Source organism: Nonomuraea sp. B208 (genome assembly GCF_057536035.1).
Genome location: NZ_BAAJOU010000010.1, coordinates 276,865 through 334,535 on the forward strand (window position 1 = coordinate 276,865; position 57,671 = coordinate 334,535).

Sequence of the window (57,671 nt, forward strand, 5' to 3'; positions counted from 1 at the left end):
ATAACATGCGATTGGAGAGCGCTCTCCTTGCTGTGTGAGACCGTTATGACAGCCTCCAGCGGGAGATCGGCGGCCGAGCGCCCGGCGAGCACCGACACTTCGCCCTCGGCTGTACGCCAGGCGCCCGCCCAGTGCTGGAAAGCCCTGGCCGGCACCTCCACCACCGCCTCCACCTGCTCGCCGGGCACGGCCGTCACGGCGGCGAACCCCGCCAGCCACCGAACCGGCCGCTCGTGATCCTGCGGCCTGGCCAGGTACACCTGGACCACCTCGCGGCCCGCCCGCCGGCCGGTGTTGCGCAGCGTGACGCGCACCCGCACCGGCCAGCCGGGCGCGACCCGCTCCGGTGCGCACAACCCCTCGTACGCCCAGGTCGTGTAGCCCAGACCGTGCCCGAACCAGTACGCGGGCGAGTCCTGCTCCCGCAGCCAGCCCCGGTACCCGATGTGCGGGCCTTCGGCGTACTCGAGCACGCCCCGCTCCGGCACAGTCGGAGCCAGGGCCCGGTCCGCCCAGGTGGTGGGCAGCCGCCCGCCCGGCTCGGCCCGGCCGAGCAGCACGTCCGCCAGGCCGTTGCCGCCCTCCTCGCCGGGGAACCAGCTGACCAGGACGGCCGCCGCCTCCTCCCGCCACGGCATCGCCACGGGACCGCCGGAGTTGACCACCACGACAGTCGCCGGGTTGGCCGCGGCGACGGCGCGCACCAGCTCGTCCTGGCCCTCGGGCAGCGCGAGCGTCTCCCGGTCGACGCCTTCGCTCTCGGCCTGCTCGGTGGTGCCCACCACGACGACGGCCACATCGCACGAGCCGGCCAGCTCGACCGCGGCGGCCAGCTCGGCCGCCGCGCCCGCGGGAGCCGGGGCGGCGGCCAGCACGCAGGCCCGCCCGCCGCCGGGGACGAGCTCGCGGCGCATGACGATCTCGACCTGGCGGCCCGCTTCGAAGGTGACGCGTCCCGTGCGGTACGGCGGAGCCAGGTGCACGGTGGCGGGGTCGTCGGTGTGCCGGGGGACCGTCTCGTCGATCACGACGCGGCCGTCCACGGTCAGCTCCAAGCGGCCCCATCCGGCGGCGGCCACGTCCCAGGGGCCCGCGCGGTCCGGCCGTACGAGAGCTCTGACCTCGACGGCGGCGGCCCGGTGGATCGGTCCTTCCGGTTCGGGAAGACGGCCGGTGAGGCGATGCTCGGCGTGGATCTCGGCGCCTGCGGCGTCGAGGAGGCGGACCAGGAGTCCGGGCTCGCCGGTGCGCGGATTCCGGGCGATGGCGACGTCGAGGGGGGCGGGCAAACCGCCAAGGGCGACGCCGGTGGCATGGTGCACCTCGGCGTGACCGTTCAGCGCGGTGCGCAGGCCGGCGAGCGGAGTGACGAGGGATTCAGGGTAGACGCCCGCGCTCCCGCCGCCCTGGATGCGGGGCCTGGCGGCGTTCGGTCCAATGACGGCGACGCGGGTCAGCCGGACCGGGACGAGGGGGAGGAGGTCGCCCTCGTTGCGCAGCAGTACGGTCGAAGCGGCGACCGTACGGCGCAGGAGAGCGCGATCCGGACGCTCAGTGTGATCCGGATGCTCGGCGCGATCCGGACGCTCACCGACGCTCCCGGTGGTGGGGCCGCCGGCGGAAGGGCTCAGGGCGGAGGGGGCGGTGAGGTTTCCGGCGGTGGGGTCGGCGGGGGAGGAGGCGGTGAGGTTTCCGGCGGTGGGGTCGGCGGGGGAGGAGGCGGTGAGGTCACCGGCGGAGGGGCCGGTGGGGGAGGGGGCGGGGGAGCCGGGCAGTGCGCCGACGCGGGCGGCCAGCCGCAGCAGGCGGCGCACCTTGTCGTCGATCGCCGCCTCCGGCACCTCACCGGCGCGGACGGCCGCCACCAGCGCCTCGCCCCACGGCCCGTCGGGGCCCGGCATGACCAGGTCCTGGGCGGCACGCGCGGAGGCGACGGCGGACCGTACCGCTCCCCAGTCCGACACCACCACCCCGTCGAACCCCCACTCACCCTTCAGCGGCTCGGCCAGCAGGTCGTTCTCGGACATGGTGACGCCGTTGACCCCGTTGTACGCCGACATCACCACCCAGACCCCCGCCTGGACGGCTGCTTCGAAGGGCGCCAGGTACACCTCGCGCAGGGTGCGCTCGTCGACGCGGGCATCGAGGGTGAGCCGGTCGGTCTCGGAGTCGTTGGCCACATAGTGCTTGGCCGTGGCCCCGACCCCGCGCGACTGGATGCCGCGGATCACCGCCGCGCCGATGCGACCGGTCAGCAGCGGGTCCTCGGAGTAGCACTCGAAGTGTCGTCCGGCCAGGGGGGAACGGTGCAGGTTCAGGGTGGGGGCCAGGACGACGTGCACCCCCTTGCGCCGCGCCTCGACGGCCAGCAGTTCGCCCATGGACTGGGCCAGGCTCTCGTCCCAGGTGGCCGCGAGCGCGGTGGCGGAGGGGAGCGACAGGGAGGTCCGGCGCTCGTCCCATCCTTCCCCGCGTACGCCGGCGGGGCCGTCGGAGGTCACCATGGGTTCCAGCCCGATGGCGGGCTCGGCGGGCGTGCGCCACACGGTCGCTCCGGTGAGCAGCCGCACCTTGCTCTCCAGGTCCAGCTTGTCCACCAGGCGGTCGAGGTCGTCCGGGATCACACGCGTGTCCTTTCAGGAGGGAGAGCGCTCTACCGCTCCGAGGGCGGAGAGCTGGGTCGTACGGGTGCGTTCGATGGCGGCGGCCAGCGCCTTGATGCCGGGATCGGCGCCCGAGACCTGTTCCGAGCGGGTCACGGACCGCGACTGGCGTAGGTGGGCGCGGAGATGGCCGGTGAAGAGCGTGTCGAAGGCCGGGCCTTCGGCGGTGCGCAGGCGAGCGAGTTCGGCGGCGGTGATCATCCCGGGCATGTCGTGCCCGGCGTGCGGGTTGGTAGCGGGCAGTCCGGTGGCGGGCAGTCCGGTGGCGGGCAGATCGGTGGTGTGGAGGGCGGTGGTGGGCGGTCCGGTGGTGTGGAGGGCGGTGGCGTGGAGGGCTGCGCGCAGGCGGGCGAGTTCGGCGACGTGCGCGGCGCGCAGCCGAGCGGCCAGCTGGCCCACGGCAGGTGCGTGGCTCCGGGAGGCGCCGAGGTCGAGCAGCGGCAGAACTCGCTCGTCCATCGGGATCATGAGCTGCAGCCAGGCCACATCGGTGGGGTTGACGCTCCCGCCCGTGACGGGGTGGGCGATCCGTGGGTCGCCCGCTTGCGTAGGTGCCGGTATGGGGTGCGTGATCTGTGGGTCGTCCGCTTGCGTGGACGCTGGTATGGGGTGCGTGATCTGTGGGTCGTCCGCTTGCGTGGACGCCGGTATGGGGTGCGTGATCTGTGGGTCGTCCGCTTGCGTGGGTGCCGGTACGGGGTGCGCGATCCGCGATCCGCCCGCTTGCGTGGACGCCGGTACGTGGTGCGCGTGCCGTGCCGCGGAGCCGCCGCGGGCCAGGCAGCCGCCCATCAGCACCGCCGCCAGCGCGAGCAGCACCAGCGCCGCCGGCGCGGTCCGAGCCGACGACGTGCGCTTGTCAGCCGCGCGCGGTGCCGTCGACAAGCGCTCGTCGGCCGCGCGCGGTGCCGACGACGTACGCTTGTCGGCCGCGCCCGGTGCCGTTGACAAGCGTTCCCCGGCCGCGCGCGGTGCCGTCGGCGAGCGCTCGTCGGCCGCGCGCGGTGCCGACGACGAGCGCTCAGCAGCCGTGCGCGGTGCCGTCCGCCCGTCCCGGTGGCCGGGGCGGGCGGACGGGCTGGGTGTTCCCGCAGAGGACATCAAGGCAGTTCGAAGTCCTCGGTGAGCGCCGCTCCCCGGTGCGGCTTGTAGAGGTCGTAGCCGCGCGGATTGCACTGCAGTCCGCCGTTGATGCAGTGGGTGACCAGCGCGTCGAGGATGCGCGGGTCGTCCCAGGCGTTGAAGAAGTCGTAGTGCCAGGTGTAGCCGCGCCCGCTGGCCAGGCGCGCCTGCGACAGGTCACCGCTCGCCGGGAATGCGATCTTGAATTCCAGCATGGGCACCGCGACCGGGTGGCTCGACGGGCAGTAGCCGCCGACGGGGTAGGCCATGTGGCTCTTGTGGTCGGCGCTGTCGAGGTTGACCCCGTTCCAGCAGCTGGGAGCCTGGAAGCGTACGTTGACCTGGCTGCCGGGCACGCAGTACTGCGGGATGTCCCAGCTCTTGGACAGGTCGCCGCACTCGAAGCCCTCGACCGCGCCCGGGTGGGTGCGGAACTCCTCCTGGGTGGAGGTCGGGCTGCCGACGACGAAGCGCAGGCCCTGTGGGAAGGGCTGCACCCGCCAGTACTCCAGGATGCCGGACTTGTAGTAGATCACCTGGTTGCCTATGGGCTCGATGAGCTGGTTGCCCTTGTAGAAGCTGGGGAACCAGTAGGCGGACTTGTCGTGGTGGTTGGTGCAGGAGGTGTTGCCGCCCAGCAGCGAGGAGGACGTGCTGTGGGCGTTGGTGGTGGTGTTGCCGACGAAGGTGTGCATGTGCGACGCGCCCGGCAGTCCGGGGTAGACGATCGGGTCGTCGGGCCGGTTGGCGGTCAGCGAGCAGTTGGCCTGGAACTCGTGGTGGGTGACCTCGTCGGTGAAGGTCGGCTTGGGCCGGGGCGTGGTTCCGGCGCCGCCGGTGCCGTGCACCTCGAACTCCAGCAGCGAGTAGCCGTAACCGGTGGCGCGGGCGGTGCCGTACATGCGTACGTAGCGGCCGGTGCCGCTGACGCTCCAGGTGTCGGTGCCGCCGTCGCCGTGTCCGGCACCGGCCGCTATGTCCGGATCCTCGGCACCCAGCGCGGCACCGGCTACGGCTACTCCCTCTGGGAGCTGCAGATCAACACCGGCGACCAGCCCGAGGAGCCCGGCGACTGGACCGAGGTGTGGCGCGAGGACTTCACCGGCCCAGCCGGCACCTCGCCGTCGGCCGCCAACTGGATCAGGCGCAGCGGCACCTCCTATCCCGGCGGCGCCGCGAACTGGGGCACCGGCGAGGTCGAGACGATGAGCGACTCCACCGCCAACGTCAGCCTCGACGGCGACGGCCACCTCAGCATCAAGGCGCTCAAGGACCGTGACGGCAACTGGACCTCCGGCCGCGTCGAGACGCAGCGCACCGACTTCGAGGCCAGGCCCGGCGAGATGGTCCGCTTCAGCGCCCGGCTGAAGCTGCCCGACGTCGCGAAGGCCCTCGGCTACTGGCCCGGCTTCCGCGCCACCGGCGCCGCCTACCGCGGCGACTACACCAACTGGCCGGGCGTCGGCGAGACCGACATCATGACGGCCGTCAACGGGGCCGACGAGTTCTCCAACACGCTGCACTGCGGCACCGCGCCCGACGGCGTCTGCAACGAGTACAACGGGCGTACCAGCGGCTTCGCCACCTGTGGTGGCTGCGCGACCGGCTACCACGAGTTCTCGCAGGTGATCGACCGCACCAAGAGCGACGAGGAGATCCGCTTCTACCTCGACGGCAGGCAGACCTGGGTCGTACGGCAGAGCCAGGTCGGCGTCGCCGCCTGGCGGGCGGCCGTTCATCACGGCTTCTACCTCCGCCTGGACCTGGCCATCGGCGGCTCGCTGCCGAACGCCGTCGCCGGAGTCACCACACCGTCGCCGGAGACCGTCTCGGGCGGCGTGCTGAGCGCCGACTGGGTGTCGGTCGCCCGCCGGTCGGGCGCCGCGCCGGCCCCGATGACCGACGGACCGGTCCCCGCCGGGCCGAGCGTCGTCAGGGTGACCGGCGGCAACGGCAACTGGCAACTGTCGGTCAACGGCCAGCCGTACCTGATCAAGGGCGTGACCTACGGCCCGCCGCAGGCCGCGGCCGACGGCTACATGCGGGACCTGAAGGCGATGGGCGTCAACACCATCCGCACCTGGGGTGTGGACGACGCCGCCACGCCTTCTCTGCTCGACGCCGCGGCCCGGAACGGGATCAAGGTGATCGTCGGGCACTGGCTGAACCAGGGCGCCGACTACGTCAACGACACGGCCTACAAGACCACCGTGAAGAACGAGATCGTGGCCCGGGTCAACGCGCTGAAGAACCGCCAGGGCGTGCTGATGTGGGACGTCGGCAACGAGGTCATCCTCACCATGCAGGATCACGGGCTGCCGGCCGACGTGGTGGAGCAGCGGCGGGTGGCGTACGCGAAGTTCGTCAACGAGGTCGCCGTGGCCGTCCATGCCGCGGACCCCGACCACCCGGTCACCTCGACCGACGCCTACACCCACGCCTGGACCTACTACAAGGCCCACTCGCCCGCGCTCGACCTGCTCGCCGTCAACTCCTACGGCGCCATTCACACCGTGAAGAACGACTGGATCGCCGGCGGATACGACAAGCCGTACATCGTCACGGAGGCCGGGCCGGACGGCGAGTGGGAGGTCCCGAACGACGTCAACGGCGTCCCCGACGAGCCGACCGATCTGGAGAAGGGCCAGATGTACACGGCCAGCTGGAACGCCATCAGCGGCCACACCGGGGTGGCGCTCGGCGCGACCATGTTCCACTACGGCCTGGAGAACGACTTCGGCGGCGTCTGGCTGAACATCACCCCGGGCGGCTGGCGCCGTCACGGCTTCCACGCCCTCCAGCAGGCCTACACCGGCCGGCCGACCGGTAACACCCCGCCGCGCATCACCTCGATGACGGTCGGTTCGCAGACCGCGGTCCCCGCCGGCGGCACGTTCACCGTCGACACCCAGACCACCGATCCCGACGGGGACCTGATCCGCTACCACGTGATGGTCAGCGACAAGCACATCACCGGCAACCGCGGCTTCCGGCACGCCCGCTTCACCCAGACCGCCCCTGGCAGGCTCACCGTGACCGCGCCCGAGCAGCTCGGCGTCTGGAAGGTCTACGTCTACGCCTTCGACGGTCACGGCAACGCCGGCATCGAGCAGCGTTCGTTCCGGGTGGTGCCGCCGGTCGTCGACGGCACCAACGTGGCGCGCGGCAAGCCGACCACGGCCTCGTCGTACCAGGCGACCGGCGACGGCGGCCCGTTCACCCCGGATCGGGCCACCGACGGCAGCTTCGGCTCGCGGTGGGCCAGTGAGTGGGCCGATCCGCAATGGATCCGGGTCGACCTCGGCGCGCTCACCCCGATCAAGCACGTCCAGCTCGGCTGGGAGGGCGCCTACGCCAAGGCGTACCAGCTCCAGACCTCCGTCAACGGCACCGACTGGACCACCGTGCACGCCACCACCACCGGGGACGGCGGGTTCGACGGCATCGACCTGAACACCTCCGCCCGGTACGTCCGGCTCAACCTGACCGAACGCGGCACGACCTACGGCTACTCCCTCTGGGAGTTCGGCGTCTACCGCTAGCGAACCCCTCCACCTGAAAGCGGATGCCATGCACCTCAAACCGACAAAGGCCGCGATCGCGGTCCTGGCCGGCCTCCTGGCCGTGCCCCTGATCACCGCCCCCGCGTACGCCGACGACCCCCTGCTCTCCCAGGGCAGGACCGCGACCGCCTCCTCCGTAGAGCACTACGGCACCGCGCCGGCCCTGGCGGTGGACGGCGACGACGCCACCCGCTGGTCCAGCGTCGCCGGCGCCGACCCGCAATGGCTCAGCGTGGACCTGGGCGCCTCGGCCCACATCAGCAAGGTCGTGCTGAACTGGGAGGCGGCCTACGCCACCGGCTACCGGATCCAGACCTCGCAGGACGGGACGAACTGGACCGACCTGAAGACCGTGACCGGCGGCGACGGCGGCGTCGACTCCCTGGATGTGACGGGCGACGGCCGCTACGTCCGGATGCTCGGCACCGCTCGCGCCACCGGTTACGGCTACTCGCTGTGGGAGTTCAAGGTCTACGGCACGACCGGCGGCGGCAGCGGCGGCGCGTGCGGCGCTGCCAACGCCGCCCTGAACAGGCCCGCCACCGCGTCCTCGACGGAGAACGCCGGCACCCCGGCCAAGAACGCCTTCGACGGCGACACCGCGACCCGATGGTCCAGCGCCGCCGCCGACCCGCAGTGGCTGCGGGTCGATCTCGGTTCTGTGCGGGAGATCTGCGAGGTCGGCCTGAACTGGGAGGCCGCCTACGGCAGGGACTTCACGATCCAGGCCTCCGCCGACGGCACGAACTGGACCACACTGAAGACGGTGACCGGCGGCACCGGAGGCGCCGCTTCGTACCAGGTGACCGGCTCCGGCCGGTACGTACGCGTCCACGGGACGGCCCGAGGCACCGGCTACGGCTACTCGCTGTGGGAGGTCGCCGTGCGCGTCAAGGGCGGCGACGGAGGGGAGGACCTGCCCGGCGGCGGCGACCTGGGCCCGAACGTGAAGGTCTTCGACCCGTCCATGCCGGCGGCCACGATCCAGGCGCAGATCGACCAGATCTACAAGCAGCAGGAGGCCGCGCAGTTCGGTCTCGGCCGCTACGCGCTGATGTTCAGGCCCGGCAGCTACGACGTCAACGTCAACACGGGTTTCTACACCTCGGTCCACGGCCTGGGCCGTAACCCCGACGACGTCACCGTCAAGGGCGTGAGCGTCGACGCGGGCTGGTTCAACGGCAACGCCACCCAGAACTTCTGGCGCTCCACCGAGAACCTGTCCGTCGCCCCCTACGACGGGACCAACAGGTGGGCGGTCTCCCAGGCGGCGCCGTTCCGGCGGATGCACATCAAGGGCGCGCTCAACCTGGCGCCGTCCGGGTACGGGTGGGCGTCCGGCGGTTACATCGCCGACAGCAAGATCGACGGCCAGGTCGGGCCGTACTCCCAGCAGCAGTGGTACACCCGCGACAGCACCATCGGCGGCTGGACCAACAGCGTGTGGAACATGACCTTTTCCGGCGTCCAGGGAGCGCCCGCGGGCAGCTTCCCGGAGCCGCGCTACACGACCCTGGACACCACCCCGGTCAGCCGGGAGAAGCCGTACCTCTACCTGGACGGCGACGGCTACCGGGTGTTCGTGCCGGGCAAGCGCACCGACGCGCGCGGCATCAGCTGGGCGAACGGCCCCACCCCGGGCACGTCCGTCCCGCTCGCCGCCTTCTACGTCGCCAAGCCCGGCGTCACGGCCGCGACCCTGAACCGGGCGCTCGCCCAAGGTCTGCACCTGCTGTTCACGCCCGGCATCTACCAGCTCGACCAGACGATCGAGGTGAACCGGGCGAACACCATCGTCATGGGCCTCGGCCTGGCGACGCTGGTCCCCCAAGGCGGGATCACGGCGATGAGGGTCGCGGACGTGGACGGGGTGAAGCTCGCCGGCTTCCTCATCGACGCCGGTCCGGTGAACTCGCCGACCCTGATCGAGATCGGCAGGCAGGGCGCGCACACCGACCACTCGGCCAACCCCGTCTCGCTGCAGGACGTGTTCGTCCGCGTCGGCGGCCAGTTCGCCGGGAAGGCGACCGCCGGCCTGGTGGTGCACAGCGATGACACGATCATCGACCACACCTGGATCTGGCGCGCCGACCACGGCGACGGCGTCGGCTGGAACGTCAACACCGCCGACTACGGCCTGCGGGTCCACGGCGACGACGTGCTGGCCACGGGCCTGTTCGTCGAGCACTTCCAGAAGTACAACGTGCAGTGGTCCGGCGAGCGCGGCCGGACGATCTTCTTCCAGAACGAGCTGGCCTACGACCCGCCGAACCAGGCCGCGTTCATGAACGGCTCCGTCAAGGGCTGGGCCGCGTACAAGGTCGACGACTCGGTCAACGTCCACGAGGGCTGGGGCATGGGCAGCTACTGCGTCTTCACCAGCGATCCGACGATCGAGGTGGACCACGGCTTCGAGGCTCCCGTGAAGCCCGGGGTGCGCTTCCACAGCCTCCTGGTGGTCTCCCTCGGCGGGAAGGGCCGCTACAACCACGTCATCAACGACACCGGCGCCCCGGCGTTCGGCACCGACACCATCCCGTCCACGGTCGTCTCCTACCCCTGACGGCAGGCCCGGCCGGTGCGGGGAACCGCACCGGCCGGGGCTCAGACCTGGACGCCCGCCACCGCGCGCCACCCCGTCCGCTCGGGCACCAGGTCGGCCTCGGCCACGGGGGAGTCCCGGCGTCCGCCGCGAGCGAAGAATTCGGCCAGCGGCAGCGTCGCGGCGCCGACCGTGACGGCGTCGGGTCCGAGCCGTCCCGGCTCGATCACGACCTGCCCGGCGGGGTGGCGCAGCGCGTAGGCGGTCGCGTGGCGTCGTACGGCGTCCAGCAGGTACGGGGCGAGCTGCAGCCCGGCCCAGCCGCCGAGCAGGATGCGCTCGGGGTTGTAGAGGTTGATCAGGTTGGCCAGGCCGGCGCCCAGGTACTCGGCGGTCTCGTCGAGGACCGCCACCGCCACGGGGTCGGGGGCGGCGCCGTCCTGGGGAAAGGCGGCGGCGATCATCGCGGTGACCGCCGACTCCTCGTCGGTGTCAGGGGGGAGCGCCCCACCGGCCTCGCGCCAGCGCTGGATCAGCGCCTCGGCCCCGGCGTACGCCTCCAGGCAGCCCCGCGAGCCGCAGCGGCAGCGCCGGCCGCGGACCTGGACCACGGTGTGTCCCCATTCGGCCGCGCTGCTGTGGGTCCCTTCCATGATCGTGCCGCCGGTGACGACGCACGCGCCCACTCCCGACCCGAACAGGACGATGGCCGCGTCGCTCGCGCCCCGCCCGCCGCCGAACCACATCTCGGCCCGGCCGAGCGTCTTGGCGCCGTTCTCGATGAAGAGCCGGGCCCCGGGCGGAAGGGCGACCGACGTACGCAGCAGGGACTCCAGGGGGACCCCGTCCCAGCCGATGGTCTGCCCGTGCACCACCGCGCCGTCGCCGGAGCCGCGCTCCACGATGCCGGGCACGCCGACGCCGGCGCCGAGAAGCAGGTCGTCGGGAACGTCCGCGCGGGCGACGACGGCGGCCACTCCGTCGGCGATGTGCCGGACGACCGACGCCACGTCGTGGCCTCTGCCCTCCAAGGGACGCTCGTAGCGGGCGAGCTCGGTGAGGCCGAGGTCGAACAGCTCGACCCGCACCCGCGTCTCCCCGACGTCGACGCCGATCAGGCAGGCGCAGCCCGGACGGACGCGCAGCAGGTGGCGGGGGCGCCCGCCGTCGGAGTCGACCGTGCCGGCATCCTCCACCAGCCCCTCGCCCGCCAGCTCGGCCACGATGGTGCTGATCGAACCCGAGCTCAACCCGGTGGCCGTGCCCAGCGCCTGACGGCTCATGGGGCCGTTGAAATACAACTGTTGCAGGACCGCCCCACGACTGTTTCTTCGCAGGTCGCGGACGGTCTGCCTACTGAGCTTGGCCATGCGGCTCCTCTCCTGGGTGCAATCTACCGTTTCGCGTCCCTTGACGGCCGCATCTCTCAGGTATTAACTCAAGCCCTGAATTAAGGTCTGAAGGAACCTCTCCGCAGGAGATCGTCCCAGACGGCACCCCCCATCTCAGGACTCCCTCGAAGGGACGACCCGTCATGCAGAAAACACGAGTCGCAGCAGCCGTCCTCGCTCTCGGCACCCTCGCCGCCTGCGGCACCGGGAGCACCGGCGCCGGCGAGGCCGGCAAGGGAACGCCGAAGACGCTGACCTACTGGGCGTCCAACCAGGGCCCCAGCATCGAGGCGGACAAGGAGATCCTCACGCCCGAGCTGAAGAAGTTCGAGCAGCAGACCGGGATCAAGGTCGAGCTGGAGGTCGTCCCCTGGGCCGACCTGCTCAACCGCATCCTGGCCGCCACCACGTCCGGCCGAGGGCCCGACGTGCTCAACATCGGCAACACCTGGTCCACCTCCCTGCAGGCCACCGGCGCCCTGCTGCCCTGGGACGCGGCCGCCTTCGGCAAGATCGGCGGCAAGGACCGCTTCGTGGACTCCGCCCTCGCCTCCGCCGGCGCGGAGGGACAGGACCCGGCCGCGGTCCCGCTGTACTCCATGGCGTACGCGCTCTACTACCACAAGAAGGCGTTCGCGGACGCGGGCATCGACAAGCCCCCGGCCACCTGGGACGAGCTGGTCGCCGCCGGCAAGAAGCTCTCCACCGGCGGCAAGTGGGGCCTCGGAGTCGAGGGCTCGAACCTGTCGAACAACATCCACCAGGTCTTCGTCCTCGCCAAGCAGCACGGCGCCGACTTCTTCGACGCCTCGGGCAAGCCGACCTTCACCTCCGACGGCGCCGTCGCCGCCGTGAAGCAGTACGTCGACTTCATGGCCACCGACAAGATCGTCGCCCCGGGCAACGCGGAATACGCCCAGAACCAGTCACTACAGGACTTCGCCAAGGGCAACACCGCCATGATCCTCTGGCAGACCGCCGCCACCACGCTGAAGTCCCACGGCATGAAGCCGGAGGAGTGGGGCGTCGCCCCGGTCCCCGTCCCCTCCGGCGCCCCCGGCACCGGCCAGAACATCAACTCCATGGTCGCCGGCATCAACCTGGCCGTCTTCAAGAACAGCGACAACCTCGACGGCGCCCTGCAGTTCGTGAAGTTCATGACCGGCGACGAGGAGCAGAAGATCCTCAACAAGACCTACGGCTCCATCCCGCCGGTCAAGACCGCCCAGCAGGACGCGGCCTTCAACACCCCCGACCTCGCCGTCCTGCGCGACACGCTCGCCACCAGCGCCGCCCCGCTCCCGCGAGTTCCCGAGGAGTCGCAGTTCGAGACCGCGGTCGGCACCGCCGTCAAGGAACTGTTCGCCGACGCGGCCCAAGGGCGTGAGATCACCACCGAGCTGGTCAAGGAGCGCCTGACCAAGGCTCAGCAGCAGATGCCGACGCGGTGAGCGGTCGCGACATGGCCACCGTCACCCAGGATCCGGCCCTGCCGGGCCGCCGCACCGAGCGGCCCGGCGGGGCAGGCCGGACACCCCGCAGGAAACCGCGCCTGCGCCGGGCGAGCCTGCCGTACCTGCTGCTGCTCCCCGCCGCGCTGCTGGAGCTCCTCGTGCACCTGGTGCCGATGCTCACCGGCATCCTGGCGAGCTTCAAGGAGCTCACCCAGTTCTACATCCGGGACTGGAGCGCCGCGCCCTGGCGCGGACTGGAGAACTACCGCGTCTCGGTCGACCTCGACGCCCCCGTGGGCCAGGACCTGCTCAACTCCTTCTTCGTCACCTGCGTCTTCAGCGTCCTGGCGGTCGGCACGTGCTGGCTCGTCGGGACCGCCGCCGCGATCTTCATGCAGGAGAACTTCCGCGGCCGCGGCCTGCTGCGGGCCGTCTTCCTCACCCCGTACGCGCTGCCCGTCTACGCGGCGGCCATCACCTGGGCGTTCATGTTCCAGCGGGACAACGGCATGGTCAACCACGTCCTCGTCGACCAGCTCGGCCTGATCGACGAGCGCCCCTTCTGGCTGCTCGGTGACAACAGCTTCGTCGCGCTCGCCGTCGTGGCCGTCTGGAAGACCTGGCCGTTCGCGTTCCTCATCGTCATGGCGGCCCTGCAGAACATCCCCAAGGAGCTGTACGAGGCCGCCGCGATCGACGGAGCCGGCGTCTGGCAGCAGATCCGCAAGATCACCATGCCGTCCCTGCACCCGATCAACCGGGTCCTCGTCCTGGTGCTGTTCCTGTGGACGTTCAACGACTTCAACACGCCGTACATCCTGTTCGGTGACTCCGCGCCGGCGCCCGCGAACCTGATCTCCATCCACATCTACCAGTCCTCGTTCGTCACCTGGAACTTCGGCACCGGATCGGCCATGTCGGTCCTGCTGCTCCTGTTCCTCCTCGTGGTGACGGCCGGGTACCTCCTGGTCACCTCGCGCGGAAGGAAGACCGCCGATGTCTAGCGCGCCGACCGCGCCTCCGCGGTCCTTCCTGTGGGCACGGGCCGTGTTCCTGACCCTGCTGTCCGGGTTCGTGCTCGTGCCGGTGTTCGTCATGGTCAGCAGCTCGCTCAAGCCGCTGCAGGACGTCTCTGGCCGCTTCCGCTGGCTGCCCAGCGGCCTGACGGTCAGGCCGTACTTCGACATCTGGGACACGGTCCCGCTCGCCCGCTACTTCGCGAACTCCGTCGTCGTGGCGGGGGTGGCGACCGTCCTCTCGGTGATCATCGCCATCTTCGCGGCGTACGCCGTCAGCCGCTACGAGTTCCCCGGCAAGCGGGTCTTCACCGTCACCGTGCTGTCCACCCAGATGTTCCCGGGCATCCTGTTCCTGCTGCCGCTGTTCCTGATCTACGTCAACATCGGCAACGCGACCGGAATCGCTCTGTACGGCTCGCGCGGCGGCCTCATCCTCACCTACCTGACCTTCTCCCTGCCGTTCTCGATCTGGATGCTGATCGGATACTTCGCCTCGATCCCGCGGGCCCTGGACGAGGCCGCGGCCGTCGACGGCTGCGGGCCCGTCGCCACGCTGTTCCGCATCGTCATCCCCGCCGCGATCCCCGGGATCGTCGCCGTCGCCGTCTACGCCTTCATGACCGCCTGGGGAGAGGTGCTGTTCGCCTCGATCATGACCGACGACACCACCCGTACGCTCTCCGTCGGCCTGCAGGGCTACGCCACGCAGAACGACGTCTACTGGAACCAGGTCATGGCCGCGTCGCTGACCGTCAGCGTGCCGGTCGTCGCCGGGTTCCTGCTCCTGCAGCGCTACCTCGTCGCCGGCCTCACCGCCGGAGCCGTCAAGTGACGCCCGCGCCGCCTCTCGAAAGGACCTCTGTGACCCACCCCATCGACCTCGCCGCCCTGCCCCGGGACTTCGTCTGGGGCGTGGCCACCTCGGCCTACCAGATCGAGGGAGCCGTGGCGGAGGACGGCCGATCCCCGTCGATCTGGGACACCTTCTCCCACACCCCCGGCACGATCGACAACGGCGACACCGGCGACGTCGCCTGCGACCACTATCACCGCTGGCCCGAGGACCTCGCCCTGATGAAGGAGCTCGGCGTCACCTCCTACCGGTTCTCGCTCGCCTGGCCGCGGATCGTCCCCGGCGGCGACGGCGCCGTCAACCGGCGGGGCCTCGACTTCTACTCCCGCCTCGTCGACGCCCTGCTGGACGCCGGCATCACCCCGAACGCCACCCTCTACCACTGGGACCTGCCGCAGACCCTCCAGGACCGCGGCGGCTGGCCCGCCCGCGAGACCGCCGAGCACTTCGCCGCCTACGCGGCGGTCGTCGCGGACGCGCTCGGCGACCGGGTGCGGCAGTGGGCCACGCTCAACGAGCCGCTCTGCTCGGCCTGGATCGGCCACCTCGAAGGCAGGATGGCTCCCGGCGTCACCGACATCACCGCCGCCGTCCGCGCCTCCTACCACCTGTTGCTGGGCCACGGCCTTGCCAGCCAGGCGGTGCGCGCCGCCGCGCCCGGCGCGGAGATCGGCATCGTCAACAACCTCTCCACCGTCGAAGCCGCCACCGGCTCCGACGCCGACCTCGCCGCCGCCCGCCGCATGGACGGCCACACCAACCGCTGGTGGCTCGACCCCGTACACGGCCGCGGCTTTCCCGCCGACCTGCGCGAGACGTACGGTGTCGACCTCCCCGAACGTCCGGGCGACCTGGCCACGATCGCGCAGCCGCTGGACTGGCTGGGCCTGAACTACTACTTCCCCATGACGATCGCCGACGACCCCGACGGCCCGCCCCCCTTCGCCCGCCAGGTCCCGAGGCCGGACGCGCCCCGCACCGGCATGGACTGGGAGATCGACGCCGGTGGCCTGGAGAGCCTGATCATGCGCCTGACCACCGAGTACGGCGCGCGCCGGATCCTCGTCACCGAGAACGGCTCCGCCTACCCCGACACCGTCGGCCCCACCGGCGTCGCCGACCCGGAACGCACCCGCTACCTGGAGGAGCACCTGGCCGCCTGCGCCCGCGCCGTCCGCCGGGGCGCCCCGCTCGCCGGTTACTACGTCTGGTCGCTGCTGGACAACTTCGAATGGGCCTACGGCTACGACAAGCGCTTCGGCCTCGTCCACGTCGACTACGCCACCCAGCGCCGTACGGTCAAGAGCAGCGGCCGCCGCTACGCGGAGGTCATCCGCGACCACCGCCACGCCCTCGCCGCTCAGCCGGCGGATGCCTCCGTCGTGTAGAGGCGGTAGGTGGTGAGGATGTTGAGTCTGTGCAGGTTGCGGCACAGGTGGAGCATCGCGTCCTGGGCCTGGGGTGGTCCGAGGACGGAGGCGAGCGCCGGGTCAAGGCGGTCGGCCCACGGATCCGTGCAGGCCGCGGTGGTCTCCTCCAAGGTGCGGCCCTGCTGTGTCGCGGTGTGGACCTCCTCGTGGAGTCGCTCAAGGTAGGAGATCAGGGTGTCGATCGCCGCGTGGCCGTCCCCGGCGGGGCCGTGGCCGGGCACGATGGTCCGGAGGTCGGGCAGCGCCGCCTTCATGGCGCGCAGGGTGGCGGCGTACGGCGCGGGGCCGCCTTGCAGCAGCATGTGGGCGATGCCGGCGTGACACAGGAGGTTGCCGGTCCAGGCCGTCCCGATGTCGGGCACGTGGACCACGGTGTCGCCCGGGCCGTTGCCAGGCCCGAAGTGCCACAGCTGAACCGTCCGGCCGCCCAGGTCGACCTCGGCGAAGGAGTCGAAGACCAGGTCGGGGAGCCGCCAGGTGGTCACCGCGTCGAAGAGGGCCTCGTCGCCGTACATGTTTCCCGACCTGACCTGCTTCTCGTAGCCGAGGTCGGTCATGTTGTCCCGGTTGGCGCGCGAGGAGATGATGACGGTCTCGGCGGGGAAGGCCAGGTTCCCGAAGGTGTGGTCGCCGTGGTAGGTCGTGTTGACCAGGTAGCGCAGCGGCCGGTCGGTCAGCTCGGCGGCCAGCGACTGGATGGTGCGCGAGACGTCAGGGGTGATGCCGGCGTCGACCACCAGCGCGGCGTCCCGTCCGGCGATGAGCCCGTTGTTGTCCTTCGGGGCCGGGACGGCCATCAGCGCGTGGACGCCGTCGGCGAGCTGCCGCGGGACGAGCTTCAGGCCGACCGGCGACAGGTTGGGCCCGTTGTAGGCGGCGGGCCGCTCGGCGATCTCTCGCTCCGGGATGTGGTGCGTCGTCACAGCAGCGTCCCCAGTCGTTCGAAGAGTTGCGGCACCTGCTTGCCGAGCTGGGTGCGCACCAGATGCTCGGCCATTTTCGGCACCCCGTTCAGCTCCAGCCGGAACTCCACCCGGCAGCCGCCCTCGGTCTCGCGGACGCGGTACGTCTGGCTCACCCCCGGCTTGGCCTGCGGCGGGGTGCGCAGCGTGAGCGATTCGCCCGGCACGTAGTCGGCGACTGTCAGACCGATCTCGGTGCGGCGGCCCATCACCTTGCGGACCTGCTCGACGTGGGCACCCTCGCGCAGGGGACCGTTCATCCGCGACTCCAGGACGTCGGCCTGCCATTCGGGGAAGCGCGCGGGGTCGGACAGGACGGCGAAGACGGCGTCGGCGGGACGCGCGTACGACGCGGTGTGGTCGACGGTGATCACACTCGGCTCCTCAGCAGCTGGGCGGTCAGCGGGTTCAGCTCGACGGGTTCGTCCTCGCCGATGACGACGGTGCCGCCCAGGTTGGTCAGGCGGTCGCCGATGACGGCGTTGGGTTCGAAGGCGAAGGTCATGCCCGGGGCGAGGGGCAGCTCACCGCCCATCGTGGGCACCTCGAACAGCCGCCCGTAGCGGGCGGCCTCGGGGAGGCGGCGCAGCCCGGCGCCGAACCCGCACACCGGGCCCATGGGGTTGAGCGTGTGCACCAGCGGGTGCACGTTCCAGGCGCCGGCTTCCTCCAGCGGCGCGCGCATCGCCTCGACCAGGTCGCCGAAGGTGTTGCCAGGGCGGGCGGCGGCCAGCCCGGCCTCGTACGCGGCGCGGGCGACCTTGGCGCCCAGCTCGATGTCGGGGTGGACCTCGCCGACGGCGATGGCCACCTGGTGCTGGGTCTCCTTCATGCCGAACCGGCAGAACACCTCCGCCATGACCACGTCGCCGCCCTCGATGACGCGCGGGGCCTGCGGCCGGTAGGACCACGCCGGCGGCCCCCAGGAGATGAAGCCGGGCCCGGAGGAGAGCAGCATGTCAGGAGCCGCCAGCCCGCGGCGGAACGCGGCCGCCATGCCCGCCGCGTACACGTCGGCCTCACTGGCGCCGGGCCGGGCCGCCTCGACCATCGCCTCGGCCATGGCGTCGCCGGTGGCGGCGGAGTGGCGGACGACGGCCAGCTCCTCCTCCGACTGGCAGATGGTGGCGAACAGGTAGCTGAGCCCGACCGGCTTGAACTCCACGTCCGGCAGCTCGGCGAGCACCTGGTTCCACAGCCCGTGCGGCATGATCGGGTTGATGTGGAAGGGCGGGTAGGGATCCAGGCCGAGCACACCGACGGCCGCGCTCTCCAGGCGGTGCTCGCGCAGGACCTCCACCACCCCGGCGGCGTGCTTGGCCACGCGGATGCGCTCGGGCGGCATCCACAACTCCTCACCGCGACGCAGCGCCTGGATGTGGTCGGCGATGGGCAGGGTCGACCAGGTCAGCTCGATCGGGTCGGCGTCGCGGCAGAAGATGACGATCGCGCCGGGGCGGTCGTTGGTGAAGTAGACATCCGGCGCGAAGGGGGCGAGGTCCGCGCACTCGTGCTCGCCGTAGGCGATGAGTGCCTGTACGCCCTCGGCTTCCATGATCTCCCGTGCGAGTGCCCAGCGGCGGTCGCGCTCGGCAAGGGAGTAGGTGGGAACGTTCATGCGGGAAACGCTAGGGACGGCCGCCCTGCCGCCGCTTCCGTCATCCTGCTGGAGCCGCCGGGGCTCGCTTAGGTCATCAGGCCCAGTGCGGCCAGTTCACCGCGCGAGGAGACGCCCAGCTTGGGAAAGGCCTTGTACAGGTGGTAGGCGACCGTGCGCGGGCTCAGGAACAACTGCGCGCCGATCTCCCGGTTCGACGCCCCGGTGACGGCCAGCCGTACCACTTGGAGCTCCTGCGGGGTGAGCGCGGCCAGCAGGTCGCCGGCGTTTGCGCGGCGGGCCGGCGAGGCGCCGGTGGCGCGCAGTTCGGCGGCCGCGCGGGCGGACCACGGGGCGGCGTCCAACCGGTCGAACGCCTCCATCGCGGCCTCAAGCTGGATGCGGGCCTCGGTGCGCCGCCGGTGGCGGCGCAACCACTCGCCGTACACCAGGCGGGTCCTGGCCTGGTCGAAAGGCTGCTCGTGCTGCCCGTGCACGGCGAGCGCGCGCTCGTAGAGGCCCTCGGCCCGCTCGTCGGACGCCAGCAGCGCGCGGGCCCGATGCAGTACGGCGAGCGGACCGGGTTGCCCGACACCCTCGGCCCATGCCGCGTAGCGGCGCAGGACCTCGTCGGCGCGTCGCGGCGTGCCCGCCCTGACGGCTGCCTCGACGTAGTCCGGCCAGGCATACCCCCAGATGAACGCATGCCGCGAGGTGCCCTCCGTCGCCCTGTCCAGCCGGTCGAGCACCGCGTTGTGGCGGCCGAGGCCGAGGTCGAGGATCACGCGCCCGTACTCGGCCCACGTGCCGGCCGGCAGCCAGGACCTGTTGTCGGCGTGGCGCAGGGCTTCGGCGGTGCACGCCGCCCACTCCTCTTCCATGCCCGCGACCCCGTACAGCCAGGCTTGGACGCCTTCCAGATAGCCCCGCCAGAACGGCTGGCCGGCGTCGGCGGCCAGGCTCAGGCCCTCGGCCACCGTGGCGCGCGCGGACCGGTGACGCCCGTCGGTCAGCTGGGCGATGGTGAGGAGCGTCATGGCTTGAGGAAGGCGGCCCAGACGACCTTGCGCCCGGCACTCCTCGACCAGAGCGGCCGCGCCGGCGAGCATCTCTTCGCGTTCCGCGCGGACGAACGCGTGGAAGGTGATGACCATGCGGACCTCGAACGGCACGGCCACCAGCTCGCCCAAGCCGATGGGGAAGGCTGGGACGGGTGTGGTGTCCCCTTCCAGCATCGTGCGGAAGCCGCGGTTGATCGCGCGCACCGCGCCCGCGAGCCCGTCGCCGTCCGGTGTCAGCTCCTCGGTGCGGCGGGCCAGGGCGAGCTGATCGGGGTGGGGCGCGCTGGTCCAGGCGTAGAAGCCGGCCAGGCCGAGCAGCGAGAGCATCGTGGCGGGATCCGCCCTCTCGGCGCCTTCCTGCAGCAGCCGGACGGCCTCAAGCGGCCGGTCGGCCTCGAACGCGAGCTGTGCTCGCACCCGGGTGAGCTCGGCCAGGACCGACTTGTCCAGAGCGGACGAGCCCGCCTGCCGCTGCGCCGCGGCGACCAGCTCGGCGGCGCGCCGGCTCAACCCCGCCTCGGCGGCCGCCCCGGCGGCGGCCGTCCACCGGCGTACGGCGTCGGCCGGGTCGGCGGACAGCTCGGCTGCCCGCGCGTACGCCGCCGACACCGTGGCCTGGCCGCCGCGCTGCAGAGCGCGCAGCGCCAGGCTCTCCAGCTCTCCGGCCACCCCCTCGTCCGGTTGCAGGGTCACCGCGGCCAGGTGCCAAGCGCGCCGGTCGTCGTCGACGGCTTCGGCCAGCGCCCGGTGCGCGGCCATCCGGGCGGCGATGTCGCAGGCCAGCAGCACCGCCGTACGTACCAGCGGATGGCGGAAGACGACGCAGGACGTGCTCACCTGGACCAGCCCCGCCCGCTCGGCCTCGGCGAAGTCGGTCACCGAGGCGCCGAGCCGGCCGAGCGCGCCGGTGAGGGCCTTGAGTTCGCCGCGATCGTCCAGGGCCGCGGCGAGCAGGCAGAAGCGGGTGGCGGCGGGGAGCTCGGCGATCCGGTTGCGGAAGCCCGCGAGCACCTTGTCCGTCACCGTCACCGGAGCGAGGGAGAAGGCCAGCGGGGTGAAGGCGCCCGCCCGTTGTTCGGGGCCGAGCATGCGGGGCAGCTCGATCAGGGCGAGCGGGTTGCCCTGCGCCTCGGTGACGAGCTGGTCGCGGGCGGCCAGCGGCAGGTCGGCCGCCTGCTCGGCCAGCAGTTGAGCCGCCGCGTCCGCGTCGAGCTTGCCCAGCCACAGCTCGGGCAGGCCGCCGCCGGGGAACGTGCCGCCGTCCTCCCGCGCCGCGAACAGAACGACGACGGGCTCGGCGTGCAGGCGGCGCGCGGCGAACACCAGCGCGTCGGCCGACTCGCTGTCCAGCCACTGCGCGTCGTCGACCAGGCATACGAGCGGCTCCTCCTTCGACAGCTCCACGAGGAGGCTGAGCGTCGCCAGGCCGACGAGGAAGCGGTCGCCCTGGGTCGCCTCGCCGAGGCCGAGCGCGCCCAGCAAGGCGTCCGCCTGCTGCGGGGGCAGCGCGGTGACGCCGTCGAGCACGGGGCGCAACAGCAGGTGCAGGGCGGCGAAGGGTAACTCGGCCTCCGACTCGACCCCGGTGACGCGCAGGACGCGACCGGACGTCCGCCGGGCGGCGTACTCCAGATGGGCCGTCTTGCCGATGCCTGCCTCGCCGCGCACCACCAGAGCACCGCCTGGCCCGTCGAGCAGCTGATCGATCCGGGCCAGTTCCGTCTGACGGCCGTGCAGCATGAAGATCCTCAGTAGTAGAGGGGCGCATCCACTCGATCGCCCAGAGGTGCACGACCTTCGCTGCGTCCAATCCGATCATATGGGCTTTCAGCGGAGGATTCCGGTCATCTGGAGGGAGCGCCGAACCAGCGCGGCAGCACGCCGGCCAGCTCCGCCTGGTCCTCGCCGGCCCACGCCACGTGGCCGTCGGGGCGGAGCAGTACGGCGGGGACGTCCAGCTCGGCGCCGGGATCGACGACGTGGTCCACGCGATCCGCCCAGCCCTCGGCCGAGAGCCGGCCGGTCCGGTCGAGCAGAAGGCCGCGGCCGGAGCACGTCAGCTCGTAGAGGCGGCCGCGCTTCAGCCGGACGTCCCGCAACCGCCGCCCCACCAGCTCGGAGCCACCGCCGAGGTCGTAGCGGACGCCGATGGCGGTGACCTGCTCGATGAGGTACGCGGTCACCTCGTCGAACTCCATCAGCCGTGCCAGCAGCCGCCCCACCGACCGGGGTCCCGGCTCGGCGGACATCAGGTGCATGCGCACCCGCGTGTCGTCCAGCACGGCGGCGGCCACCGGGCGGCGTTCGGCTTCGTAGGTGTCCAGCAGCCCGCCAGGCGCCCAGCCCGCGACCTCGGCGGCCAGTTTCCACCCGAGGTTGAACGCGTCCTGGATGCCGAGGTTGAGCCCTTGCCCGCCGGCCGGCGGATGGATGTGGGCCGCGTCGCCCGCCAGGAGCACCCGGCCGTCGCGGTAGCGTTCGGCCAGCCGGGTGGCGTCGCCGAAACGGGACAGCCAGCGCGGCGCCCGCACGCCGAAGTCCGTGCCCGCGACCGCCCTGAGCGCCTGCCGGAACTCCTCCAGCGTCGGCGGCACGGCACGGTCCTCGGCGACGCTCAGGGCGGGCACGATCACCCGGTACACCCCGTCGCCCAGCGGCAGCAGGCCGAAGCGCGGCTGGGTCTCGCGGATCCGCGCGACAGTGGCGGCGATCGTCCCGGGATCCTCGTCCGCCTCCATCTCGCCGAGCAGGGTGTCCAGTCTGCTCGGCTCGCCGGGAAAGCCGACGCCGAGCAGCTTGCGCACCGTGCTGCGCCCGCCGTCGCAGCCCGCGAGGTAGCGCGAGCGCAGCCGCGTGCCGTCGCCCAGCTCGGCGGTCACGCCGTGCTCGTCCTGGCTGAGGCCGGTCAGCTCGGCGCCGCGCCTGATCTCCACGCCCAGCGCGGCGGCGTGCTCGGCCAGCAGGCGCTCGGTGACGGTCTGCGGGATGGCGAGGAGGTAGCCGTGCGCGGTGTCCAGCCCGGCGGGCGCGGGCCGGTCGGCCCCGGCGAGGGAAGCGCGCAGCGGGTGCCGCCGGCCGTGCGCGAGGAAGCGCTCCAGCAGGCCGCGCTGGTCCATCACCTCGATGCTGCGCACGTGCAGGCCCTGAGCCTTGGCGTACGGGGCCGGCTCGGCGTCCTTCTCCAGCACGAGCACCTGCGCGCCGTGCAGCCGCAACTCGGCCGCCAGCATCAGGCCGGTGGGCCCGCCACCGGCGATGATCACGTCGAACATGTACCGCCCCCCTGCGTTGTACGACTTCCGGTCCGGAAGTCTGGGGCATGACCCGGGCCTTGCCGCAAGCCCCGGGGGGCGCTATAGCTTGGAAGTGGCAGGGGGCGGCGTTCCTGCTTTCCAAGTGGACAGCCCTCCGGCGCGTTTTCTCAGGTCGGGATCCTTGTCCGACGCCGGCCTGAACATCGACCGGGTGACCGAGCATGCTCGGTGACAGGCGCCGCGGAATCTTCTTGCCGTACCCGTTTCCGTCTCCCGGGTGACTGGAGTCCGCGTACGTCGAGGCGACGCCTCGCAGAGCAATGACCTGGGCGGATGTAGTCATCGGCAGGCGCGGCACCCGGCACGACCACGGCAGTCGACCGCCTGCTTGAACCACTCCACGAGGTCATCCCCGACCATCCGCCACTCTTTCAGGATTGACTTATATAAGTCGAGACTGAAATTATTGGGCCGCGCACGCGTTCGACGTGTTCGACGGCGCTCTAGGCACCTCAGGGAGGTCGGCATCTGGCTGGATCGTTTCCGCCAGTTCTGGAGCCAGCGCCTGGACGCGCTGGGCACCGAACTCGCACGCGCGCGGCGCGAGCGCCGCCACCCGCTTGACGAGACGCCGTCCCCGGAGGGACGCCCCGGCTCGAACGAAGAGGAAGAAGAAGAGTGATCGACATCGTCGACCGAATCACCGCCCCCCAACGGGCACGAAAGGAGTAGACCGATGAGGAAGAACCTCACCGCCACAGCGGCCGGCGGCACGACACGGAGGCTGCTGACATGCGGCGTCGTCGCCGGCCCCCTCTACATCATCGCGGTCCTGCTGCAGATACTCACCAGGGACGGGTTCGACATCAGCCGCTACCCGGCCAGCATGCTGAGCAACGGCGACCAAGGGTGGATTCAGATCGCCAACTTCGCGGTCAGCGGCCTGCTGTTCGTGGCCGGAGCGGCCGGCCTGCACCGGGCTCGTGGTCCGGTGGGCTGGGACAGCACTTGGGGGCCGCGACTGGTCGGCGTCTTCGGCGCCGGGATGATCGCCGCTGCCTGCTTCTCCGCCGACCCTGCCGACGGCTTCCCGCCGGGGACGCCCGTCGGCCCGCCCACGAGCATGAGCACGCAGGGGATGCTGCACCTCCTCGTCTCCGGGGTCGCCTTTCTCGCGCTGATCGCCGCGTGTCTCGCGTTCGGCCGGCGGTTCGCGGCGGCCGGCCGTCGCGGCTGGGCCGCTCTCAGCATGGTGACCGGTGCGCTCTTCATGGCGGCCTGGGCCTCGATCTTCGTCGTGCAGGGCTCCAGGGTGGCCAATGTCGCCTTCGCCCTCGCCATCGCGCTCGTCATGGCATGGGCGTCGCTCCTGGCGGAGTACCGGCTGGCTTCGATCCGGCGGGGCGGCGTCGCCCTGACCGTGGTCTGAGCGGGCAGCCGGCCATCCGGAACCTCACGCTCGATCAACGCCGGCTGTGACACCTGCTCCCGCGCCTCCTTGCGTACCTGTCAATAACGTCGTCCATGTCGCGGCTTCTGACAGCCATCCTGCTGGCGCTCTCCCTGGCCGGCGTCTTCGCTCCTGCCTCCGTCGCCACAGCCGCGGCGGCCGAACCCAGCGGCGCCGGCACCTGCGAGAAACCCGGCCGGTACACGATCGAGGCGGACAACCGCGGCGACCAGATCCGCACCTCCACCGCACCGCTCGAACTCACTCTCATCATCGAACCACCTGCCGTGGTGGGCAGCGGCTCCTACGGCGACGGCCCCGTGCTCACCGACGGCCGCTACACCGACACCGTGATCCCCGGTGAGGAGGCGTACTTCCGGGTGCCGCTCACCTCCGGGCAGCGGCTGACGTTTCGGATCGAGGTGCCGGCGTTGGCGCAGGCTCCGTGGACGTGCAAGGGGAGCCCGCGGGTGCGCCGACGTACGCCGACACGACCGGCCTGGGCTCGCCGGACCGGCGCCGGTCCGAGAGCGCTGCCGCTGCTTCCTGCCCTGTCCACGGCCGCGCTCGGCGTCGCCACCGCCACGGCGATCTGGCTGGTACGGAGCACCCGCCGCCGCCCCGGAAACGACGTCTTAAATCATCACCCACCGGCACCGGACGCAGGCTCGCTGTCGCCGCCGGTGCCGCCGGCGTTCGATGCCGTTTTTCCCCGCCGAGGACGTGCGGGTCATCCTCACCCACGCTGCCCGGCCCAGGGCGAACACGATCCGCGAGCTGACTGGCGAACTCCCACGTCAAGGACCCCCGACCTGATTTCGAGCGTCACAGGCCGGGTGCCGCGAGGGGGCGGCGATGTACCGCAGCGTGCTGGCCGGGCGCCGCATGCTGGTGGTGCTCGGCAACGCCGCCGCCGAGACACAGGTGGAGCTGCTGCTGCCGGGGCTGGTGGGCTCGCACTTCACGGCATCGGAGGCGCTGCCCCTTGGCAGCGCCTCCGATGGCGCGAACCTACGCGGCGGTCAGGTCCCGCCAGGCCTTCACCTCCTCGGGAGCCAGCGCGCGGGCGAGTACCGCGGCCCGGTCGACGCCGCCGGTCAGCCGCTGCCCGCCGCCCTGGTCGGCGCCGAAGCGGAGCGGGCGGGCGGTGCAGCCGGTGATGCCGTCGGAGGTGGCCTGGCCGGTCGCCTTGCGCTCGCCGTCCACGTACACGGTGATCGCGCCGGTGGACTCCAGGGTGACCACCAGGTCGATCCAGCGGCCGGTAGGCAGGGTCGTGTTCAGGCCGACGTTCGCGCCCGCGCCGATGAAGCGCAGCGTGTTGCCTGGGGTGACATCGATGAGGACGCCGTCGGTGCCGGGGTCGCCGGATGGCTGGGAGTCGAACAGCCGGCGGTAGCCGCTGCCGCCGATCTTGACCTCCACCGCGAACGTCGCCTCCCGGACCAGCCCGAGCGAGGTCGCGCCGGTCGTCAGGTACGTGTTGCCGTCCAGCACCAGCCCGCTGCCGCTGGGCGCGGTCGTGTCATAGGCCGGGGCGCCGCCGGTGACGACGGCGTCGCGGCGGTTGCCGGAGGAATCGTTGACCGTGCCGCCCTCCTTCGGATCCCAGGCGACCAGGACCGAGCCGGCCGGGGGCGGGGCACAGGGTTCCAGGGCTAGCACGGCACTGGCCGCGCCCGACCAGGAGTCGCCGGTGACAGTGGCGGCCAGCACGGCCTGCCGGGCGCCTTCGGCCGGTCCCGGAGTGATGGTGAAGGTCGCGGTGCGGGTCTTTCCCGGCGCCGTGCCGGGCAGGTGGCGGGTGGCCGGTACGACGGTCCAGCCCCGCGGGACGGTGAGCGTCACGTCGGCGGCCGGCACCGCACGGCGGCGGGTCGCGGTGATCGTGACCTTCGCCTCGAACGGCGTGCCCGGCGTGGCGGTGCCGGGTACGCGTAGGGCGACGGCGGCTTCGTTCTGGATCGTGTACGTCCTGCCCGCGCCGGCGTTCCAGCTCAGGGTGTCGCCGTCGCGGTGGGCGCCGATCTCGTGGCCCCGCTCGTCGTAGACGCGGTAGCGCCCGGCGATGAACGGCGACTTGACCTTGATCGGGCCGGAGTTGCCCGGGTGCACGGTGACGGTGTCGGGCGCGCCGTCCTTCCAGGCGGCGTCCACGGTGACGCCGCCGCGGGCGCGCAGGCCGCTCACCGAACCGTTCTTCCAGGCCGAGGGCAGGGCGGGCAGCACGTGCACCACGTCGTGCTGGCTCTGCACCAGCATCTCAGCCATGCCGGAGGTGGCGCCGAAGTTGCCGTCGATCTGGAACGGCGGGTGGGTGTCCCACAGGTTGTCCAGTGTGGACGCCTTCAACTGCTCGCTGAGCATCTTGTGGGCGTGGTCGCCGTCCAGCAGCCGAGCCCAGAAGTTGATCTTCCATGCCTTGGACCAGCCGGTCCCGCCGTCGCCGCGCGCGGTCAGCGAGACCTTCGCCGCCTCAGCCTCGGGGCTGCCGGTGGTGATCTGGTTGCCGGGGTGCAGGGCGTACAGGTGAGAGACGTGCCGGTGGGTGTCGGTCGCGGAGTCCCAGTCGGTCTTCCACTCCTGGAGCTGTCCCCAAGAGCCGACGCGCAGTCCGGGGTCCAGCTTGGCCAGTGCGCCGCTCACCTCCGCCTGGAAGTCCTCGTCCACGCCAAGCTTCCTGGCCGCGGCGAGGGCGTTGGTGAACACTTCCCGGACGATCTGCTGCGACATCGACGCGCCGGCCGAGAAGTCACCGTGCTCGGGCGAGTAGCTAGGGGAGACCACGAGCTTGCCGTCACGGGGGTCGGTGTGCAGGAAGTCGAGCCAGAACTCGGCGGCCCCCTTGATCACGGGGTAGGCGGTGTCGCGCAGGTACGCCGTGTCGCCGGTGAATCGGTAGCTGTCGTACAGGTGCTGGGTGGTCCAGGCCGCGGCCTCGGGGAACCAGAAGGAACTGGCGTAGTCGTGCACGCCGGTGAAACCGAACGGGTTGGTCTCGTTGTTGACCACCCAGCCGCGCGCGCCGTACATGTCCCGCGCCGTCACCCTGCCGGGCGCCACCATGGCCGAGATGTAGCGGTCGTACGGCTTGGTCGTCTCGTGGAGATTGGTCTGCTCAGCGAGCCAGTAGTTCATCTGGAGGTTGATGTTGACGTGGTAGTCGGCCGACCAGGGCGGGCTGGTGGAGTTGTTCCACACGCCCTGCAGGTTGGCCGGGAGCACGTCGTTCTCCCGGGAGGAGGAGATCAGCAGGTAGCGGCCGTAGGCGAAGAACAGCGTCTCCAACGCCCGGTCGTCGGCCGAGGCGCCGCCGGTGTAGTTCCTGCGCAGCCGGTCGGTGGGGATCGCGGGGGTCGAGCCGCCGAGGTCCAGTTTCACCCGGTCGAACAGTTTGCGGTAGTCGGCGACGTGCGCGGCCTTGAGCTGGTCGTAGCTCTTGGCGGCGGCGGCGTCCACCGCGGCGGTGACCTTGGTGTGCGGGTCATCGCCCCGGTAGGCCGGGTAGGTGTCGGCGTAGTCGGTTCCGGCCGACAGCACGAAGACGGCGCTGTCGGCACCGGTGACGGTGATCTTGTCTCCGGCGTCGGTACGGGTGCCGCCCTGCGCGATCACCTGGATCTGGGCCTCGAACGTCATCTTGTTGTCGGCGAGCCGGCCCCGGATGGTGAGCCTGCCGCCGGAGGCCGCGACGGTCTTGTCCTGGCGCGGCGAGGTGTGCCGCAACGTGAAGGACACCTTGCCGCCCTGGTCGGCCGAGATCCGGCCGACGATGACGTTGCCGGGGTTGCTGGCGAAGTACTCGCGCTCGTGGCGCACGCCGCCGGCGGTGTAGCCGACGCGGGCCACGGCCTCGCGCAGACTCAGCTCGCGGCGGTACTCGGCGGGGTCCGCAGGGGCGCCGGCGAAGTCGAGGAACAGGTCGCCGAACGTCTGGTACGCGCCGAAGCCGGTTTTGGACTGGCCCAGCTTGGCAGCCACGGCGTTGGGCGCCATCTTGCCGTCACGGTCGATCTGCTGCTGGACCTCGGCGATGGCGCCCGGCCGCGGCGTTCTCCAGTTGCCGAAGTCGTAGCCGGAGACGCCGGGGCCGCCGGTCCACAGGCTTTTCTCGTTGAACTGGAGTTGCTCGGTCGCGACGCCGCCGAACACCTTGGCGCCCAGGGGCCCGTTGCCGATGGGGAGCGCCTGAGTCTCCCAGTCGGTGGCGGGCTTGTCGTACCAGAGGGTCAAGTCATCGGGTGTCTGGGCGGCTGCGGCACCGGCCGCTGTGGGGGCGGACAGAGCGCCGACGAGCGTCAGCACGGCCATCAAGGCCGGGCCGAACCGTCGTCGTGGGGGGTGAGGCACGGATTCCTCCGATCACAGGAATTGATCCAAGGAAATATCAGTGAAATGCCCGACTAGCAAGGGTTAACATCCGATGTCTTGGGGTGCTGACGCGGTGTCGCCTGGTCATCCCGGCCAAAAGGTCACTTCATGTCGGATGTCTCGGACGATGGCGGCGCCCTGCGTCGCCTACCGACGCGCGATCGAGCCGTCGCCGGACGGCGTCCCCAGACCGGTACGGGAGCAGGCCCGGCACGTCGCCACCACGTCCCACCTGCCCGCCCTGGGGACCCGCGTCCCACGATGCGGTTCGGCCCGGGCGGGCAACGGTGACAGAGGCGCCCGCGACGGTTGAGGGCCGACCTGTCTTCCTGCAGTTTTGGCATGCCGGGCACACATGATCCGGTGCCTGTGCCGCCGCCCGTCAGCGGGAGTTCAGAGCCCGATCGACGCCTGGGGACCGGCGTAGGTGCGCAGCAGGCTCGGCACGTCGGCGGCCGGGTCGAGGTGGTAGGAGTAGAAGCTCGTCGGGTTGAAGGCCGAGCCGCCGGTCTTGCCCTCGGCAGTTGGACGCCGCTGTCGGAGGAGTGGTCCGGTACGTCCACGCACTTGCCGCTGTTGGCGTTGACCAGGCCGTAGGCGCCGTTCTGGGAGACCCGGGTGATGTGACCGCGGCGTTCCAGCCGGTCCAGCACGACATCAGTACGCGGTTCTACGGTGTCGGGGCGGCGGTGGTGATTCGCCTAGTCGGCGGAGCGCAGGAGCATCGCCTCCAGCTCAGGGCCGGCGTCGGCCGCGCAGACGTACGTGAATCGTCCGGTCGCCGGCTCGACGAAGTACAGGCTCGCACGCTTGCCGCATTTTGCGCACCAGGCGTCAGGCCCGCCGCCGAGTTCGGCGAGGCCGACCTTGATCTCTGGGATAACGAAAGCCATGCGGGCAGCGTAGATCGGCATGGTCAGGACTTCCGGGGTGACAGCGCGTCTTGCGGAATCCATGCCCGTAGATTGTCCGACATGGGAGGTGACGATCCGCCCGACGCCCGGCCGCGGGCAGGGCATCGGCGGATCGCGCACCGCGCCCACGCCGTCCTCTCTTCGTTCTGGTCCCGCGAGCGTCGCCGGGTTCACACGCCCGTGATGGTCCATTGGTTGTTGGTGCTGTTGTTCGGTGTCCACATGGCCACGGTGGAGCCGGACGTGGCGTTGCCCATGCCGTCGAGGGCCGTGCCGGTGCCGCGGTTGATGATCTGGTAGCGGTCGTTGCCCGTGCTGTTGAGGCGCCACTGCTGGTTGTTGCCGCCGTCCCACGCGGCCTGCCTGGCGTTGGCTCCGTTGGCGGTGTTGCCCCAGCTGTCGGCGACCATGCCGTTGGTACGGTTGACGATGCGGTACCACCCGCCGCCCAGGGCCACGAGCTGCCACTGCAGGTTGGTGCTGCCGTCCCAGTTCCACTGTTTGAGGTTCGCCCCCGAGGCGACGTTGCCGCCGCTGTCCAGCGCCAGGCCGGTGGTCGCGTTCGTGATCCGCACGTACGTCGCCGGCGGGGGGCCGGCGGATCCGGTCATGCGGTACGTACGACCGGCCTGGCCGCTCAGTCTGACGACGTCGTTCTCGGGTTTGGTGACGCTGACGGCTTCGCCGGTCGTGGCGTCGGCCACCTGGTAGGTCCCGGTGAAGATCCGGCCGCGCACGTTGACCGTGCCGTCGCGGTCGAACCTGACGAGGATCTCGGTGGGCCCGCCCGAGCTCCACGTCGCGTCCACGGTGTAGCCGCCGCGTCCGCGAAGACCCTGCACCTTCCCGCTCGGCCAGGCCGCCGGGAGCGCCGGCAGCACGTGCAGCTCGCCGTTGTGGCTCTGCAGCAGCATCTCGGCGATGCCGGACGTCGCGCCGAAGTTGCCGTCGATTTGGAACGGCGGGTGCAGGTCGAACATGTTGGGCGCGAGCCGGGCCGTCGTCACGAGGGCGCGGATCAGGTCGTGCGCCCGCGTGCCCTCCTCCATCCGCGCCCAGTAGTTGATCTTCCACGCCAGCGACCAGCCCGTGCCGTCGTCGCCGCGCAGTTCGAGGGTCCGCCGCGCGGCCGTGTACAGCGCGGGTGTGCCGCGCTTGGTGATCTGGTTGCTGGGGTGCAGGCCGTAGAGGTGGGAGATGTGCCGGTGGTTCTGCTCGGTCTCGACCCAGTCGTACAGCCACTCCTGGATGTTGCCGCGTGAGCCCACCCGCATCGGCGGGAGGCGATCGCGGGCGGCCAGGACCTGCGTACGGAAGCCGGCGTCGGTGCCCAGGAGTTCGCTCGCCTTGGCGCAGCCGTTGAACAGGTCCCGCAGGATCTGGTTGTCCATCGTGGGTCCGGCGCAGATGCTGACGCCTGCGTGGTGGGTCAGCTCGGGGGAGTTCGACGGGTTCGTGACGAGGTATTTGAGGGTCGGTTCCTCCACGAGGGTCTCCAGGAAGAACTGCGCGGCCCCCTTCATGGCCGGGTAGTACTGCCGGAGGAAGTCGAGGTCGCCGGTGAAGAGATAGTGGTCCCAGATCATGGTGGCCAGCCACGCGCCGCCGGTCTGCCACATGCCCCAGGTCGCGCCGTCGACGACCGAGCTGCCCCGCCAGCCGTCGGTGTTGTGGTGGGTCACCCAGCCACCGGCGTTGTACTGCACCCGGGCCGTGCGGGCGCCGCTGACCGTGAGGTCGTTGACCATCCTGAACACCGGCTCGTAGCACTCCGACAGGTTGGTCGTGTCGGCCGGCCAGTAGTTCATGGGCAGGTTGGCGTTGAGGGTGTACTTCGAGTCCCAGGACGGGGTCAGCGAGTCGTTCCAGATGCCCTGCAGGTTGGCGGGCTGGGTGCCGGGCCGCGAGGAAGAGATCAGCAGGTAGCGGCCGTACTGGAACAGCAACGCCGAGAACTGCGGGTCGTTGCCGCCGGCGTGCTGCGCGATCCGCACGTCGGTCGGCTGATCGGCCGCCGCGGTACGGCCGAGGTCGAGCGTCGTGCGCCCGAACAGCCGCTGGTAGTCGGCGACGTGCCGGCCGCGCAGGTCGTCGTAGGTCCGGGTGACGGCGGCGTCGAGATGGCGCCGGGCGATGCCCTGATAGTCGCCGCCGACATCCTTGTAATTCACGTAGCCGGAGCCGATGGAGATCAGCACCGTCACGCTGTTGGCGGACCTCACCTGCAGGGTGCCGCCCGAGCTGCTGACACTGCCGCCTTCGGCGACGGCCCGGGCCAGCGCCAGGAACCTGACCTTGCCGGCCAGGCCCCTCTGGTCGCCGGAGACGCCGTCGAGCGCCACCGTCGTGCCGTCCGGGCTGGACCGCGTCGTCCGCTGCGGGCTGCCGAACGTCGCGGAGAACGTGATCGAGCCGGGCTTGTCGGCGGTCAGGCGGAGTGCGATGACCTGATCCGGCGCGCTCGCCAGCACCTCGCGCCGGTACCGTACGCCGTTCTGCAGGTACGTCACCGTCGTGGTGGCCGTGCTCAGGTCCAGGACCCGGTTGTACTCCGAGACCCCGGAGGCGCTGCCGAAGGTCAGTCGCAGATCGCCCACGGGCTGGTAGGCCAGCTGAGCCGAAGGGTTGCCCAGCATGTTCTGGTCGACGAGGGTCTGGGCCTGGCTCCACTGGTTCTGGAAGACCAGCTGCCGGATCTGCCCCAGCGCCGCCGCGCCCCTCGTGTTGCTCTGGTCGTACGGCCCGCCGGCCCAGATGGTGTCCTCGTTGAGCTGCAGCCGCTCGGTGTCGACGTTGCCGAACACCATGGCGCCGAGGCGGCCGTTCCCGATCGGAAGCGCGCGCAGCCACTCCGTTCCGGCGCTCTCGTCGTACCACAGGGCCAGATCGTTCGCGGCCCGCACCTCCGCGGGCGCCACCGACGCGGCCCGGGCCACGGCCGTCCACTGCAGGGGCAACAGCGCGGCACCGGCTCCCGCCGCGCCGAATCTCAGCACTTGTCTTCGCGATACATCGGCCATTTCGGTTCTCCAAGCCCGTGGGGGTGGACGTGCCTGCGTGCTCGTGGTCAGCGGTCCCGGCCTCTCAGGCGCGGGCCCACTTCTGGTTGGTGCCGCCGTGGCAGGTCCAGATCTGCACCTTGGTGCCGTTGGCGGTGCCGGACGCGGACACGTCCAGGCACTTGTTGGCGCCGACCGCGGTGATGGTGCCGTCGGTGTTGAGGCGCCATTTCTGGTTGTTCTGGCCGTTGCAGTCCCAGATGATCACGCTGGTGCCGTCGGCGGTGCTGGCGCCGTTCACGTCGAGGCACTTGCCGCCGTAGACCCGCAGCTCACCCGAGCTGGTGGAGGTCCACTGCTGGTTGGACTGGCCGTTGCAGTCCCAGATCTGCGTCTGCGCGCCGTTTGCCTGCGAGGCTCCGTTGACGTCCAGGCACCGGCCCGACGCCGCACCCTTGAGCGCGCCTGACGTCGGCGGAGTGACCGTGACGGTCGGTGTCGGGTTCGGGTCGCTGCCTCCGAACTGCGTGAAGAAGTTCCACACCACCGGCCGGGTCCAGGAGTTCTCGCCGGGCTCGAAGTCGCCGGGCTTCCCGTCCACGGGACCGGGGGTGTGGCCGGCGTCGAACGCCGCCCATGCGACCGGATATCCCGCCCGGCATCCCGAGTAGGAGGTGACGACATGCGTCAGGCTGCCCTGCGCCGGCTCCGGCGGGTTCTGCGGGGTGCAGCCGTTGTTCCTGACGAACCTGTCACGCAGCGACCGGCCCGCGGAGATGTTGAGCACCGGATCCCTGAGACCGTGCAGCCCGATGTACGCGATGGGCTCGTTGCCGCCGCTGCACCCGCTGAGCTGGCCGCCGGAGTAGACCGCCACGGCGCGGAAGACCGTCGCCCTGGCGCACGCGAGCGCGTAGCTCATGCCGCCGCCGTAGCTGAAGCCCATGGCGAAGCGCTGGGAGGTGTCCACGCAGAGGTCCGCCTCGATGCGCCGGATCATGTCGTCGACGAAGGTGACGTCCTCGCCGCCCGAGTTGGCCCAGCCGTTGTTGAAGCCCTGAGGCGCGACGAAGATGGCGGTGTTGTTCGACAATGCCCTGAGCCCGTAATAGGACCAGGGGTATCCGCTGGTTCCGCCGCCGTCGACGTCGTTGGCGGTGCCGCCATTCCAGTGGAATCCGAAAATAAGCCTGTAGGGCGTGTTGTTATTGTAGTTGTCCGGAATTCTCAGGATGAAGTTACGGTTTTTCCCGCTGGTCGTTATCGACTGCGAACCGCTTCTCAGCGTCGGGGTCCTGCCGCATCCCGCGGTGCCCGCGAGGGCGCTCTGCTGCGCGGAGTGCTGGGACGCGCTGTCGCCCAGGGCCGCGTGCACCGTGGCCAGGACGACGAGCAGGACGGCGGACGCGACAGCGGTGAAGAGGTGCCTGAGCCTCGACATGGCGCGAATTCCTTTGCCGTTCTCGGGGGGTGAAAAACGCAAAAGGGGAAGCCGTTTCCACCGCCTTTGTTAGCGCTAACTCAACGCCGCCGTAAGGGGCTCTCCTTCCTTTCCTGTGGCTGGAGGCGATGGTGCAGCGGAGCAAATATGACCGTGACAAGACCTGTCAAGACTCGGCCTTCTCGACGTCGAGAGCCCGCGCGTGAGGCGACCCCGTCCCTCCGGCGCCTGACCAGGAGAAGCGGCCGCGGCCACCGCTGAGGCGTCGCGGTGAAACTTTCACCGCCCTCGACCGCGTCGGTTCCGAGGGCGCGGACGGGTGCTAACGCCGCAGCCGTACGGGGTCGGCCGGGCCGCTGCGGCGCACGATCCAGGCCTCGGTGATGTGGTTGAACATCGCCTCGGCGGCGCCCGCGGGATCGTGGGCGGCGATGCGTTCGTAGATGCGGCGGTGGCCGAGGTTCGACGCCACGCAGAGCGCCCGCTCGGTGCGGCCCAGGTAGCGGGCGGTGCTGACGACCTGGCTTTCCAGCGCGCGTACGACGCCACGGGCGATGCGGTTCCCCGACGCCTGCATGATCGTGTCGTGGAAGGCGCGGTCGCTGTCGGCGTACGTCATCGGGTCGTCCACGAGCTCGTCCATCCGATCCACCAGCGCCCGCAGCTGCTCCACGGTGTCCGGCCCGGCCACGCGGGCGGCGACGTTGGCCATGTCGGACTCCAGCACGCGCCGGGTGACGACGAGGTCGTCGAGAATCGCCAGGCTGTCTTCCGCGGCGATGGTCGCGGCGAGCACGAGCTCGTCGAGCATGTCCCACATCGCCGGCGGGGTCACCATGGTGCCGGCGCCCTGGCGGACCTGCACCAGCCCCTTCTCCTGGAGGATCTTCACGGCTTCCCGCACGACCGTGCGGCTCACGGAGAAGGCTTCGCAGAGCGCGGGTTCGGGGGGCAGCGAGGTCCCCGGCGGGTGCACCCCGCGGACGATGCGCTCCACCAGCTCGGCGGTCACCGCTCTGGCGAGGCTGGCAGGTCGTCGTACCCAGGCCGGTGACGCCGGGACGCCGCCAGGCGCTTCCTGCGATGCCGTCATTGATCCCTCCGGTGGCCTGGCATGTGGCGACGCCACCGCGCCAGTATACGTCAGTCCCTATTGACGTTATACGTCATACGAATTATGTTTGCGCCTGGTCCAGCGGTCCTCTCGGGAAGCGGGCAGCGATGAAGCAGCGAGCATTGTGGTCGGCCTTATTGGTCATGGCGGTGGTCTCAGCCGGTTGCGGGAGCGCGGCCCGGACCCCGTCACCCTCCGGGGACTCGACGCAGAAGCAGCAGAAGCTCTTGGTCTGGGACTGGAAGTCCGGTGAACCGGCCGCGGCCGGCTACATCGAGAAGGCCAAGGCCGACTTCGCCAAGCGGCATCCAGGGGTCACCGTCGAGTTCGTCGCCCAGCCGTTCGACCAGTACTACACCCTGCTCGGCACGGCGATCCAGGCCGGCAAGGGGCCCGACGTCATGCTGTTCAACGGGGGAGGACAGATCCGCGACCGGGTCGACGCGCTCCTTCCGCTGGACTCGTACGTGGCGGAGGACAAGAGCCGGCTGGCGGGCTGGGACGCCTTCAGCAAGGACGGCAAGATCTACGCCGCGCCGGTGACCCTGCAGGGGCACCCGATCTACTACAACAAGACCCTCTACGAGAAGGCCGGCCTCGACCCGGCTAACCCGCCCAAGACCTGGGACGCGTTCGTCAACGGCTGCGCCGCCGTCAAGAAGGCGACCGGGGCCACCTGCTTCGCGCTCGGCAACAAGGAAGGCGCCGGGATCCAGTTCTTCCTGTCGGGCCTCGGGTCCGGCGTCCTGACGCCTCAGGAGTACGACGACTGGATCGCCGGGAAGCGCGACTGGACCTCTCCGAACGTGCGGCGGATCTTCGAGCTGTGGAAGGAGGCCGGCGACAAGGGGCTGAACAACGAAGGCGCCAACTCCACCGCGATGTTCACCGACATCTTCAGGGTCTTCGAGACCGGCAAGGCCGCGCACATCATCGGGCTGATGTCGGACGTCGGGCACTGGAAGGATTTCGGCGAGTTCCTGCCCCCCGACAAGATCGGCGTCATGCCGGCCCCCGTCGTCACCAGCGGAGCCACCCCGAGCCTTCCGTACGACGGCGGCATCGGCTACGCGGTCGCCAAGTGGACGAAGGACCCCGCGCTGGCCGCCGATCTGGTGCGCTCCCTGACCTCGACCGACGCCCTGACGGCGTTCTATTCGAAGGCCGGCGCGATCGCGTCCGACACGACGATCGACTTCGCGCAGGCCGGCCCGGCCGTCGCCGCGATCGCCTCCGAGATCAAGACCGGCAGGCCCGCACTGCACGTGGCGCTGTCCTCCAAGACCCTGGATCTGATGGGACGACTGTCCCAGCAGCTCCTGAGCGGTTCGACCACCGTGGACAAGGTCGTGGAGCAGCTGGCCGCCTCCGACCGGGCGGGTTGAGCGTGCCGATCGGAAGCCCGTCGCCGTTGGTCCGCCCGGCCGGCTCCGGGCGGGCCGGCGCAGCGGCCGTCACGCACCAGGGACGCCGCCGGGACGCCCGTCGGTGGCGCGCGGAGCGCCTCGCCCCCTACGTCCTGGTGGCCCCGGCCGTACTGATCATCGTGGTGCTGCGGCTGTGGCCGCTGGTCCTCGGGGTCAACTTCTCCTTCACCGGCGACGGCGAGCTCAACGGAACGCCTGTCGGCCTGAGCAACTACCTGGAGCTGGCCGCCGACCCGTTGTTCCGCACCTCGCTGCGCAACGTCGGGCTGCTGGTGCTGCTGCTTCCCGTGGCGGTGGCGATCCCGGGTCTGCTCGCGACCTTCATCTATCTGCGCGTGCCGGGTCACCGGGTCTACCGCAGCGTCTACTTCTTCCCGGCCGTGCTCTCGCCGGTGATCGTCGGGGCGATCTTCAACCTCATGCTCGGGTACGACGGCCCGCTGAACGCCTTGCTCGGGACGGTCGGCGTCGGCCCCGTCGACTGGCTCGGCGATCCGGGCCTCGCCATGTTCACGGTCGTCGGCGTGCACATATGGGCGACGTTCGGGATGGCCCTGGTGGTGTTCCTCGCCGGATTCAGCACCCTGGACGCCTCGCTGCTGGACGCCGCCCGCGTGGACGGCGCGTCGCTCCGCCAGACGATCTGGCACGTGATCATCCCGAGCCTGACCCGCACCATTCAGTTCGTCTTCGTGACCACGATGATCGGGATGCTGACGTCCATGTTCGGCCTGCTCTTCGTCATGACCAGCGGAGGTCCGGAGGGATCGACCTACCTGCCGGAGTTCTACATCTGGCACCAGCAGGGACAGATGAACCAGCCGGCGCTCGCCTCGGCCGCCTCGACGGTTCTCTTCGTCGTCATGCTCGTGGTGGGGCTCCTGCAGATCACGCTGCTCCGCCGCGCGGGGAGGCAGGACTGATGGCCGGCAGGCGTCTGGCCAGGTGGGTGGCCGCCGTCCCCATGGCCCTCCTCGCGCTGGCGACGATCTATCCACTCGTGTTCACCGCCAACGTCGCGATGAAGACCCGCCGCGACTACGTCCTCGACCGGTTCTCCCCGGCGAGCTCCCTGAGCTGGGACAACCTCGCCGCGGCGTGGGCCGGCGCCGGAATGGCGCGCTACTTCGTCAACTCGTTCATCGTCGTGGCGTTCGCCGTGGCCCTGCTGCTGCTGTTGGGGTCGATGGCGGGTTTCGCGCTGAGCCAGCTGCGGTTCCGCGGCTCTTCGGTGATCTTCCTGGGCTGTCTCGCGGGACTGTTCGTCCCGTTCCAGGTGATCATGGTGCCGCTGACCAGGATCATGGCCGACGGCGGGCTCATCGACACCTACCCGGGACTGATCCTGGCCTACGTCGCGCAGTTCCTGCCCTTCACCGTCTTCCTGATGACCAGCCACTACAGGACCATCCCCGCGGAGATCGTCGACGCGGCCAGGATCGACGGGAACACGGTGTACGGGGTGTACCGGCGGATCATGCTTCCGCTGGGCGTCCCCGCCCTGCTGTCGGTCGGCATTCTCGACGCCTTGTTCTGCTGGAACGACGTGCTGATCTCCCTGCTCATGATGCCGTCGCCCGAGCATCGCACTCTCATGATCGGGGTCAACGCGCTGCGCGGACAGTATTCCGACGACGTCCCCGCCTTCGCCTCGGGAGTCCTGATCGCCGCCGTACCCGTACTGATGATCTATCTGTTCCTCCAGCGCCAGATCGCCGACGGCGTCACGGCCGGTTCCACGAAGGGCTGACATGCGGATCACGGGGTATCGGACCACGACGACGGTCCAGGAATGGGGCCGTCCCGTCGGCGACGCCAACGGTGTCTTCGCCGACGGCGTCGTCCCGGTGCCGCTCGTCATGGTGGACACCGACGAGGGGATCACCGGCATCGGCCTCGGGCCGCACGTGGAGATCGACGCCGTCTTCGCCGCGATCGAGGGCGAGGACCCGCGCGGCGTGACGGCGCTCTACGACCGCATGCTGCGGCAGACCTTCAAGGCCGGCCACGCCGGCGCGGTGTTCGGCACGATCGGCGCGCTCGACACCGCCCTGTGGGACATCAAGGCCCAGGCGGCCGGCGAGCCGCTCTGGCGGCTGCTGGGCGGACGCGACCGGCGGGTGCCCGCCTACGCCTCGGGCATCGACATCGGCCTGACCGACGACGAGCTCGTCTCGGTCTACCAGGTCTACGCCCAGCACGGTCTGCGCGCGGCCAAGCTCAAGGGCGGCCTCGACATCGAACGCGACCGGCACCGCCTGACCCTGGTACGGGACGTCCTGACCGAGGCCGGGCACGGATCGCGGCCGGGCCTGATGCTCGACGTGAACGAGGCATGGACCCGCAAGCAGGCGGTCCGGCACGTCTGCGAGCTCGAACGCACCCTCGATCTCACGTGGATCGAAGAGCCGGTCCGGCGGTGGGACGCCGAGGGTCTGGCCGTGGTCGGTCGCGGGATCCGCGCCTCCGTCGCCACGGGGGAGAACCTCACCGGACTGGAGCAGTTCCGCCCGCTGCTGGCCGCGGGGGCCGTCGACGTCGTCCAGACGGCCGTGGTCTGGGGGGTGACCCACTTCCTCCGGGTGTCCGCGCTGGCGCACGCCCATGACCTGCCGGTCAGCCCGATCGGGAACATGCCGGTCGCGCTGCTGCACGCCGCGACGTCGGTGCCGAACCACCTGGCCAGCGAGTTGCAGGACCTGAGCCCTCCGCTCGGGCTGTCGCTCGACCTGCACGTCGAGGACGGCGCGTTCATCCTCGGGGACGCGCCGGGCCTCGGCATCACGATCGACGAGTACGCGATCAACGCCTCCGCCCGCCGGCCGGACGCGAGGGCCGAGCAGGGCCCCCACATCCGGCCGGAGCACGCCGGGCGACGGCTGCTGGCGGTCGCGGACGGCGTCGATCAGACCTGGCGTCAGGCGCCTCAGCGGTAGCCGGCGGCGACGATGTCGGCCTGGACGGCGTTCTCGGTGGCGTCGGTGGGATAGCCGGCCACCATGGCTCCTTCGTAGAAGGTTCCGGCGCTGAGGTTGGCGCCGCCGTCGGGCTTGCAGCAGTCGCCGCCGCTGCCCAGGATGATGGCCCCTTGCTTCTTCATCGGGCTGTATCCGTTGGGGAGCGGCCCGTCGTACAGGGTGTAGAGGCTGCCGGACTGCGCGTTGCTGCCCTTGATGGCGAACCGGCTGGTGCCGTTGTTCTTCAGCGTGGCGGTGACGAACTTGTGCGGGAAGGCCCGCTGGTTGGGGTTCCAGGACTGGCTGCCGCCGGGGTAGAGCCCCCATTCGAGGTCGGCCTGGACCCAGGGGCCGCTTCCCTGGCAGCCGCCGAACCAGCACTGGACGCTGAAGTTGATGGCGTCCATGGCGCCGGCGGCGTCGGCCTTCCTGGTCGTCTCGCTGTTGCCGTAGTCGAAGCAGCAGCCGCCGTTGACGTGGGTGCCGCTGGTGACCATGTACATGCCCTCGGGCGCGCTGCCGGTGGGCACGCCGGTCAGGTGGCCGTCCCGCCAGTAGCTGTTGCCGGGGTTGATGTAGAGCGAGTACGCCTTGCCGCCGCCGACGGTGAGCGACTCGCTGGTCGCGATCGCGGGCCTGCTCTGCGGGGAGCCGGGGACCACGCTGGAGCCCTGGTACCACAGGTCGTTGCCCCGCCCGGACTGGTCGTACACGACGGTCACGACGCACGTGGTGCCGGCGCAGAACGAGTCCTGGGCCGCGGCGTCGGCGACGCCGCCCGCGGTCAGCACGCCGATGTTCCTGGTCGTGCTGTCGGAGGAGCGCCTGACCTGGTAGAGGTTGCCGTTGTACGAGCCGTAGAGCGCCCGGGTCGTGCTGTGCGCGGCCACGCACGGCGTGCCGCCGGAGGCGTAGATGTCGCACGGGCGCCCGCCGGGCGGCGGCGGGGTGGGCCCGGCTCCGGTGGTCCACTTCTGGTTGGCGCCGCCGTGGCAGGCCCAGATCTGCACCTTGGTGCCGTTGGCGGTGCCGTTCCCGGACACGTCCAGGCACTTGTTGGCGCCGACCGCGGTGATGGTGCCGTCGGTGTTGAGGCGCCATTTCTGGTTGTTCTGGCCGTTGCAGTCCCAGATGATCACGCTGGTGCCGTCGGCGGTGCCGGCGCCGTTCACGTCGAGGCACTTGCCGCCGTAGACCCGCAGCTCAGTCGCGGCGGTCGACGTCCACTGCTGGTTGGACTGCCCGTTGCAGTCCCAGATCTGCACCTGCGCGCCGTTCGTCTGTGAGGCTCCGTTGACGTCCAGGCACCGGCCCGACCCCGCGCCCACCAGCGGCGTGGTCGCCGCCGAGGCCGGCGCCGACCAGGTCAGGGTCGTGGCCAGGAGGGTCGCCAGCGCCGCCACCACAGCCGCGAGGACGGCCGCCCGGGAGCCCGATAAGGGAACGGTTGAAGGCCGCATGTCGTACTCCTTGGAGACAGGGCGAGACGGAGACAGCCGCGGTGTCCGGCGAAGCACATATGACGGGCGGACCGGCTGTCAAGACTCCCTCCTGTCCGGCGGCCTGCCGGAAGCACGCTCATCGGTGACGCTGGTGGCCGGGCTCCATGAAACGTTCATTCGTGGGACGAGAAGAGGCGCTGCTGGATCTCTCTGCGGTAGTCGTCGAGGGTGTTGTCGATGTGCGTGGCCGCGGCCTGGGCGGCCGCTTCCGGGTCGCCGGCGTGGATGGCCTGGTAGATGGCGTCGTGCTCCTCGACGGCCTTGGCGGCGTGCCCGCCCACCGAGCCGCTCAGCCCGATGAGGTTGGACTGCGCCTGCAGTCTGCGGGCCTCCCGCACCGCCACCTGGAGGAACATGTTGTGCGAGGCCGTGGCGATGGCGTTGTGGAAGCTGTTGTCGCCCTTGTTGAACAGGTCTTCCTGCCCGGTCTCGAAGCCGTGGCGGCACACACCGGCCGCCTCCTCGATGGCCCTCAGCTCCGCGGGGGTGGCGCGGCGGGCGGCCAGCCTGCTGGTCTCCATCTCCTGCGCCCGGCGGAACTCGAAGAGCATGTAGACGTGGTCGAGGTCGGTCGGGAGGAAGAAGGAGGCCCAGCGCCCGGTGCCGAACATCCCCTCGCCGTCGGCCACGTACAGGCCGCGGCCCTTCTGGGCGCGTACCCGGCCGAGCGCGGAGAGGATCTTCACCGCCTCGCGCACCACCGTGCGGCTGGTGCCCAGTTGCCGGGCCAGCTCGTTCTCGGTCGGCATGCGGTCGCCCGGACGCAGGCCGAGCCGGACGATCAGTTCGAGTACCTGCTCGGCCGCCACCTCGTAACCCGGCCGGTATGCGCTCTCGTGGGGGGTGTCGGTCACTGTGCTTCCTCCTCGCCGTACCTACAAAGTATGGCTGATGAGGTCGCCCTCCCAGGCTCGGAGGCGGGACCGATGAGTAGGACTCATCTGAACGGTTCATACGAGGGCGATCGGCGCCGGCGTACGCGATGCGGGAATTCTCGCTGGTGGATAGCCCAAATCGGCTAACCACGGCCGACTGCTCAGTGTGCAAAGGGTGAAATAAGCGGGCTTAAGGTCTTGACGGGTCTCAAGACTCACAACGTAATGGGAGGCGAAGGCCCTCGGAAGGGCGTCACCTGCCTGAGCAGGGCGTGACCCGGCCACACCCGCACCCCCCGAAGGAACCACACTGTGCAGTCATCTTCGCCCGTCATGGCGCTGAGACCGTTCCTGATCGGCATCGTCGCGGCGCTGGCCGCGGCGTTCACCCTCGTCGCCCCCGCCACCCCGGCCCTCGCGGCCACCACGACCCTCTACGCGTCACCCACCGGCACCGGCACCGCCTGCACGTCCGCCCAGCCGTGCTCGGTCTCCGCGGCGCAGACGGCGGTACGTTCGCTGAACGGCGCCATGTCCGGGGACATCGTCGTCGAACTGGCCGACGGGGTGTACCGGCTCTCCGCGCCGCTCCGGCTGACCGCCGCCGATTCGGGGAACAACGGCTACACCGTCACCTGGCGGGCCGCGGCGGGCGCCCACCCCGTCATCAGCGGAGCCAGGGCGGTCACCGGATGGACCGTGGCCGACTCGGGGAAGAACATCTGGCGTGCCAATGTCGGCACCGGGATCGACACCCGGCAGCTGTACGTCAACGGCGCCCTCGCCACGCGGGCGCGCACGACCGTGAACCGGTCCGACTTCACCGCCACCACCACCGGGCTGAGGTTCGGCAACAGCGCCCTGAGCTACCTGAACAACCTCGCCGACCAGAACCGGGTCGAGATGGAGAGCGTGGGCTCGTTCACGGACCGCTACGTGACGGTGCAGAGCATCAGCGGGAACTTCATCACGATGCAGCAGCCCGGCTGGAACAACAACACCTTCGGGTACGACACCTTCACCCAGCCGCATCGGGCGGGCCCGCTGTACCTGGAGAACGCCTACGAGTTCCTGGACGCGCCGGGGGAGTGGTACGTCAACCCCCGCACCGGCGTCCTTTACTACATCCCGGCCGCCGGGCAGAACATGAGCAACGTCAACGTCGAGCTGCCGCTTCTCCAGTCCCTGGTGAACGTCGGAGGCACCTACGACGCGCCCGCGCACCACATCACCTTCAGCGGGATCACGTTCACCGGCACGACCTGGCTCGGACCCAGCAGCAACCAGGGCTACGCGGACCAGCAGACCGGCGCCTACATCGCGGGCACCTGGAACTGGCCCGCCGACAGGCTGACCTCCTGCCAGGAGGGCTGCCAGCAGTTCGAGGCCGCCCGGCCGCACTGGCAGCAGATGCCGGCGGCCGTGCAGGTGTCCGCGGCCAACAACGTCACCTTCACCGACTCCCGGTTCGTCAACCTCGGCCAGACCGCCGTGGGCATCGGCAACGACGCCAACGCGCACGCCAGCGGCGTCGGCCTGGGCGCCGCCGACATCACGGTCACCCGATCCGAGATCGCCCAGAGCTCGGCCGGCGGCGTCGTGGTCGGCGGCGTGCGCGCCGACGCGCACCACCCCAGCGACCAGCGGATGGTCAACCGGAACATCACCGTCAGCAACAACCGCATCCACGACCTCGGCCTGGACTACCGGGGCATCGTCTCGGTCCTGACCACCTACGTCACCAACACCGACGTGTCGCACAACGAGGTCTACAATCTGCCCTACACCGGCATGTCGATCGGGTACGGCTGGGGCGCCAACGAGCCGGGCGGCAGCAACCAGTACGCCAACCGCGGCCTGTACAACTACCAGCCGCGCTACACCACCCCCACCACCGCGTCCGGCAACAAGCTCGTCGGCAACTACGTGCATGACGTCATGCAGCAGATGACCGACGGCGGCTGCATCTACACGCTGTCGTGGAACCCGAACGCGGTGATCAGCGGCAACCACTGCCTGCGGACCAACGGCTGGTTCGGGATCTACTTCGACGAGGGCTCCAAGTACTACACCGTCACCGGCAATGTGCTCTCGAACACCGGGACCTGGGCCACCGCCAACTACTGGGGCGGCGAGAACATGGGGAACTTCACCGTCACCGGCAACTGGTCGACCAACGGCAGCACCAACGTGACCAACGGCGACCGCGGCAACGTGGTGAACAACAACGTCACCGTCGCCAACGGCGCCTGGCCCGCGGGAGCCCAGGCCGTGATGGCGTCCGCCGGCCCCGGGGGCCAGCCGTCGGGGAACACGGGGGCGCTCAAGGGCGCGGGGTCGGGCCGGTGCCTGGACGTCAACGGAGCCTCGCAGGCCAACGGCGCGCAGGTGCTGATCTGGGACTGCAACGGGCAGTCCAACCAGCAGTGGACGTCGACCGCCGCGACTGAGCTGCGGGTCTACGGCAACAAGTGCCTGGACGTGAACGGCGCCGGGACGGCCGACGGCACCAGCGTGATCATCTGGGACTGCAACGGCCAGAACAACCAGAAATGGCGCCTCAACGCCGACGGCACCATCACCGCGGTCGGCGCGAACAAGTGCCTGGACGTGTCCGGGAACGGCACCGCCAACGGCACCAGGGTGCAGATCTGGACCTGCACCGGCGGCACCAACCAGAAGTGGGCCCGTGCCTAGATCCGACAGTGGAGGAACAGTCATGTCCCGACGTCCATGGCTCACTTTGTTGACCACGGTGGCGCTGATCACTTCCGGAACACTCGCGCTCGACGCCCCTCCTGCCAACGCCCTCGTCATCCCGGCCTCCGACTACCAGCAGGTGTCTCTCGCGTCGGGGGGCGCCGAGCTGGGCGAGGCCATGTCGCTGGCCGTGATGCCGAACCGTTCGGTGGTGCACACCGCGCGCGACGGCACGGTACGCGTCACCGATGTCAACGGCACCACGAAGGTGGCCGGCAAGCTCGACGTCTACAGTCACGACGAGGAGGGCCTGCAGGGTGTGGCGGTGGACCCCGGCTTCGCGTCCAACCGGTACTTATGGCTCTACTACTCGCCGCGCCTGAGCACCCCGAACGGTGACGCGCCGAGCACCGGCACGCAGGCGCAGTTCGACCAGTGGAAGGGCGAGCTGCACCTGTCGCGGTTCACCCTCAAGTCGGACGACACCCTCGACCTGGCCAGCGAGAAGGTGGTCCTGCGGGTCCAGAACGACCGCGGCCAGTGCTGCCACGTGGGCGGGGACATCGACTTCGACGCCGCCGGCAACCTCTACCTGACCACCGGCGACGACACCAACCCCTTCGAGTCGAGCGGCTACTCCCCGCTGGACGAGCGGACCGACCGCAACCCGCAGTTCGACGCCCAGCGCTCGGCCGGCAACACCAACGACCTGCGCGGCAAGCTCCTGCGCATCAAGCCGCAGCCCGACGGCACCTACACGATCCCCAGCGGCAACCTGTTCCCGCCGGGGACGGCGAAGACCCGGCCGGAGATCTACGCGATGGGCTTCCGCAACCCGTTCCGGATGAGCGTGGACAAGGCGACCGGCGTCGTCTACCTCGGCGACTACGGGCCGGACGCCGGGGTGACCAACTCCGCCAGAGGGCCGAGCGGGCAGGTGGAGTTCAACCGCATCACCGGTCCCGGCAACTACGGATGGCCGTACTGCACGGGCACGAACACCACCAGCGAGACCTACAACGAGTGGAACTTCGCCACCAACAGCACCGGCCCGAAGTACAACTGCGCGGGCGGCCCGACCAACAACTCCTTCCGTAACACCGGCCTGACCACGCTGCCCGCGGCGAAGCCGGCGTGGATCCGGTACGCGGGGGACGCCGGCAGCCCGCCGGAGTTCGGCTCCGGGTCGGAATCGCCGATGGGCGGCCCGGTCTACCGTTACGACGCCGGCCTGAACTCGGCCGTCAAGTTCCCCCAGGTGCTCGACGGGCGCTTCTTCGCCGGCGAGTACGGCCGCCGCTGGATCAAGGCGATCGAGGTCAAGTCGGACGGCGGCTACGGGGAGATCTCCGCGTTCCCCTGGTCGGGGACGCAGGTGATGGACATGGCCTTCGGCCCTGACGGGGCCCTGTACGTCCTCGACTACGGCACCGGGAGCAACAACCAGGCGCTGTACCGGATCGAGTACATCGGCAGCGCCAACCGCAACCCGATCGCCAGGGCGTCCGCCGACAAGACGTCGGGGCCCGCCCCGCTGACGGTGGCCTTCTCCTCGGCGGGCAGCTCCGACCCGGAGGGCGGCGCGCTGACGTACTCGTGGAACTTCGGCGACGGCACCACCTCCACGGCGGCGAACCCGAGCAAGACCTACACCACCAACGGCGCCTACACGGCGACGCTCACGGTCCGGGACCCGCAGGGTCTCACCGGCACGGCGAGCGTGATCGTGAACGTCGGCAACACCGCGCCGACGGTCACCCTCACCGCCCCTGCCGACGGTCAGCTGTTCTCCTTCGGTGACACCGTGCCCTTCCAGGTCACCGTCAGCGACCCGGAGGACGGCACGATCGACTGCGCCGGGGTCACGGTCTCCTACCTCCTCGGCCACGACAGCCACCGCCACAAGATCACCTCGAAGACCGGCTGCTCGGGCTCCATCGAGGTGCCCTTGGACGGCGAGCATGACGCCGCGGCCAACATCTACGGCGTCTTCGAGGCCTCCTACACCGACAGGGGCGGCCTGACCTCCACCAGCGACCGTACGCTCCAGCCGCGGCACCGGCAGGCCGAGCACTTCGGCGCCCAGCAGGGCGTCCAGACGGCCGACCACGCCACCGCGGAAGGCGGCAAGACGGTGGGCTTCACCGACGACGGCGACTGGATCTCCTTCCAGCCGTACAACCTGGGCAACGCGACGAGGATCACCGCCCGGGTGTCCTCGGCCGGCGCGGGCGGCCGGATCGAGGTGCGGGCCGGCTCGGCGACGGGCACGCTGCTGGGAACGGTGAACGTGGCGAGCACCGGCAGCTGGGACACCTTCGCCGACGTCTCGGCGAACCTCAGCGGCGCCCCGGCCGGCACGACGACGCTCTATCTGGTCTTCCGCGGCCCGACCGGACAGGGCTACCTGTTCGACGTGGACGCCTTCACTCTCGACACCGGCACCCCGTCGGGGAGCACGACCGCGTTCAAGGGGGTGGCGTCGGGGCGGTGCCTGGACGTCAACGGAGCCTCGCAGGCCAACGGCGCGCAGGCGCAGATCTGGGACTGCAACGGGCAGTCCAACCAGCAGTGGACGTCGACCGCCGCGACTGAGCTGCGGGTCTACGGCAACAAGTGCCTGGACGTGAACGGCGCCGGCACGGCCGACGGCACCAGCGTGATCATCTGGGACTGCAACGGCCAGAACAACCAGAAATGGCGCCTCAACACCGACGGCACCATCACGGCGGTGGGTGCGAACAAGTGCCTGGACGTCAACGGCACCGCCAACGGCACCAAGATGCGCATCTGGACCTGCACCGGAGGAACCAACCAGCGCTGGACCCGCGTCTGAAAGGACTTCCATGCCGAGCGACAGAAAGACATCCGTGCTGCGACGCCTCGCAGTGACGGTGGCGGCGATCACCGTCGCCGCGACGGTGATCCCGGCCGTGCCCGCCCAGTCCGCCGCCTTCAAGGTGCTGGTGTTCTCGAAGACGGCCGGGTTCCGGCACGACTCGATCCCCAGCGGGATCCAGGCCATCCGCGACCTGGGGACCGCCAACGACTTCGCCGTCGACGCCACCGAGGACTCCAACGCCTTCACCACGGCCAACCTGGCCCAGTACAAGGCGGTGGTGTTCCTCAGCACCACCGGTGACGTGCTGAACGACAACCAGCAGGCCGCCTTCCAGACGTACGTGGACGGCGGGGGCGGCTACGTCGGGGTGCACGCGGCCGCCGACACCGAGTACAACTGGCCCTACTACGGTCAGCTGATGGGGGCCTGGTTCAACAGCCATCCGGCGATCCAGCAGGCCACCGTACGCACCGAGGACCGAGCGCACGCCGCGACCGCTCACCTGGGGACGACCTGGTCGCGTACCGACGAGTGGTACAACTACCGCACCAACCCCCGCCCCAACGTCCGGGTGCTGCAGAGCCTGGACGAGGGCAGCTACAGCGGCGGCGGCATGGGCGATCACCCGATCACCTGGTGCCACCCGCAGTCCTCCGGCCGGGCGTTCTACACCGGCCTGGGGCACACCCAGGAGTCGTACGCCGATCCGAACTTCCGCGCGCTGCTGCTCGGCGGGATCAGGTACACGGCCAAGGCCACCAACGCCGACTGCCGCCCGGAGACCGGGTACACGACCTTGTACAACGGCTCGACGACGGGCTGGTCGCAGGCCGGGCCGGGATCGTTCGCCAACAGCGACGCCACGCTGACCTCCCAGGGCGGCATGGGCATGCTGTGGTACAACGTCAAGGAGTTCCGCTCCTACTCCGTCAAGCTCGACTGGAGGATGACCGGCGACTCCAACTCCGGCGTCATCGTCGGGTTCCCGGCCACCAGCGACCCCCAAACGGCGCTCGACACCGGATATGAGGTGCAGATCGACGCGACCGACACCCCGGACAAGACGACCGGGGCGATCTACGGGTTCAAGGCGGCCGACACCGCCGCCCGCGACGCGGCGCTCAACCCGCCGGGGCAGTGGAACACCTATGAGCTGCTGGTGGAGGGTGAGCGGCTGCAGGTGTTCCTGAACGGCACCAGGATCAACGACTTCACCAACACCGATCCGGTCCGCTCGCTCCAGCAGGGCTACCTCGGCATCCAGAACCACGGGTCCGGCGACGTGGTGTCGTTCCGCAACATCCGCGTCAAGGAGCTGACCGGCACGCCGAACGGTACAAGCGCACTCAAGGGCGTGGGGTCGGGCCGGTGCCTGGACGTCAGCGGAGCTTCCCAGGCCAACGGGGCGCAGGCGCAGATCTGGGACTGCAACGGGCAGAACAACCAGCGGTGGACGTCGACCGCCGCGACTGAGCTGCGGGTCTACGGCAACAAGTGCCTCGACGTGAACGGCGCCGGCACGGCGGACGGCACCGCGGTGATCATCTGGGACTGCAACGGGCAGAACAACCAGAAGTGGCGGCTCAACGCCGACGGCACCATCACGGCGGTGGGTGCGAACAAGTGCCTGGACGTCAACGGCACCGCCAACGGCACCAGGGCCCGCATCTGGACCTGCACCGGAGCAAGCAACCAGCGCTGGACCCGGGTCTGAGCCCACGGCCTTCGCGCGGTCCCCGGCCGGGGACCGCGCGAACCACGGTCAGCGGCTCCGCCGGGCCAGACCGGCCAGGAGACCCCTGACCTCGCTCGCCTCGTAGGAGTCACGGTCGAAGGGACCGATGATCAGCGGGCCGTCGTCGGGAAGGTCGGGCAGCCGGCCGTGACTGCCCCGCACCGGCGCCGGGTCGAGCGGCACCACCCGCATCGCGTAGCGGAAGCCCAGCTTCTTCCTCGCCAGCGCCGCCGCCGCACGGAGCTTGACGAACGGATCGCCCGGGTCCATGAACAGCTCGGCCGGGTCGTAGCCGGGTTTGCGGTGGATGTCCACGAGCCTGGCGAAGTCCGGGGCGCGGTCGTCGGAGAGCCAGTAGTAATAGGTGAACCAGGCGTCGGGCTCCGCCACCGCGACGAGCTCGCCGGCGCGTTCGTGGTCGAGCCCGTACTTCGCCTTCCCCGCCTGGTCGAGCACCTCGTCCACGCCCGCGAGCTCGGCGACGACGGCGCGGGCGCGGTCGAGGTCGGCGGGGTCGCGCACGTACACGTGGGCCACCTGGTGGTCGGCGACCGCGAAGGCCCGGGACGTCCACGGGTCGAGGTACTCCATCCCGGCCTGGGTGTAGACCTCCAGGAGACCCGCGGCGCGCAGCGCCCGGTTGATGTCCACCGGGCGGGACGCCGGAGTGATGCCGTACTCCGAGAGCACGACCACCTCGGCCTCCTCGGCCAGGAGCGGGGCCAGAGCGGCGTCGACGGCGCGGGCCGCCGCGATCGCCTCGGGACCGGCGGGGCCGTACCGCTGGAGGTCGTAGTCGAGGTGAGGCACGTAGACCAGCAGCAGGTCCGGCCGTTCGCGGGCCAGGATGCGGCGGGCGGCGGCGACGATCCATTCGGAGGAGGCGATCCCCGCGTTGGGCCCCCAGTAACTGAACAGGGGGAACGGCCCCAGCGCGGCCTCGAGGTCGTCGTGGAGCGAGGGCGGGCGGGTGTAGCAGTCGGGCGACTTGCGGCCGTCGGCGTGGTAGATCGGACGCGGGGTGACGAGCAGGTCGGTCGCGGCGCCCATCGCGTACCACCAGCAGACGTTGGCGGTGCGCAGGCCGGGCACGGCGCTCCACAGCTGGTCGCCCTGGATGAGCGCGTTGTGCTGACGCCACAGCAGCACCTCGCCGAGGTCGCGGAAGTACCACCCGTTGCCGACGATGCCGTGGTCGCGGGGCATCCTGCCGGTCAGCAGGGTGGCCTGCATCGAACAGGTGACGGCCGGGAGCACGGGCCGCAGCGTGGCCGCCGCGCCCGCGCTCGCCACGTTCGGCATGTGCGCGAGCAGGCGCGGGGTGAGCCCGACGACATTGATCACGATCAGCGGCGCCATCACGTCTCCTTCAGCCCGAGGGCGGCGAGCTGCCCCCGCATCCAGTCGAGCTCGGCCGCGATGCCTTCGGCGAGGTCGGCAGGGGCGCCGGGAAGCACGTTCCAGGTGTAGGTCTCCACCTCGACGTGGCGGGTCAGCGGCCGTTCCCCGCCGAGGATCACGTTCAGCAGGTCCCGCAGGTAGGGGGCGCTGGTGGCGAGAGGAGGGGGCGGCGCGTCGTGCAGCGGGACGTGGAAGTGCACGCGCCAGCTCTCGTCCGCGGGCAGGCCGCCCGCCAGGGCCTCGCCCAGGTCGTCGGCGTATCCGGTGGCGGAGCGCGTCTGGTGGAGGAAACGGGCCTCGTCGAACGCGGCCAGCGCCCGCTGCGCCCCCGGCGGGGCCACCAGGGCGCACGACGCCTGGAGCTTCACGACGGGCAGCCCGGTGCGGGCGCCGGCGCCGGGCTCCTCGAAACCCACGGCCATGTGGCAGGCGTCCAGGCAGAGGCCGAGGTGGTCGTGATCCACGTCGCCCAGCAGGGCGGCGGCCTGGGGCGTCGTCTCGACGACGCAGCCGGGCTCCGGCTCGAAGCCCAGCCGGATCACCTTGCCGGTACGGCCGGCCAGCGCGCGCAGCCCCTGGGCGACCGCGCCGACATTGGCCATGACCGCGGCCGCCTTGTCTCCCGTCCACCCGGTGCGCCAGGCGAGGGGCAGGGTCGAGATCGTGCCCTCGGTGACGTCGTCCGGCAGCAGGACGGCGAGGATCTCGGCGAGCCCGAGCGTGTGGCGCAGCCGCTCCGCGTCGGCCCAGTCAGGGGTGTAGACGCGGTACTTCACGATCTCGTCCTGGAAGCCGCGGTAGGGGAACCCGTTGAGGGTCACGACCTCCAGCCCGAGCGCGCTCAGCCGCTCGCGCAGCCCGGCGAGCTCCCCGGGCCGGGCGAGGAGGTCCGCGGCGGCGTGCCGGGACAGCCACAGCCCGAGCCCGAGCCGCTCGACGCCGAGCAGCCGCCTGACCCGCGCGGCGACGCCGGACAGCTGACGGTGGATGCCGGGGACGTCCTCGGCGGCGTGGACGTTGGTGCAGTAGGACAGGTGCACCGTCGAGCCGTCCGGATGGCGTAACCGCACGGTCAGCCTCGCTTGATCGTGTTGCCGGCGTGGTCGGGCCCGACGTGCGGGTCCGGATCGAGGTCGAGGCGGCCGCTCTGCCCGTAGAAGGCGACCGGATTGCGCCACAGCACCCGATCCACCTCGTCCTCGCCGAAGCCGGTCGCGAGCATGACGTCGGCCACCTCGCGCGTCTTGAGCGGGTCGCTCCGGCCCCAGTCGGCGGCCGAGTTCACCAGCACCCTGTCCGTGCCGTACTCCTTGAGCAGGGCCACCATCCGGTCCGGGTCCATCTTGGTGTCGGGGTAGATCGAGAACCCCATCCAGCAGCCCGAGTCCGCCACCATGCCGACGGTCACCTCGTTGAGGTGGTCGATGAGCACCCGTTCGGGGGGTGTCCCGGAGTCCCGGACCACGTGGAGGGTGCGGCGGACGCCCGCCGTCTTGTCCCGGTGCGGAGTGTGCACGAGCACCGGGAGATCGGCCTCCCGCGCGAGGGCGAGCTGCGCCTCGAAGGCCCGTTCCTCCTCCGCCGTCATCGAGTCGTAGCCGACCTCGCCGACCGCGACGACGGAGTCCTTCAGCAGGTATCGCGGCAACTCGGCCAGCACCCCCGCGCACCGCGGATCGTTCGCCTCCTTCGGGTTGAGCGCGAGCGCGCAGTGGTGGTGGATGCCGTACTGCGCGGCGCGGTACGGCTCCCAGCCGAGCAGCGCGTCGAAGTAGTCGAGGAAACTGCCCACGTTGGTACGGGGCTGCCCCAGCCAGAAGGCGGGTTCGACGACGGCCCGGACCCCCGCGGCGTGCATGCGCTGATAGTCGTCGGTGGTCCGGGAGGTCATGTGGATGTGGGGGTCGAAGATGCGCATTCAGATCCTCTCCAGGACGTCGTCCGGGACGGGCCGGCCGGCCGCCCGCAGCTCCGCCGCGTAGTCCGACAGCATCCGGGCCAGCTCGGCGTCGAAGCGGCGATCCAGCTCGGCGACCGCCGCCAGGGGGATCGACATGAAGACGCACTTGAGCACCCCCTGACGGAAGGAGTGGTCGTCCAGCCACGCCGCGCCGTATGGCCCGAGGGCCGCGGCGACCAGCCGCGCGTCATTGGTACGCAGCGCGTCCTCCACCAGCCCGACCGCCGTCCCTTCCGCGTCGAGCTCGTGCAGGACGGTCAGGATCGCCAGCCGCTCACCGCTGTCGCCGGCCTCGTACAGGCTGCGGATCGTCGCGTGGTCGCCGTGCAGCGCGCCGAGCAGCGCGCGCCGCGCGCCTGGGCCGCCGCGCCGTCCGGCCTGCGGGAAGAGCCGGTGGATCGCGTGGGGGTCAGCCTCGACCTGCCGGACGGCCTGTGCCAGCCACTCCTGTGCCGGCTCCTTCATGTGCCCTCCTCAGGAACTCGATCGAGCGGCGGGCGACCTGCGGGGCCGCGTGGCTGTGCCGGGCCAGCTCCACGGCCACCAGGCCCGAGTAGCCGCGCAGCGCGGCGAGCACCGGCGGGAAGTCGATCTCGCCCTCGCCGAACTCCAGGTGCTCGTGGACTCCCCGGCGCATGTCCTCGATCTGCACGTGCACGGTGTACGGCAGCGCCCGGCGCACGCAGGTGACGAGGTCGTCCGGCTCCACGCAGTGGGAGTGCCCGATGTCGAGGGTGAGACCGAACCGGGCATGGGCGCCGAGCATCGCCCGCAGCCGCTCGAAGCCGTCCAGGCCGGCGACGAGCATCTCGGGTTCGGGTTCGAATCCCAGCGTGACGCCGACCCGGTCGGCCTCGTCGAGCAGCCGTGCGCACTGGCGGGCCAGCCGCGTGTACGCCTCCGCCTCCGTCATGCCGTCGGGCCGGACCCCGCTCCACAGGTGCACCACGGGAGCGCCCAGATCGGCGGCGACTCGCATCGCGGTGGTCAGGAACTCCACTCTGCGTCCGGCGTCGTCGCTGATCAGGGTCGGATGGTGTTCGCGCAGGGGATCGAGGGTGTAACGCCCGCCCGTCTCCACGACGACGTCGAGGCCGAGGCGTGCGAGGAGCCCGGCGATCCGTGACACCTCCGCGGCCAGGCCGGGGGAGTGGGGGTCGAGATGGCCGTGGTCGAGCGTGATCGCCGCACCGGCGTACCCCAGGTCGGCCAGAACCGTGAGCGCCTCGGGAAGCCGGTGGTCGGCGAAGCCGTTGGTGCAGTAGGCCCACTTCATGAGGTCGCCATCCGGTTTGAGAGCCACTTTCCCAAGGGCAGCGAGCACAGCAGCGCGCCCGCCGTCGCGAACCGCCCGCCGCCGGCGATCGCCGCCGCCTGGAGCGGGATCAGGCCGAGGATGCCGAGGCGGACGGCCTGCCGTACGTGCTCGGGCTCGGGACGGGTCCGCAACCCGGCCTGGACCGGGAGGGTGAAGGCGAGATAGCCGGCGATGAGGACGCCCGCTCCGGCCCGGGCGGCGTTCCGGTCATGCGCGCAGGAGGCGGCCCGGTCGCCCACGCAGGCGACGGCCCGGTCATGCGCGCAGGAAGCGGCCTGGTCGCGCGCGCAGGCGGCGGCCGCGAGCCCGGCCGCCGCGGCGCTCGCCACGAGCGCGCGCTCGGCGGTGCCGCGTGCCGCCCCCGTGACCTCGGCCCGGCCCAGGACGCTGATCCCGTAGGTGTGCGCGCCTATCGCCAGGGCCGCGGGCACGGCGGCCCCGGCCTGCTCGCCCGCGCCGAGAAGCACGTCGAGCACGCGGCAGGCCGCCATCGACGCCGGTCCCGCCGCCGTCCGTTTGAGACCCAGGTCGTAGGCCCACACCGCCCCGGCCAGCAGTCCGGCGACGGTGAGACCGCGCCGGCCGCCGGCGAGGGCGGCGCTGGCGAGGCCCGCGCCGGTCAGGGCGGCCGCGAGCCCGAGCGCGGCGCCGGGGCGGACCCGGCCCGACGGGATCGGGCGCTCGGGACGTTCGGCGGCGTCCGTCTCACGGTCGGCCCAGTCGTTGAGCGCCATCCCCGACCAGTACATGAGCACCGACGCCAGGGCCAGGCCAGGCGCCGGACGCCGCCCCGCGGCGGCGGCCCCCGCCATGGTGTCCCCCGGCACCGACAGCGCGGCCGGTGCGCGGACCAGTTCGAGCAGCGCCCTCATGACAGCTCCTCGGCGAAGGCGCGCAGACGGGCGTACGGCACACGCTGCCAGGCGGCGAGTTCCGCCGGGGCGACCCCCGCTCTGCCCAGTTGCTCGGCGCGCTTGCGTAAGGAGGTCTCGGTGATGTCATGGCCGCCGAAGACCAGGCCGCCCGGCGGAGCCAGGTCACCGGGAAAGCCGGGGGCTTCGCTCACGCATCCTTGCGAGGTCGCGGCCCCCGCCCTGACGGCCGAGGCGCCCACGATGGCAGTGGTCGCCACGGATCCTCGTGCCCCGATCAGCCACACACCGAGCTTGTTCATGAAAGCTCCATCGTGTCGGGACCACCTCCGCATGCGGTAGGCATCCGGCAGGTAAGTCTCCGTGATGGTAAGAGCTATTTTCGCCGATGGTCAACTATAAGTAGGCCCATTTTCCATCGTTCCGCCGCTTATGGGCAGCGATCCCTGGTCCACTTATGTCGCAGTGGCGACGGCTTTTGCTTGACCATCGATATAAGCCCGCTTAGCATCCCGCAGTGTGCGGCCCTCAGGCCGCCCTCACGGCGCGACAGGCGGGGAGGTGGGCGGGGTGCTGAGCATGCGCGGCATCGGCAAGGGCTTCCTGGGCGTGCGGGTGCTGTCCGGAGTGGACCTGGACGTGGCGGCCGGCGAGGTCCACGCCGTCGTCGGCGAGAACGGCGCCGGCAAGTCCACCCTCATGAAGATCATCTGCGGGGTGCACGCGCCTGACGAGGGCACGATCGAGATCGACGGCCGGCGCGTCCACTTCGGCCATCCGCTCGACGCGCAGCGCTCCGGCATCGCGATCATCTACCAGGAGTTCAACCTGCTGCCCGAGCGCTCCGTCGCCGAGAACGTCTTCCTCGGGCGCGAGCCCGTCAGACGCGGCCTGGTCGACCGGGCGGCGATGGAGCAGGCGACCGCGCGGCTCCTCGACGAGCTCGGCGAGGACCCCTTCGGCCCCCGTGACGCCGTCAAGCGCCTGTCGGTGGCCCAGCAGCAGATCGTCGAGATCGTCAAGGCGTTGTCGGTGAGCGCCCGGCTCGTGGTCATGGACGAGCCCAGCGCGGCGCTCGCCGAGCACGAGGTCGAGCTGCTCCACCGGCTGATCGGGCGGTTGAGGGAACGCGGCGTCGCCGTCGTGTACATCTCCCACCGATTACGCGAGGTGTTCGACCTCGCCGACCGGGTCACGGTGCTCAAGGACGGCTCGCGCGTCGCCACACTCCCGATCGGCGAGGTGACCCCCGACGAGCTGATCCGCCTGATGGTGGGCCGCGACCTCGGCACCTACTTCCCGCCCCGCTCGAACGGCGCCGGCGAGGTACGGCTCAGCCTGCGCGGAGCGGGCAACCACAAGCTCCGCGACATCGATCTGGAGCTGCGGGCAGGGGAGATCGTCGGCATCGCGGGCCTGCAGGGGTCCGGCAGAACAGAGCTCGCCAAAGCCATCTTCGGCGCGGAACCCTTCACCACGGGAGAGATGACCCCCTCGCGCCCCCGCTCGGTCCGCGAAGGCATGGCCATGGGCATCGGACTGGTGACCGAGGACCGCAAGGCCGAAGGGCTCGCCCTGCGCCAGTCCGTACGCGACAACGCCCTGCTCGCCGCCCGCGCGGCGGGCGTCCGCGAGGGCCGCGACGGCCTCCGCGGCCTGCTCGAACGGGTACGCCTCTCGCCTCCGCGTCAGGAACAGGAGGTCCGCTACCTGTCCGGAGGCAACCAGCAGAAGGTCGTGCTCGCCAAATGGATGACCATGGCGCCGCGCGTGCTGCTGTTCGACGAACCGACCCGGGGCGTCGACGTCGGGGCCAAGGCCGCCATCCACGACCTGATGCGCGAACTCGCGAACGACGGCATGGCCATCATGATGATCTCCTCCGAGCTGCCCGAGCTCATCGGCATGAGCGATCGCGTCGTCGTCCTGCGCGACGGCCGCGTCGCGGGCACGCTGCCGGCCGGGGCCTCCGAGGAGGCCGTCATGCGCCTGGCCGCCGGAGAGGTGGCCTGAGATGAACGTGCCCGTGCGCGCCCGCCGTCCCGCCCGCTCGGGCGCGGCGCACGGCGGCCTGGCGGCGCGGCTGCGCGAACCCACGCAGGTGGTGTTCCTCGCGCTGCTCGGCCTGGTCGCGGTCGGCTGCGTCCTCGTCGCGCTCGACGGCGGTCAGTTCCTCACCTTGGAGAGCGTCGTCGGCATCCAGCAGCGTTCGGCGGCCCTCGGCATCGTGGCGATCGGGCAGACGCTGGTGATCCTGGCCGGGTCGCTCGACCTGTCGGTGGCGTACCTGATCAGCCTGGCCTCCCTGGTCGCGGCGGAGACCATGGCGGGCCGGGACGGGAACATCCTGCCGGCGGTCGCCGCGGTGCTGGCCGTCAGCACGCTGGTGGGGCTGGCCAACGGGCTGATCATCACCAGGCTCCGGGTCCACGCCTTCATCGCCACGCTCGGCGTCGCCCTCATCGTCAAGGGCGTCGTGGACCACCTGTACGACGGCCCTGCGGGCAAGGTGCCCGAGTCGTTCCAGCTCCTCGGCTACTCCCGGATCGGGCCGATCCCCGTCTCCGCCATGCTCTGGGCGGGCGTGGCCGTCGCGGCCTGGTTCCTGCTGAGCAGGACCCGGCTGGGCTACCGGATCTACGCGGTGGGCGGGAGCGAGGAGGTCGCCCGGCTGTCCGGGATCCGCACGGGCCGGGTCGTCGTGATCACCCACGTGCTCTGCTCCGTCTGCGCCGGCATCGCGGGCCTGCTGCTGGCCGCCAGGCTCGGGGCGGGGGCGCCCACGGTGGGCACCGACGGCGGCTACGACCTGGAGTCCATCGCCGCGGTCGTGCTCGGCGGGACCGTGCTGGCCGGAGGCAAGGGCGGCGTCGCGGGAACCG

The 57,671-nt window shown here is 70.8% G+C and carries 40 protein-coding genes (2 of these 40 only partly in view); 16 read left to right on the top strand and 24 right to left on the bottom strand.

From position 1 onward, the window contains the following. The 3 genes in view from AC27IY_RS06915 to AC27IY_RS06925 are tightly spaced (at most 12 nt apart) and all read right to left on the bottom strand, a layout consistent with a single transcriptional unit that may run on beyond the window. Window positions 1-2,624 carry the 5' portion of a glycoside hydrolase family 3 C-terminal domain-containing protein gene (locus AC27IY_RS06915; RefSeq protein ID WP_487177434.1) on the bottom strand. Its footprint begins 13 nt before the window's first position, so only the first 2,624 of its 2,637 coding nucleotides appear in the window; its start codon is at window positions 2,622-2,624; its stop codon lies beyond the left edge, outside the window. A 12-nt stretch (window positions 2,625-2,636) separates the two neighbouring features. Next, the gene (locus tag AC27IY_RS06920; protein WP_487177435.1) at window positions 2,637-3,764 is read right to left on the bottom strand and encodes a DUF305 domain-containing protein; all 1,128 of its coding nucleotides are present in this window, start codon (window positions 3,762-3,764) and stop codon (window positions 2,637-2,639) included. After that, a complete protein-coding gene (locus AC27IY_RS06925) occupies window positions 3,764-4,687 on the bottom strand; it encodes a DUF1996 domain-containing protein (protein ID WP_487177436.1) in 924 nt (307 codons plus the stop codon). Before AC27IY_RS06925 ends, AC27IY_RS06920 begins: the two co-directional genes overlap by 1 nt. Before the next feature lie 54 nt (window positions 4,688-4,741). Between AC27IY_RS06925 and AC27IY_RS06930 the strand changes: the two genes are divergently transcribed. Together AC27IY_RS06930 and AC27IY_RS06935 are read left to right on the top strand one after the other, a co-directional pair. After that, window positions 4,742-7,327, top strand: coding sequence for a discoidin domain-containing protein (locus tag AC27IY_RS06930; protein WP_487177437.1), 2,586 nt, complete (start codon window positions 4,742-4,744; stop codon window positions 7,325-7,327). A 28-nt stretch (window positions 7,328-7,355) separates the two neighbouring features. After that, a complete protein-coding gene (locus tag AC27IY_RS06935) occupies window positions 7,356-9,911 on the top strand; it encodes a discoidin domain-containing protein (RefSeq protein WP_487177438.1) in 2,556 nt (851 codons plus the stop codon). A 41-nt stretch (window positions 9,912-9,952) separates the two neighbouring features. Here the strand turns inward: AC27IY_RS06935 and AC27IY_RS06940 are convergent, their stop codons facing one another. Beyond that, the gene (locus AC27IY_RS06940) at window positions 9,953-11,260 is read right to left on the bottom strand and encodes an ROK family transcriptional regulator (protein WP_487177439.1); all 1,308 of its coding nucleotides are present in this window, start codon (window positions 11,258-11,260) and stop codon (window positions 9,953-9,955) included. Between the two features lie 164 nt (window positions 11,261-11,424). Here AC27IY_RS06940 and AC27IY_RS06945 point away from each other — a divergent pair, with 164 nt between their 5' ends. From AC27IY_RS06945 to AC27IY_RS06960, 4 genes are read left to right on the top strand one after another with little or no spacing between them, the layout of a single operon-like run. Continuing rightward, window positions 11,425-12,732, top strand: coding sequence for an ABC transporter substrate-binding protein (locus tag AC27IY_RS06945; RefSeq protein WP_371248539.1), 1,308 nt, complete (start codon window positions 11,425-11,427; stop codon window positions 12,730-12,732). Then, the gene (locus AC27IY_RS06950; protein WP_371248538.1) at window positions 12,729-13,739 is read left to right on the top strand and encodes a carbohydrate ABC transporter permease; all 1,011 of its coding nucleotides are present in this window, start codon (window positions 12,729-12,731) and stop codon (window positions 13,737-13,739) included. Before AC27IY_RS06945 ends, AC27IY_RS06950 begins: the two co-directional genes overlap by 4 nt. Beyond that, window positions 13,732-14,586, top strand: a complete 855-nt coding sequence (locus tag AC27IY_RS06955) for a carbohydrate ABC transporter permease (protein WP_371248537.1) — start codon at window positions 13,732-13,734, stop codon at window positions 14,584-14,586. The genes AC27IY_RS06950 and AC27IY_RS06955 overlap by 8 nt, the downstream gene beginning before the upstream one ends. Before the next feature lie 29 nt (window positions 14,587-14,615). Beyond that, window positions 14,616-15,995 carry a GH1 family beta-glucosidase gene (locus AC27IY_RS06960; protein WP_487177441.1) on the top strand — a complete coding sequence of 460 codons (1,380 nt, stop codon included), beginning with the start codon at window positions 14,616-14,618 and terminating at the stop codon, window positions 15,993-15,995. Here AC27IY_RS06960 and AC27IY_RS06965 read toward each other — a convergent pair. From AC27IY_RS06965 to rox, 5 genes are all read right to left on the bottom strand, one after another. Continuing rightward, complete coding sequence (locus AC27IY_RS06965) at window positions 15,968-16,960, bottom strand: MBL fold metallo-hydrolase (protein ID WP_487177442.1); 993 nt, start codon at window positions 16,958-16,960, stop codon at window positions 15,968-15,970. The genes AC27IY_RS06960 and AC27IY_RS06965 overlap by 28 nt on opposite strands. Beyond that, a complete protein-coding gene (locus AC27IY_RS06970) occupies window positions 16,957-17,373 on the bottom strand; it encodes an SRPBCC family protein (protein WP_344206773.1) in 417 nt (138 codons plus the stop codon). Before AC27IY_RS06970 ends, AC27IY_RS06965 begins: the two co-directional genes overlap by 4 nt. Next, on the bottom strand, window positions 17,370-18,617 hold the full coding sequence (locus tag AC27IY_RS06975) for a M24 family metallopeptidase (protein ID WP_487177443.1): 1,248 nt from the start codon (window positions 18,615-18,617) through the stop codon (window positions 17,370-17,372). The genes AC27IY_RS06970 and AC27IY_RS06975 overlap by 4 nt, the downstream gene beginning before the upstream one ends. A 68-nt stretch (window positions 18,618-18,685) precedes the next feature. Then, window positions 18,686-21,397 carry an AAA family ATPase gene (locus tag AC27IY_RS06980; protein ID WP_487177444.1) on the bottom strand — a complete coding sequence of 904 codons (2,712 nt, stop codon included), beginning with the start codon at window positions 21,395-21,397 and terminating at the stop codon, window positions 18,686-18,688. 104 nt (window positions 21,398-21,501) lie between these two features. Then, window positions 21,502-22,929: a rifampin monooxygenase gene (rox, locus tag AC27IY_RS06985; RefSeq protein ID WP_487177445.1), complete on the bottom strand. Its 1,428-nt coding sequence runs from the start codon at window positions 22,927-22,929 to the stop codon at window positions 21,502-21,504. A 718-nt stretch (window positions 22,930-23,647) separates the two neighbouring features. On the opposite strand from rox, the gene AC27IY_RS06990 reads away from it, so the two are divergent. Beyond that, entirely contained in the window at window positions 23,648-24,340 is a 693-nt protein-coding gene (locus AC27IY_RS06990; protein WP_487177446.1) for a DUF998 domain-containing protein, read from the top strand. Window positions 24,341-25,372: 1,032 nt separating this feature from the next. Here the strand turns inward: AC27IY_RS06990 and AC27IY_RS06995 are convergent. The 6 genes from AC27IY_RS06995 to AC27IY_RS07020 form a co-directional block, all read right to left on the bottom strand. Next, the gene (locus tag AC27IY_RS06995) at window positions 25,373-28,594 is read right to left on the bottom strand and encodes a glycosyl hydrolase family 95 catalytic domain-containing protein (RefSeq protein ID WP_487177447.1); all 3,222 of its coding nucleotides are present in this window, start codon (window positions 28,592-28,594) and stop codon (window positions 25,373-25,375) included. Window positions 28,595-29,125: 531 nt separating this feature from the next. Then, window positions 29,126-29,299 (bottom strand): hypothetical protein, encoded by a 174-nt coding sequence (locus AC27IY_RS07000; RefSeq protein ID WP_487177448.1) that lies wholly within the window; start codon window positions 29,297-29,299, stop codon window positions 29,126-29,128. A gap of 134 nt (window positions 29,300-29,433) precedes the next feature. Beyond that, window positions 29,434-29,868 (bottom strand): hypothetical protein, encoded by a 435-nt coding sequence (locus tag AC27IY_RS07005; protein ID WP_487177449.1) that lies wholly within the window; start codon window positions 29,866-29,868, stop codon window positions 29,434-29,436. Further along, on the bottom strand, window positions 29,817-32,642 hold the full coding sequence (locus AC27IY_RS07010) for a glycosyl hydrolase family 95 catalytic domain-containing protein (protein ID WP_487177450.1): 2,826 nt from the start codon (window positions 32,640-32,642) through the stop codon (window positions 29,817-29,819). The genes AC27IY_RS07005 and AC27IY_RS07010 overlap by 52 nt, the downstream gene beginning before the upstream one ends. An 88-nt stretch (window positions 32,643-32,730) precedes the next feature. Beyond that, window positions 32,731-34,086, bottom strand: coding sequence for a lectin (locus AC27IY_RS07015; RefSeq protein ID WP_487177451.1), 1,356 nt, complete (start codon window positions 34,084-34,086; stop codon window positions 32,731-32,733). A gap of 322 nt (window positions 34,087-34,408) precedes the next feature. Further along, window positions 34,409-35,179, bottom strand: a complete 771-nt coding sequence (locus AC27IY_RS07020; protein ID WP_364453259.1) for a FadR/GntR family transcriptional regulator — start codon at window positions 35,177-35,179, stop codon at window positions 34,409-34,411. A gap of 248 nt (window positions 35,180-35,427) precedes the next feature. Here AC27IY_RS07020 and AC27IY_RS07025 point away from each other — a divergent pair, with 248 nt between their 5' ends. The 4 genes from AC27IY_RS07025 to AC27IY_RS07040 are packed head-to-tail and all read left to right on the top strand — an operon-like array spanning window position 35,428 to window position 39,563. Next, window positions 35,428-36,585 carry an ABC transporter substrate-binding protein gene (locus AC27IY_RS07025; protein ID WP_487177452.1) on the top strand — a complete coding sequence of 386 codons (1,158 nt, stop codon included), beginning with the start codon at window positions 35,428-35,430 and terminating at the stop codon, window positions 36,583-36,585. A 2-nt stretch (window positions 36,586-36,587) separates the two neighbouring features. Further along, on the top strand, window positions 36,588-37,550 hold the full coding sequence (locus AC27IY_RS07030) for a carbohydrate ABC transporter permease (RefSeq protein ID WP_344206787.1): 963 nt from the start codon (window positions 36,588-36,590) through the stop codon (window positions 37,548-37,550). Continuing rightward, window positions 37,550-38,377 (top strand): carbohydrate ABC transporter permease, encoded by an 828-nt coding sequence (locus AC27IY_RS07035; RefSeq protein WP_364453251.1) that lies wholly within the window; start codon window positions 37,550-37,552, stop codon window positions 38,375-38,377. The genes AC27IY_RS07030 and AC27IY_RS07035 overlap by 1 nt, the downstream gene beginning before the upstream one ends. A 1-nt stretch (window position 38,378) precedes the next feature. Beyond that, a complete protein-coding gene (locus tag AC27IY_RS07040) occupies window positions 38,379-39,563 on the top strand; it encodes a mandelate racemase/muconate lactonizing enzyme family protein (RefSeq protein ID WP_487177453.1) in 1,185 nt (394 codons plus the stop codon). On the opposite strand, the gene AC27IY_RS07045 is transcribed toward AC27IY_RS07040, so the two are convergent. Both AC27IY_RS07045 and AC27IY_RS07050 read right to left on the bottom strand, forming a co-directional pair. Then, complete coding sequence (locus tag AC27IY_RS07045; RefSeq protein ID WP_487177454.1) at window positions 39,554-41,044, bottom strand: arabinofuranosidase catalytic domain-containing protein; 1,491 nt, start codon at window positions 41,042-41,044, stop codon at window positions 39,554-39,556. The two genes, AC27IY_RS07040 and AC27IY_RS07045, sit on opposite strands and share 10 nt — an antisense overlap. A 155-nt stretch (window positions 41,045-41,199) precedes the next feature. After that, window positions 41,200-41,940 (bottom strand): FadR/GntR family transcriptional regulator, encoded by a 741-nt coding sequence (locus AC27IY_RS07050; RefSeq protein ID WP_344206792.1) that lies wholly within the window; start codon window positions 41,938-41,940, stop codon window positions 41,200-41,202. 354 nt (window positions 41,941-42,294) lie between these two features. Here AC27IY_RS07050 and AC27IY_RS07055 point away from each other — a divergent pair, with 354 nt between their 5' ends. From AC27IY_RS07055 to AC27IY_RS07065, 3 genes are read left to right on the top strand one after another with little or no spacing between them, the layout of a single operon-like run. Further along, complete coding sequence (locus AC27IY_RS07055) at window positions 42,295-44,658, top strand: RICIN domain-containing protein (RefSeq protein ID WP_487177455.1); 2,364 nt, start codon at window positions 42,295-42,297, stop codon at window positions 44,656-44,658. 22 nt (window positions 44,659-44,680) lie between these two features. Beyond that, window positions 44,681-47,497: a PQQ-dependent sugar dehydrogenase gene (locus AC27IY_RS07060; RefSeq protein WP_487177456.1), complete on the top strand. Its 2,817-nt coding sequence runs from the start codon at window positions 44,681-44,683 to the stop codon at window positions 47,495-47,497. A gap of 10 nt (window positions 47,498-47,507) precedes the next feature. Then, complete coding sequence (locus AC27IY_RS07065; RefSeq protein WP_487177457.1) at window positions 47,508-49,217, top strand: ThuA domain-containing protein; 1,710 nt, start codon at window positions 47,508-47,510, stop codon at window positions 49,215-49,217. Window positions 49,218-49,265: 48 nt separating this feature from the next. Here the strand turns inward: AC27IY_RS07065 and AC27IY_RS07070 are convergent, their stop codons facing one another. From AC27IY_RS07070 to AC27IY_RS07100, 7 genes are read right to left on the bottom strand one after another with little or no spacing between them, the layout of a single operon-like run. Further along, window positions 49,266-50,597: an alkaline phosphatase family protein gene (locus tag AC27IY_RS07070; RefSeq protein WP_487177458.1), complete on the bottom strand. Its 1,332-nt coding sequence runs from the start codon at window positions 50,595-50,597 to the stop codon at window positions 49,266-49,268. Then, window positions 50,597-51,709 carry a metabolite traffic protein EboE gene (gene eboE, locus AC27IY_RS07075; protein WP_487177459.1) on the bottom strand — a complete coding sequence of 371 codons (1,113 nt, stop codon included), beginning with the start codon at window positions 51,707-51,709 and terminating at the stop codon, window positions 50,597-50,599. Before eboE ends, AC27IY_RS07070 begins: the two co-directional genes overlap by 1 nt. A 2-nt stretch (window positions 51,710-51,711) precedes the next feature. Further along, window positions 51,712-52,557 carry a TatD family hydrolase gene (locus AC27IY_RS07080; protein WP_487177460.1) on the bottom strand — a complete coding sequence of 282 codons (846 nt, stop codon included), beginning with the start codon at window positions 52,555-52,557 and terminating at the stop codon, window positions 51,712-51,714. Beyond that, entirely contained in the window at window positions 52,558-53,064 is a 507-nt protein-coding gene (locus tag AC27IY_RS07085) for an EboA domain-containing protein (protein WP_487177461.1), read from the bottom strand. Beyond that, window positions 53,009-53,875: a sugar phosphate isomerase/epimerase family protein gene (locus tag AC27IY_RS07090; RefSeq protein WP_487177462.1), complete on the bottom strand. Its 867-nt coding sequence runs from the start codon at window positions 53,873-53,875 to the stop codon at window positions 53,009-53,011. Before AC27IY_RS07090 ends, AC27IY_RS07085 begins: the two co-directional genes overlap by 56 nt. Then, window positions 53,872-54,789, bottom strand: a complete 918-nt coding sequence (locus AC27IY_RS07095; protein WP_487177463.1) for an SCO3242 family prenyltransferase — start codon at window positions 54,787-54,789, stop codon at window positions 53,872-53,874. The genes AC27IY_RS07090 and AC27IY_RS07095 overlap by 4 nt, the downstream gene beginning before the upstream one ends. Continuing rightward, complete coding sequence (locus AC27IY_RS07100; RefSeq protein WP_487177464.1) at window positions 54,786-55,091, bottom strand: inositol-3-phosphate synthase; 306 nt, start codon at window positions 55,089-55,091, stop codon at window positions 54,786-54,788. The genes AC27IY_RS07095 and AC27IY_RS07100 overlap by 4 nt, the downstream gene beginning before the upstream one ends. 277 nt (window positions 55,092-55,368) lie before the next feature. On the opposite strand from AC27IY_RS07100, the gene AC27IY_RS07105 reads away from it, so the two are divergent. Both AC27IY_RS07105 and AC27IY_RS07110 read left to right on the top strand, forming a co-directional pair. Further along, the gene (locus AC27IY_RS07105) at window positions 55,369-56,802 is read left to right on the top strand and encodes a sugar ABC transporter ATP-binding protein (RefSeq protein ID WP_487177709.1); all 1,434 of its coding nucleotides are present in this window, start codon (window positions 55,369-55,371) and stop codon (window positions 56,800-56,802) included. A 1-nt stretch (window position 56,803) separates the two neighbouring features. After that, a protein-coding gene (locus AC27IY_RS07110) for an ABC transporter permease (RefSeq protein ID WP_487177465.1) crosses the window boundary here: on the top strand, window positions 56,804-57,671 show its 5' portion. Its footprint extends 146 nt past the window's final position; 868 of the gene's 1,014 nt are visible here — the first part of the coding sequence; its start codon is at window positions 56,804-56,806; the stop codon falls past the right edge of the window.

Excerpts from the sequence above, each read along its gene's own strand:
- AC27IY_RS06920 (WP_487177435.1), bottom strand. The coding sequence starts at position 3,764 with ATGTCCTCTGCGGGAACACCCAGCCCGTCCGCCCGCCCCGGCCACCGG.
- AC27IY_RS06925 (WP_487177436.1), bottom strand. The coding sequence starts at position 4,687 with ATGTACGGCACCGCCCGCGCCACCGGTTACGGCTACTCGCTGCTGGAG.
- AC27IY_RS06935 (WP_487177438.1), top strand. The coding sequence starts at position 7,356 with ATGCACCTCAAACCGACAAAGGCCGCGATCGCGGTCCTGGCCGGCCTC.
- AC27IY_RS06940 (WP_487177439.1), bottom strand. The coding sequence starts at position 11,260 with ATGGCCAAGCTCAGTAGGCAGACCGTCCGCGACCTGCGAAGAAACAGT.
- AC27IY_RS06945 (WP_371248539.1), top strand. The coding sequence starts at position 11,425 with ATGCAGAAAACACGAGTCGCAGCAGCCGTCCTCGCTCTCGGCACCCTC.
- AC27IY_RS06955 (WP_371248537.1), top strand. The coding sequence starts at position 13,732 with ATGTCTAGCGCGCCGACCGCGCCTCCGCGGTCCTTCCTGTGGGCACGG.
- AC27IY_RS06975 (WP_487177443.1), bottom strand. The coding sequence starts at position 18,617 with ATGAACGTTCCCACCTACTCCCTTGCCGAGCGCGACCGCCGCTGGGCA.
- AC27IY_RS06980 (WP_487177444.1), bottom strand. The coding sequence starts at position 21,397 with ATGCTGCACGGCCGTCAGACGGAACTGGCCCGGATCGATCAGCTGCTC.
- rox (WP_487177445.1), bottom strand. The coding sequence starts at position 22,929 with ATGTTCGACGTGATCATCGCCGGTGGCGGGCCCACCGGCCTGATGCTG.
- AC27IY_RS06990 (WP_487177446.1), top strand. The coding sequence starts at position 23,648 with ATGAGGAAGAACCTCACCGCCACAGCGGCCGGCGGCACGACACGGAGG.
- AC27IY_RS07015 (WP_487177451.1), bottom strand. The coding sequence starts at position 34,086 with ATGTCGAGGCTCAGGCACCTCTTCACCGCTGTCGCGTCCGCCGTCCTG.
- AC27IY_RS07020 (WP_364453259.1), bottom strand. The coding sequence starts at position 35,179 with ATGACGGCATCGCAGGAAGCGCCTGGCGGCGTCCCGGCGTCACCGGCC.
- AC27IY_RS07035 (WP_364453251.1), top strand. The coding sequence starts at position 37,550 with ATGGCCGGCAGGCGTCTGGCCAGGTGGGTGGCCGCCGTCCCCATGGCC.
- AC27IY_RS07040 (WP_487177453.1), top strand. The coding sequence starts at position 38,379 with ATGCGGATCACGGGGTATCGGACCACGACGACGGTCCAGGAATGGGGC.
- AC27IY_RS07045 (WP_487177454.1), bottom strand. The coding sequence starts at position 41,044 with ATGCGGCCTTCAACCGTTCCCTTATCGGGCTCCCGGGCGGCCGTCCTC.
- AC27IY_RS07055 (WP_487177455.1), top strand. The coding sequence starts at position 42,295 with ATGGCGCTGAGACCGTTCCTGATCGGCATCGTCGCGGCGCTGGCCGCG.
- AC27IY_RS07060 (WP_487177456.1), top strand. The coding sequence starts at position 44,681 with ATGTCCCGACGTCCATGGCTCACTTTGTTGACCACGGTGGCGCTGATC.
- AC27IY_RS07065 (WP_487177457.1), top strand. The coding sequence starts at position 47,508 with ATGCCGAGCGACAGAAAGACATCCGTGCTGCGACGCCTCGCAGTGACG.
- AC27IY_RS07070 (WP_487177458.1), bottom strand. The coding sequence starts at position 50,597 with ATGGCGCCGCTGATCGTGATCAATGTCGTCGGGCTCACCCCGCGCCTG.
- AC27IY_RS07080 (WP_487177460.1), bottom strand. The coding sequence starts at position 52,557 with ATGCGCATCTTCGACCCCCACATCCACATGACCTCCCGGACCACCGAC.
- AC27IY_RS07085 (WP_487177461.1), bottom strand. The coding sequence starts at position 53,064 with ATGAAGGAGCCGGCACAGGAGTGGCTGGCACAGGCCGTCCGGCAGGTC.
- AC27IY_RS07090 (WP_487177462.1), bottom strand. The coding sequence starts at position 53,875 with ATGAAGTGGGCCTACTGCACCAACGGCTTCGCCGACCACCGGCTTCCC.
- AC27IY_RS07095 (WP_487177463.1), bottom strand. The coding sequence starts at position 54,789 with ATGAGGGCGCTGCTCGAACTGGTCCGCGCACCGGCCGCGCTGTCGGTG.
- AC27IY_RS07100 (WP_487177464.1), bottom strand. The coding sequence starts at position 55,091 with ATGAACAAGCTCGGTGTGTGGCTGATCGGGGCACGAGGATCCGTGGCG.
- AC27IY_RS07105 (WP_487177709.1), top strand. The coding sequence starts at position 55,369 with ATGCGCGGCATCGGCAAGGGCTTCCTGGGCGTGCGGGTGCTGTCCGGA.